47 protein-coding genes, 6 tRNA genes and 1 pseudogene (2 of these 54 running past the window's edge) are annotated in these 56,907 nt (G+C 72.8%); 31 read left to right on the forward strand and 23 right to left on the reverse strand.

From position 1 onward, the window contains the following. A protein-coding gene (locus P3T35_RS08560) for a hypothetical protein (protein ID WP_101383716.1) crosses the window boundary here: on the forward strand, positions 1-716 show its 3' portion. 127 nt of this gene lie to the left of the window's left edge; 716 of the gene's 843 nt are visible here — the last part of the coding sequence; its start codon lies beyond the left edge, outside the window; the stop codon is at positions 714-716. A 16-nt stretch (positions 717-732) separates the two neighbouring features. Here the strand turns inward: P3T35_RS08560 and P3T35_RS08565 are convergent, their stop codons facing one another. Beyond that, positions 733-1,404, reverse strand: a complete 672-nt coding sequence (locus P3T35_RS08565) for an NAD(P)H-binding protein (protein WP_180356741.1) — start codon at positions 1,402-1,404, stop codon at positions 733-735. Between the two features lie 281 nt (positions 1,405-1,685). On the opposite strand from P3T35_RS08565, the gene P3T35_RS08570 reads away from it, so the two are divergent. Beyond that, the gene (locus tag P3T35_RS08570; protein ID WP_101383717.1) at positions 1,686-4,145 is read left to right on the forward strand and encodes a hypothetical protein; all 2,460 of its coding nucleotides are present in this window, start codon (positions 1,686-1,688) and stop codon (positions 4,143-4,145) included. Positions 4,146-4,269: 124 nt separating this feature from the next. Here the strand turns inward: P3T35_RS08570 and P3T35_RS08575 are convergent, their stop codons facing one another. Together P3T35_RS08575 and P3T35_RS08580 are read right to left on the reverse strand one after the other, a co-directional pair. Further along, positions 4,270-5,016 carry an NAD(P)H-binding protein gene (locus tag P3T35_RS08575; protein ID WP_101383718.1) on the reverse strand — a complete coding sequence of 249 codons (747 nt, stop codon included), beginning with the start codon at positions 5,014-5,016 and terminating at the stop codon, positions 4,270-4,272. Positions 5,017-5,228: 212 nt separating this feature from the next. Next, a complete protein-coding gene (locus P3T35_RS08580) occupies positions 5,229-6,617 on the reverse strand; it encodes a S53 family peptidase (protein WP_101383719.1) in 1,389 nt (462 codons plus the stop codon). Positions 6,618-7,062: 445 nt separating this feature from the next. On the opposite strand from P3T35_RS08580, the gene P3T35_RS08585 reads away from it, so the two are divergent. Next, a complete protein-coding gene (locus P3T35_RS08585; protein ID WP_101383720.1) occupies positions 7,063-9,078 on the forward strand; it encodes a hypothetical protein in 2,016 nt (671 codons plus the stop codon). 54 nt (positions 9,079-9,132) lie between these two features. Here P3T35_RS08585 and fabG read toward each other — a convergent pair whose 3' ends face one another. The 3 genes from fabG to P3T35_RS08600 are packed head-to-tail and all read right to left on the reverse strand — an operon-like array spanning position 9,133 to position 12,306. Continuing rightward, positions 9,133-9,891: a 3-oxoacyl-ACP reductase FabG gene (fabG, locus tag P3T35_RS08590; protein WP_101383721.1), complete on the reverse strand. Its 759-nt coding sequence runs from the start codon at positions 9,889-9,891 to the stop codon at positions 9,133-9,135. A 47-nt stretch (positions 9,892-9,938) separates the two neighbouring features. Further along, positions 9,939-11,126 (reverse strand): thiolase family protein, encoded by a 1,188-nt coding sequence (locus P3T35_RS08595; RefSeq protein ID WP_101383722.1) that lies wholly within the window; start codon positions 11,124-11,126, stop codon positions 9,939-9,941. A gap of 16 nt (positions 11,127-11,142) precedes the next feature. Further along, on the reverse strand, positions 11,143-12,306 hold the full coding sequence (locus tag P3T35_RS08600) for an acyl-CoA dehydrogenase family protein (RefSeq protein ID WP_101383723.1): 1,164 nt from the start codon (positions 12,304-12,306) through the stop codon (positions 11,143-11,145). Between the two features lie 154 nt (positions 12,307-12,460). Here P3T35_RS08600 and P3T35_RS08605 point away from each other — a divergent pair, with 154 nt between their 5' ends. Next, positions 12,461-13,090 (forward strand): TetR/AcrR family transcriptional regulator, encoded by a 630-nt coding sequence (locus tag P3T35_RS08605; RefSeq protein WP_101383724.1) that lies wholly within the window; start codon positions 12,461-12,463, stop codon positions 13,088-13,090. A gap of 24 nt (positions 13,091-13,114) precedes the next feature. Then, positions 13,115-13,642 (forward strand): GNAT family N-acetyltransferase, encoded by a 528-nt coding sequence (locus P3T35_RS08610; protein WP_101383725.1) that lies wholly within the window; start codon positions 13,115-13,117, stop codon positions 13,640-13,642. A 4-nt stretch (positions 13,643-13,646) separates the two neighbouring features. Here the strand turns inward: P3T35_RS08610 and P3T35_RS08615 are convergent, their stop codons facing one another. Further along, a complete protein-coding gene (locus P3T35_RS08615) occupies positions 13,647-14,903 on the reverse strand; it encodes a nitric oxide synthase oxygenase (protein ID WP_280704889.1) in 1,257 nt (418 codons plus the stop codon). Between the two features lie 139 nt (positions 14,904-15,042). Next, entirely contained in the window at positions 15,043-15,840 is a 798-nt protein-coding gene (locus P3T35_RS08620) for a TIGR03084 family metal-binding protein (protein ID WP_101383726.1), read from the reverse strand. A gap of 216 nt (positions 15,841-16,056) precedes the next feature. Between P3T35_RS08620 and P3T35_RS08625 the strand changes: the two genes are divergently transcribed. Both P3T35_RS08625 and P3T35_RS08630 read left to right on the forward strand, forming a co-directional pair. Further along, positions 16,057-16,821 (forward strand): SDR family oxidoreductase, encoded by a 765-nt coding sequence (locus P3T35_RS08625; RefSeq protein ID WP_101383727.1) that lies wholly within the window; start codon positions 16,057-16,059, stop codon positions 16,819-16,821. A 1-nt stretch (position 16,822) separates the two neighbouring features. Continuing rightward, the gene (locus P3T35_RS08630) at positions 16,823-17,902 is read left to right on the forward strand and encodes an S-adenosylmethionine:tRNA ribosyltransferase-isomerase (protein ID WP_101383728.1); all 1,080 of its coding nucleotides are present in this window, start codon (positions 16,823-16,825) and stop codon (positions 17,900-17,902) included. A gap of 13 nt (positions 17,903-17,915) precedes the next feature. On the opposite strand, the gene P3T35_RS08635 is transcribed toward P3T35_RS08630, so the two are convergent. Further along, positions 17,916-19,169, reverse strand: a complete 1,254-nt coding sequence (locus tag P3T35_RS08635) for a serine hydrolase domain-containing protein (RefSeq protein WP_280704890.1) — start codon at positions 19,167-19,169, stop codon at positions 17,916-17,918. A 165-nt stretch (positions 19,170-19,334) separates the two neighbouring features. On the opposite strand from P3T35_RS08635, the gene P3T35_RS08640 reads away from it, so the two are divergent. Further along, positions 19,335-20,492, forward strand: a complete 1,158-nt coding sequence (locus P3T35_RS08640; protein ID WP_101383729.1) for a methyltransferase — start codon at positions 19,335-19,337, stop codon at positions 20,490-20,492. A 287-nt stretch (positions 20,493-20,779) separates the two neighbouring features. On the opposite strand, the gene P3T35_RS08645 is transcribed toward P3T35_RS08640, so the two are convergent. Further along, complete coding sequence (locus tag P3T35_RS08645; RefSeq protein ID WP_101383730.1) at positions 20,780-21,631, reverse strand: LysR family transcriptional regulator; 852 nt, start codon at positions 21,629-21,631, stop codon at positions 20,780-20,782. Positions 21,632-21,726: 95 nt separating this feature from the next. Here P3T35_RS08645 and P3T35_RS08650 point away from each other — a divergent pair, with 95 nt between their 5' ends. Next, entirely contained in the window at positions 21,727-22,458 is a 732-nt protein-coding gene (locus tag P3T35_RS08650; protein ID WP_101383731.1) for an SDR family NAD(P)-dependent oxidoreductase, read from the forward strand. A gap of 194 nt (positions 22,459-22,652) precedes the next feature. On the opposite strand, the gene P3T35_RS08655 is transcribed toward P3T35_RS08650, so the two are convergent. After that, the gene (locus P3T35_RS08655) at positions 22,653-23,417 is read right to left on the reverse strand and encodes a hypothetical protein (RefSeq protein WP_101383732.1); all 765 of its coding nucleotides are present in this window, start codon (positions 23,415-23,417) and stop codon (positions 22,653-22,655) included. A 249-nt stretch (positions 23,418-23,666) separates the two neighbouring features. Here P3T35_RS08655 and argC point away from each other — a divergent pair, with 249 nt between their 5' ends. The 18 genes from argC to P3T35_RS08745 all read left to right on the forward strand — a co-directional run bounded on the left by argC (position 23,667) and on the right by P3T35_RS08745 (position 45,691). Next, the gene (gene argC, locus P3T35_RS08660) at positions 23,667-24,695 is read left to right on the forward strand and encodes an N-acetyl-gamma-glutamyl-phosphate reductase (protein ID WP_101383733.1); all 1,029 of its coding nucleotides are present in this window, start codon (positions 23,667-23,669) and stop codon (positions 24,693-24,695) included. Continuing rightward, the gene (gene argJ / locus P3T35_RS08665) at positions 24,692-25,858 is read left to right on the forward strand and encodes a bifunctional glutamate N-acetyltransferase/amino-acid acetyltransferase ArgJ (RefSeq protein ID WP_101383734.1); all 1,167 of its coding nucleotides are present in this window, start codon (positions 24,692-24,694) and stop codon (positions 25,856-25,858) included. The genes argC and argJ overlap by 4 nt, the downstream gene beginning before the upstream one ends. Positions 25,859-25,932: 74 nt before the next feature. Next, positions 25,933-26,808: an acetylglutamate kinase gene (gene argB / locus P3T35_RS08670; protein WP_101385473.1), complete on the forward strand. Its 876-nt coding sequence runs from the start codon at positions 25,933-25,935 to the stop codon at positions 26,806-26,808. Further along, the gene (locus P3T35_RS08675) at positions 26,805-28,112 is read left to right on the forward strand and encodes an acetylornithine transaminase (protein WP_101383735.1); all 1,308 of its coding nucleotides are present in this window, start codon (positions 26,805-26,807) and stop codon (positions 28,110-28,112) included. Before argB ends, P3T35_RS08675 begins: the two co-directional genes overlap by 4 nt. An 18-nt stretch (positions 28,113-28,130) precedes the next feature. Next, positions 28,131-28,682 carry an arginine repressor gene (locus tag P3T35_RS08680; RefSeq protein WP_101383736.1) on the forward strand — a complete coding sequence of 184 codons (552 nt, stop codon included), beginning with the start codon at positions 28,131-28,133 and terminating at the stop codon, positions 28,680-28,682. A gap of 186 nt (positions 28,683-28,868) precedes the next feature. Beyond that, on the forward strand, positions 28,869-29,072 hold the full coding sequence (locus tag P3T35_RS08685; protein WP_101383737.1) for a ferredoxin: 204 nt from the start codon (positions 28,869-28,871) through the stop codon (positions 29,070-29,072). Then, the gene (locus tag P3T35_RS08690) at positions 29,069-30,265 is read left to right on the forward strand and encodes a cytochrome P450 (protein ID WP_280704896.1); all 1,197 of its coding nucleotides are present in this window, start codon (positions 29,069-29,071) and stop codon (positions 30,263-30,265) included. The genes P3T35_RS08685 and P3T35_RS08690 overlap by 4 nt, the downstream gene beginning before the upstream one ends. A 157-nt stretch (positions 30,266-30,422) precedes the next feature. Continuing rightward, the gene (locus tag P3T35_RS08695; RefSeq protein ID WP_101383738.1) at positions 30,423-31,616 is read left to right on the forward strand and encodes an argininosuccinate synthase; all 1,194 of its coding nucleotides are present in this window, start codon (positions 30,423-30,425) and stop codon (positions 31,614-31,616) included. An 89-nt stretch (positions 31,617-31,705) separates the two neighbouring features. Beyond that, complete coding sequence (gene argH / locus P3T35_RS08700) at positions 31,706-33,136, forward strand: argininosuccinate lyase (protein ID WP_101383739.1); 1,431 nt, start codon at positions 31,706-31,708, stop codon at positions 33,134-33,136. A gap of 282 nt (positions 33,137-33,418) precedes the next feature. Continuing rightward, the gene (locus P3T35_RS08705; protein WP_101383740.1) at positions 33,419-33,919 is read left to right on the forward strand and encodes a GNAT family N-acetyltransferase; all 501 of its coding nucleotides are present in this window, start codon (positions 33,419-33,421) and stop codon (positions 33,917-33,919) included. Positions 33,920-34,425: 506 nt separating this feature from the next. Then, positions 34,426-35,511, forward strand: a complete 1,086-nt coding sequence (locus tag P3T35_RS08710) for an ATP-binding cassette domain-containing protein (protein ID WP_101383741.1) — start codon at positions 34,426-34,428, stop codon at positions 35,509-35,511. Further along, a complete protein-coding gene (locus P3T35_RS08715) occupies positions 35,508-36,203 on the forward strand; it encodes a methionine ABC transporter permease (RefSeq protein WP_101383742.1) in 696 nt (231 codons plus the stop codon). Before P3T35_RS08710 ends, P3T35_RS08715 begins: the two co-directional genes overlap by 4 nt. A 140-nt stretch (positions 36,204-36,343) precedes the next feature. Next, complete coding sequence (locus P3T35_RS08720; RefSeq protein WP_101383743.1) at positions 36,344-37,171, forward strand: MetQ/NlpA family ABC transporter substrate-binding protein; 828 nt, start codon at positions 36,344-36,346, stop codon at positions 37,169-37,171. A gap of 136 nt (positions 37,172-37,307) precedes the next feature. Beyond that, the gene (locus P3T35_RS08725) at positions 37,308-37,931 is read left to right on the forward strand and encodes a GNAT family N-acetyltransferase (RefSeq protein WP_101383744.1); all 624 of its coding nucleotides are present in this window, start codon (positions 37,308-37,310) and stop codon (positions 37,929-37,931) included. 206 nt (positions 37,932-38,137) lie between these two features. Further along, a complete protein-coding gene (gene cbiE, locus P3T35_RS08730; RefSeq protein ID WP_101383745.1) occupies positions 38,138-39,361 on the forward strand; it encodes a precorrin-6y C5,15-methyltransferase (decarboxylating) subunit CbiE in 1,224 nt (407 codons plus the stop codon). A gap of 488 nt (positions 39,362-39,849) precedes the next feature. Beyond that, the gene (gene cobT, locus P3T35_RS08735) at positions 39,850-43,476 is read left to right on the forward strand and encodes a nicotinate-nucleotide--dimethylbenzimidazole phosphoribosyltransferase (protein ID WP_101383746.1); all 3,627 of its coding nucleotides are present in this window, start codon (positions 39,850-39,852) and stop codon (positions 43,474-43,476) included. Between the two features lie 104 nt (positions 43,477-43,580). Further along, a complete protein-coding gene (cobA, locus tag P3T35_RS08740; protein WP_101383747.1) occupies positions 43,581-44,834 on the forward strand; it encodes a uroporphyrinogen-III C-methyltransferase in 1,254 nt (417 codons plus the stop codon). Positions 44,835-44,878: 44 nt separating this feature from the next. Beyond that, positions 44,879-45,691 carry an RNA methyltransferase gene (locus P3T35_RS08745; RefSeq protein ID WP_101383748.1) on the forward strand — a complete coding sequence of 271 codons (813 nt, stop codon included), beginning with the start codon at positions 44,879-44,881 and terminating at the stop codon, positions 45,689-45,691. A gap of 50 nt (positions 45,692-45,741) precedes the next feature. Here P3T35_RS08745 and P3T35_RS08750 read toward each other — a convergent pair whose 3' ends face one another. The 10 genes and pseudogenes from P3T35_RS08750 to P3T35_RS08795 form a co-directional block, all read right to left on the reverse strand. Further along, complete coding sequence (locus P3T35_RS08750; RefSeq protein ID WP_101383749.1) at positions 45,742-47,499, reverse strand: TIGR03767 family metallophosphoesterase; 1,758 nt, start codon at positions 47,497-47,499, stop codon at positions 45,742-45,744. A gap of 132 nt (positions 47,500-47,631) precedes the next feature. Beyond that, entirely contained in the window at positions 47,632-48,627 is a 996-nt protein-coding gene (locus P3T35_RS08755; RefSeq protein WP_143676992.1) for a hypothetical protein, read from the reverse strand. Positions 48,628-48,657: 30 nt separating this feature from the next. Beyond that, a complete protein-coding gene (locus P3T35_RS08760) occupies positions 48,658-48,942 on the reverse strand; it encodes a hypothetical protein (protein WP_143676993.1) in 285 nt (94 codons plus the stop codon). Positions 48,943-49,640: 698 nt separating this feature from the next. After that, positions 49,641-50,930 (reverse strand): annotated as a pseudogene (locus P3T35_RS08765) (protein kinase); the annotation flags it as partial. A gap of 553 nt (positions 50,931-51,483) precedes the next feature. Continuing rightward, a tRNA-Val gene (locus P3T35_RS08770) sits at positions 51,484-51,558 on the reverse strand. 41 nt (positions 51,559-51,599) lie between these two features. After that, a tRNA-Val gene (locus P3T35_RS08775) sits at positions 51,600-51,671 on the reverse strand. A 40-nt stretch (positions 51,672-51,711) separates the two neighbouring features. Then, positions 51,712-51,783 (reverse strand) — tRNA-Val (locus tag P3T35_RS08780). A 38-nt stretch (positions 51,784-51,821) separates the two neighbouring features. Beyond that, positions 51,822-51,893 (reverse strand) — tRNA-Val (locus P3T35_RS08785). A 29-nt stretch (positions 51,894-51,922) separates the two neighbouring features. Continuing rightward, positions 51,923-51,996 (reverse strand) — tRNA-Cys (locus P3T35_RS08790). A gap of 69 nt (positions 51,997-52,065) precedes the next feature. Further along, positions 52,066-52,138, reverse strand: a tRNA-Gly gene (locus P3T35_RS08795). A 224-nt stretch (positions 52,139-52,362) separates the two neighbouring features. Between P3T35_RS08795 and P3T35_RS08800 the strand changes: the two genes are divergently transcribed. The 3 genes from P3T35_RS08800 to P3T35_RS08810 all read left to right on the forward strand — a co-directional run bounded on the left by P3T35_RS08800 (position 52,363) and on the right by P3T35_RS08810 (position 55,178). Further along, positions 52,363-53,391, forward strand: a complete 1,029-nt coding sequence (locus tag P3T35_RS08800; protein WP_101385475.1) for a chorismate-binding protein — start codon at positions 52,363-52,365, stop codon at positions 53,389-53,391. 46 nt (positions 53,392-53,437) lie between these two features. Continuing rightward, complete coding sequence (locus P3T35_RS08805) at positions 53,438-54,259, forward strand: aminodeoxychorismate lyase (RefSeq protein WP_101383753.1); 822 nt, start codon at positions 53,438-53,440, stop codon at positions 54,257-54,259. 82 nt (positions 54,260-54,341) lie between these two features. Further along, complete coding sequence (locus P3T35_RS08810) at positions 54,342-55,178, forward strand: GNAT family N-acetyltransferase (protein WP_101383754.1); 837 nt, start codon at positions 54,342-54,344, stop codon at positions 55,176-55,178. A gap of 115 nt (positions 55,179-55,293) precedes the next feature. On the opposite strand, the gene P3T35_RS08815 is transcribed toward P3T35_RS08810, so the two are convergent. Next, positions 55,294-55,782 carry a DsbA family protein gene (locus P3T35_RS08815; RefSeq protein WP_101383755.1) on the reverse strand — a complete coding sequence of 163 codons (489 nt, stop codon included), beginning with the start codon at positions 55,780-55,782 and terminating at the stop codon, positions 55,294-55,296. 93 nt (positions 55,783-55,875) lie between these two features. Between P3T35_RS08815 and P3T35_RS08820 the strand changes: the two genes are divergently transcribed. Further along, entirely contained in the window at positions 55,876-56,346 is a 471-nt protein-coding gene (locus P3T35_RS08820) for a hypothetical protein (RefSeq protein ID WP_101383756.1), read from the forward strand. Between the two features lie 34 nt (positions 56,347-56,380). Here the strand turns inward: P3T35_RS08820 and P3T35_RS08825 are convergent, their stop codons facing one another. Beyond that, positions 56,381-56,907 carry the 3' portion of a CGNR zinc finger domain-containing protein gene (locus tag P3T35_RS08825; RefSeq protein WP_101383757.1) on the reverse strand. It continues 61 nt past the right edge of the window, so only the last 527 of its 588 coding nucleotides appear in the window; its start codon lies off the right edge, out of view; it ends in the stop codon at positions 56,381-56,383.

The raw sequence follows: 56,907 nt of genomic DNA on the forward strand, positions 1-56,907 counted from the left end.
ACGAGATCCCGCAGCACGCCCAACCGGTGTTCCGCCGGGCGGCGGAGCTGCGCAACAGCGTCGGCGACGGCGGCGGGCGACGGCCGGCGGTACTGGACGTGTGCTGCTCGTACGGCATCAACGCCGCGCTGCTCAACCACGACCTGACCATGGCCGAGCTCTACGAGCACTACACCAGCCGCCGCGCGCAGCAGCTGTCGACGGTCGAACTCGCCGCCTGGGACAAGGAGTTCTACGAGGAGCGGCGGCGCCCGGACGCCTACCCGGTGATCGGCCTGGACATCGCGGCCCGCGCGGTGCGCTACGCCCAGGCCGTCGGCCTCCTGGACGTAGCCTGCACCGACAACCTCGAACTGCAACCGCCCGGCCCCCGATTGAGCGTCGCACTGGCCGACGTCGGCCTGATCACCATGACCGGCGGCGGCAGCTACATCACCGAGCGGACCTTCGACGCACTGCTGAGCGGGGCCGGGCGCCCGGTGTGGGTCAGCGCGTTCTGGCTGCGCACCGTCCCGTTCGCATCGATCGCCGAAACCCTCGCCGCCCACGGCCTGCGCACCACGGCCGACACCGCCCGGACGTATCCGCAGCGCCGGTTCACCGATGAGCGCGAACAGCGGTACGCCGTCGCCGCGGTCCGGGCACTGGGGGAGGACCCGTCGGGCCTGGAGGAGGCGGGACTCTTCCAGACGGTGCTGTACGAGTCCCGCCCCTGAGGCCGGTTCCCGCGTACTACCCGTGTGCCACCGCGACCAGCGCGCGGTGGTGCCGGGGCGCCTGCGCCTCGTCCACCAAGGCGACCGCCAGGTCGGCGTAGCGGAACAGCGGGGCGTCGGCGGGCAGCTCCAACAGGCCCGTCCCGCCGGTGCGGTAGCGGCCGGTGCGCTCGCCGTCCGCGTCCAGGAAGGTGGGCGGCGGGGCCAGCACCACCCAGTCCAGGGCCTCAGGGGCCTGCTGCCAGACGGTCAGTTCGGCGGCGTGGCCGATCGAGAAGCCCCGGTGCTCGGGCGGGAACCCCTCGGTGTCGTGCAACGGCACGCCCGGCGCCGCCTCCAGCGCCGTCCCGATGCCGACCGCCACCAGCCGGCGCACCCCGGAGTCGGCCAACCCGGCGGCGAGGGATCGCGCGGCGGCCGGGAAGAACTCGTCCGCCGGGACGTCATAGCTGCCGGCCGCGCTGATCACCGCGTCGTGACCGGCGGTCAGCGCCGTCACCGAGGCCCGGTCGGTCACATCGCCCGCCACCACCGTCACCCCGTCGGCCGTCAGCTCCGGGTACTTGGCAGGGCTCCGGACCACCGCCGTCACCTCATGCCCGCGGCGCGCCGCCTCCGCGACGGCCCAGCGCCCGGCCCGTCCGCCCGCTCCGAACACCGCGATCCTTCGTACCGTGACCCCGCTCATGACGCGCTCCTCGCTGCTTGTGTGAGTTCCAGCGCGTCGAACGCTAGGGCGGGACCCCTTGGTTACTTCAAGGGTACCGAGGCCGCCGACGGGCTCGCCGGGGCCGGGCAGTGCACGAGGCGCCTGGAACCCTGGTGCGCACACCCCTTAAGGTGGCGCAAAAGGGGGCGCGGCCGCGAGGGCCGTGGCCCGGTGGACCGAGGCGCCCTGGGTGGCGGGCGGGGTGGTGACCGGCGTTGGCGGACAGTGGATCGACCGTTGGAACTGCTGGGACTGCTGGGGTGCCGACCGACGTCGTGGTACCGACCGCTCCGAACGGCGCGGTGCCACCGTTGCCACCACTGCCACCACTGGTGCCGGGCATGCCGGGCATGCCGGTGATCGAGGACGCCGTGCCCGAGGAGTACCGGGCCCTGGCGGACGCGAAGGCGGCGGCCCTGGCCGCCGGACTGCCATGGGGTGAGGAACAGGAGGCCGAGGCCGTCCGCCGGGCGGCGGGAGCGGGTGCTGCCGGGCCGACCGGTGCGCCGCAGGCCACGGCGGTGCTGCGCGCGGTACCGCAGGCGCGGGCCACGGCGGTGCTGCGTGCGGTGCCGAGTGAGGCCGTGCCGGGCGCTGGTACCCCGTCTGCGGGCGGGCCCGGCTCGACAGGTGGCGACGCGTCAGCGGGCGAGGCCGCTGCACCGGCGACCGAGGCGGTGCCCACGGAGGCGCCCGCGACCGGCGCGGCCGGGCACGATGCCGCCGGCACGCCGGGCGGCTCGGGCGAGGCCGGCCCGGTCGGGGAACCCGCGGTCTCCACGGGCTGGACCACCGACGTGCTGCTGGCCGACGTCGCCGCGCTGGCCAGGGCGCAGGCCGAGGCCGTGGCCACGGCCGGTGGGGCCGGGCGGTCGGTGGTCGGTGGCGGCCTGCGCGGGCGGATCCTCGCGGTCGAGGGCGGCTACGGAAGTCGGCGCGGCTGGGGCCGAGGCGGCTCGGGCGGTCAGGCGCCGGTGCTCTCCGCGATGCTGGCGGCCGTCGCGCCGCAGATCCTGCTCGCCGCCGACGCCGTGGACGCCGTCCACCTGCCCTCGGCCAGCGACCCGCAGACGGTCTTCGCCCACCTGCGCGCCGCCGCCCGCCACCCGGGCCCGCTCCTGGTGCACCTCGGCGGCCACCTGGTCGCCGACAAGCGCGGCGGCGGGCTGTATCTGACGCTGCGTGACTCAAAGACCGGTACCGTCCGGACCGACGGGTTGGCCTGGTCGGCGATCGTCGGCGAGCTGCGCGCCCGTCCCACGGACTGGGACACCCTGGTGATCGCGGACCTCAGTGCCGAGCAGGCCGCCTGGCCGCTGGTGCAGAGCCCGCAGTTCACCGAAGGCGTGCCGCTCTGGGCCGTGGTCGCGCCCGACCCGGAGCAGATCGGCACCTTCACCCGGGCGCTGATCGAGTGCCTGCACGGCGGTCGGCCGGGAGCCGGCCCTGTCCTGGCGCCGGAGCACCTCCGTGCCCAGGTGCACTCGGTGCTCCGGCCGGATGCGCTGGTGCTGGCCGCCTATCCGCCGGAGCGGCCGGTCTTCAAGAACACGGCTCGCCAGCAGGGGGCGCCGACGACTGGGCCGGCGGTTGCCGCGCCTGTGTCTGCGGCTGGTTCGGTTGCTGCGCCTGCTGCTGCGGTGCAGGTGGTGGGAGGGGCCGACGCTGCTTCGACGACCGGCGCGGCCGGCGGTGCGGTGGTTGAGGCGAGCGGTACCGTGCCGCCGCAGCGGACTCCCGGACCCAGGGGCCCGGTCTCGCTGCTCAAGCCCGGCGTGCCTGAGACGGTGCGGACGACGCGGCCGGTGTCGCTGCTCAAGGGTGGGGACGGACTGTCGACCGTGGACCTCCCGACCGAGCAAGTGCTTGGTCAGCAGGCTGCCGCAGAGTCCGAGTCCGAGTCCGACTCCGCGGCGGGCAGCGGGGAGGGTGTGTCGCTGGCAAAGCCGGCGCTTGATCAGCAGCAGGCCCAGGACCCCGACCAGCAGCCCGAGCACGCCGCCGAGGCCGCCCACCAGCCCGAGCCCGCCTCCCACGCCGAGGCTGCCCGCGAACCCGCCACCGATGCCGCGCCCGCCCAGGCCGCGGAGCCGGCACCGCCCGCAGCACCGGCACCGCCCGCAGCAACCGACCCACTGCCTGCGGCAGCCGCCGTACCGCCTGCAACCGACGCACTGCCGGCGGCAGCCGCCGTACCGCCTGCGGCAGCCGCCGCAGCGCCCGCAGCAACCGACGCGCCGGCCGCAGACCCCGGCGCACCGCCCGCGGAAACCGAAGCCCCGCCGGCCGACTACCGCGAGGCGCTCGGTCGGATCGTCGCGATGGCCGAGGCGAGCGACCACAATCAGGCGGTGGAGCTCGCGCTGGTCCTGGAGCAGCAAGCGGTGGCCACGCACGGCCCGATCGCCCCTCCCGTCCTGATGATCCGCCAAGTCCTCGCCCACCTGGCCCGGTTGGCAGGCGATCTGGTGGGAGCGGCGGAGCTGTACCGAGAGGTCGCCATGGTGCTGCTGGTCGCCGACGGGCCTGAGGCTCAGGAGACCCAGCAGGTGACGACCAACGCCGAGGCCTGCTGGCGGGCCATCAGCGACCCTGCGGTGGCACTCGAACTGGCACCAAGGATCCTGGAGTTGCGCGCGAAGATCCCCGGCGCGGACGGTCGCAAGCTCCGCTCGACCGAGCGCTACGCGGCGAAGCTGACCCAACAGGCAGGCGCATGACGGCAGTCCCGCGCACTCCCGGGTAACGCCGGTGCACAGGGCGGTGGTTGCCGGCTACCGCCCAGCACCGCGCCACGCCCGCCCTCACAGCCGCGCTGCCAGGGGCGGGCGTGCCGTCGAAACGTCAACTCCGGCTGCGCAGCCGCTCCGTCAGGTACTGCTCGAACGTGACCTCGCCCACCGCGCGGTCCGGCGTCAGCAGTCCGCCGGAGCGGATGCGGCGATAAGCCGTCCCGGCCAGCGGCACGTTCAGCACGCCGCGCCGGCGCCCGGTCACCCGCAGGTAGCTGCGGGCCAGCTCCGACAGCGTGAGCACCTCGGGGCCGCCCATGTCCGGAACCCTCCCCGCAGGGTTGCCGGTTGCCAGCTCGGTCAGGCGGGCAGCAACTTCGGACACCTCGATCGGCTGGTCGGTCACTCCCGCCGGGAGCAGCATGACCGGCAGCTTGGCGAAGGTCTCCAGGACCTGCCGGACCAGATCGTGGAACTGCGTCGTGCGCAGGGTGGTCCAGCCGAGCCCGGACTCCTCGATGAGCTTCTCGACGGCGAGCTTGGTCCGGTAGTAGCCGAGCGGCACTTGGTCGATGCCGACGATCGAGATGTACACCAGGTGCCGCACCCCGGCAGCGCGGGCGGCGTCGATCAGATGGCGGGCCGCCTGCTCGTCACCGCCGCGAGGTGAGGTGGCGCAGTGCACGATCGTGTCCACGCCCGCGACGGCCTCGGCCAGCCCGGTCCCCTCGCGCAGGTCCACGGCGTAGGGCTGGGAGTGCCGGCTCAGCACCCGCACGTCGTGCCCGTCCGTGCGCAGCCGCTCGGTGACGAGCCGGCCGAGCGTGCCGGTGCCGCCGGTCACCAGGATCGTGGTCATCGCAGTCGTCGTCCCTTCGAGTGGGCCCGCTCCACTGCGGAGCGAAGGTTCCCCTGGACACCGGACCGACGAGCCACGGTAGGTGTGACATGCCCGGGCGCATGCGAAAGGGCACTCGCGGCGTGTCGCCGCGAGTGCCCCTGGTCGCCGTGGCGGTTGCCCGGTCGGCGGTCGCTCAGAAACCGCTGCCCGGACGGCTACCGCTCAGTGGCTCAGCGCCCCGCGAGCATGTGGACGAACTTGGCGGCGTCCACCGTGCCCAGGCCGGAGGCCAGGTCGTAGCCCTTGGTGGCCTGGTAGCCCTGGACGTTGTTCCAGCCGTTGTCACCGGTGGTCACGTCGGTGATGCCGCTCCAGTCGGAGGGCAGCATCGACATGCCGTAGAGCCGCCAGTTGATCTGGCCCAGGCGGTGGCCCGCGGCCTGGTCGGCGAGGGCGACCACACCGGAGAAGAGCGGCGACGCCTCGCTGGTGCCGCCGGTCAGGTGCCAGCCGGCCTGGGCCGGGACGTAGGACTCGTAGGTCCACGCGGCGCCGTCGACCGCGGCGCTCATGCTGATGTCCGGGGTGCCGCGGTGCTGGCCGACCACGTTGGCCACGCCCGCCTGGTACCACGGCCGGTCGAAGACGGCCGAGACGCCACCGCCGCCGGCACCGTACGCGTCGTGCCAGACCTTGTCGGCCGCGGTGCGGTTGCCGTTGTTGTCCAGGGTCATCTGGGTGCCGCCGACGCTGGTGACCAGCGGGTCGGCGGACGGCCAGGAGTTGACCTTGTACGGGTACAGGTTGTTGTTGTTGTCCGAGTCGGTCACGCCGTTGTCGCCGGAGGAGGCGAGCACCGTCACGTTGTGCGCGGCGGCGTCCTTGAACGCGTAGCGCAGGTCGGTGAGCGACTTGTAGTCGCCCTTGTCGAAGCCCGGGAAGGTGTTCTCGGTGGCGCCGAAGCTCTGCGTGATGACGTCGCCGATGCCCTTGTCGACCATGGACTTCTCGGCGTCCATCATCTCCGGCAGGCCGGTGACGCCCTCGGTCTCGGCGACCGCGGTCTCGACCAGGACGATGTGAGCGTCCGGGGCGATCGCGTGGGCGTACTCGACGTCGAGGGTGGTCTCGCCGGCCCAGCTGGTCATGTCAGCGTTGGTCGGGTCGAAGGCGGGCACGTTGCCCCACTTGACGACGTCGACGTTGGTGTCCTGGATGCCCCACTGCTTGTCGAAGGTCTCCAGGTCGTGCTGGATCGTCGGGGAGCCGTAGGAGTCCACGATGACGATCGTCCGGCCCTTGCCGGTGATGCCCTGCTTGTACAGCGGGTTCAGGTCATACGCGGCGCGGTACTGCAGCGGCGAGTAGCAGTGGATGCCGATCTGGGCCACGCAGTCGCTGGTGCTGAGCGGCGCGGGGCGCGCCGTCGCGTTGATCTTGCCTTCGGACGCGGGGTGCAGCTTGAACGCCACGTGCGGGAAGCTCGTGGCCGCGGCCGCTGCCGCGCTCTGGGCGCTGACCAGGCCCGTGGTCAGAGCGGTGGCCCCGACGGCGAGCATGGCCATGGCCTTGGTGCTCAGGGAGCGTCGGGAGCCCGCGGTGGCGGGGGAGGTGCCCATGGAACTCCTTTTGGATGGAGGGTCGGGCCGACGCTGGGTCGGCCCCGGTATCCCATCGTGTGGAGAGCTGATGAAGCTATAGTCATTTCGGACCCTTGACATGACGGGTGAACACGCCGGAAAAATCCGAAGAAATGTTCACCGTTTCCCCGGCGGTCCAGGCCACCTCCGGTCAATGCCCGGTCCTGCCCCCGTCAATCAGGCTGACGGATCGTCAAGTGACAGCAAAGTCAGGCCGGATCGCGTTGTCGTCCGCCCGCTGAGCGGACAACCGGACCTGCTGACCGGTGCACTGGTGCCGACCAGGGGTGCCATCGGCGGCAGTCCGAGGAACGACCGGTGAACTCTGCCGCGTCCCACTCCCGGGCCCTCGAACGGCCGTGCAGGATCTCCGCTGTCCCGCGCGGTCCTCCGGCGCGGGCCCGACTTCGGGAGGATCTCGCCCATGCCGCACCGCCGTACCGCGACAGCCGCCGCCATCGCGGTCACCACCCTCGCCGCCCTCACCTGCACCGCCGGCCCGGCGTTCGCCGACTCCGACGGCCGGGGCCACGGCCACCACCACGGCCCGGTCAGCTACACCGTCGGCACCCCGGTGGTGGACAAGGTCAAGGGCGGTCCGTGGACCCTCGCCCAGGGCGACCCGACCGCCGGCGCCACCGTCACGGTCAACGGCGTGACCTACCCGAACACCGCGGTGGACCCGGGTGCCGGCGGCGTCCCGGCGGCCAGCGGCGTCACCGGCACCCCAGGCCCGCTGCCCGGCTACTGCGCCAGCGGCGGCCCGACCCCGGAGACCGGCGCGGTGCTGCGCCAGCCCAAGGGCAGCGTGCTGCCGATGCAGCCCTACTACTTCCCCTTCGTCACCAGCGAGGACGGCGGCCGGACCCTCAGCGGCCTGTTCGACTACCGCCCCAAGGACGGTGACGAGGCGGTCGTCGCCGCCACCTCCACCGACCACGGCCGCACCTGGCGCTACCAGGGCGAGGCGCTGGAGCAGAACGCCGGCCTGTGCCCGGACGGCAACACCAACGACGACGGCCAGGGTCACGCCTTCGTGCTGACCGTGCCGGACTACAACGGCACCGGCCACCGCGGCCAGGTGCTCTACACCCTCTCCCGCCCCTCCGGCGACACCCCGGGCACCAACCTGATCGTGCACCACCTCACCCCGAAGGACGGCAACCCGCTGGCCGGCCTGCCCGCCGCCGAGCCGGTCGGCATGGGCGGCAGCACCACCGCCACCGCCGCGGTCACCGTGCCGGCCGGGCCGGGCGGCGACGGCGTCACCATCACCGTGGCCAACACCGCCGCCTTCGAGCAGCCGGGCCACTTCACCGTGGACGGCGTGACGGTGGACTGCAACGACAACAACGCCACCGCCACCGCCTTCACCGGCTGCACCACCCGCACCCCGGGCGGCGTGGCCGTCAAGGCCGGCGACGCGGTGACCGCCGACAGCGTGATCCCGGCGACCGCCCAGCAGACCTCGGGCCTGGTCTCGCCGGACGGCATCATCAGCACCGTCCCGAACTACCCGGGCGCGCCCAAGGGCAGCGTCGCGGTGCTCTACACCGAGAAGATCGTCAACTACTTCACCCCGACCAGCACCACGGCCGCCGTGACGCTGCCCGCCGCCACCCTCCCGGTCGGCGGCACCACGGCGCTCAAGCCCGCCGCCGGCGGTTCGGTCACCGTGAGCCTGGGCACCGCGAACGGCATCGTGCAGGTCAGCTGCACCGGCGCCGACGCCACCGACCTGACCGGCTGCACCGGCGGCACCGGCACCGTGGCCAAGGGCAGCGACGTGGGCGCGCCCGGCGCGGCGGTCGCCCCGTACACCCAACTCGCCAAGATCGGCGAGGGCAAGAACAAGCCCAAGACGCTCTTCGGCAACAACGAGGACTACACCGTGGTCCGTGCCGCCTACACCACCGACGGCCTGCACTTCACCGACCTGGGCCAGGTCAGCGGCCTGGGCGACCCCACCAGCAACAGCGACTCGGTGCTGCGCTGGATCGGCTCGCGCGGCACCGTGATCACCAACCCGGACGGCTCCTACGGCCTCTTCCTGTCCGGCGCGTACGCCTCGGACGGCGACAGCGACGCGTTCAACCAGATCTTCTACGCGTCCTCCAAGGACGGGCAGCACTGGTCCGCGCCGCAGAAGCTGATCGGCACCGACTACACCTTCTCGGCGCTGGCCCAGCAGGCCACCTCGGGCGGCCAGTTGGGCATCTCCGGCTACTACAGCGGCCGGGTCTACGACCCGACCGTGGTGCGGAACGACAACGGCACCCTGACCATGCTGTTCGCCGGCTACTCGACCCCGAAGCCGCTGCCGACCACCGGTTCGACCTACGGCACCGACCCGGCGAACCAGTACACGGTGCCGGCCGCCCAGCCGGCCGAGTACCGCACCATCCTGAGCGTCACCCTGAAGCCGCAGTTCAACGGCTGACGGTCGGCCAGCGGGTGGGGCGGCGGGGCACCCGCCGCCCCACCCGCTGGTCCGTCAGCGGGCGCCGCCGTTCACGTACAGCGTCTGGCCGCTGACGTACGAGGCCTCGTCACTCGCCAGGAACGCCACCACCGAGGCGATCTCCTCCGGCTGCCCCGCACGGCGCAGCGGAGTGCGGGCGGCGACCTCGGCCTGGTGCTCCTCGGGAGTGGCCCCCACTCGCTCGGCGGTCGCCTCGGTCATCGAGGTGACGATGTAACCGGGCGCCACCGCGTTGACGTTGACGTTGAACGGGCCCAACTCGATCGCCAGCGTGGCGGTCAGCCCCTGGATGCCGGCCTTGGCGGCGGCGTAGTTGGCCTGGCCCCGGTTGCCGAGCGCGGACCGCGAGCTCAGCGAGACGATCTTGCCGTACTTCTGCGCGACCAGGTACTTCTGCGCAACGTGGCTGCAGTTGTAGGCGCTGGTGAGGTTGACCGACAGCACCAGGTCCCAGTCGGCCTTGGGCATCTTGAAGAACAGGTTGTCCCGGGTGATGCCGGCGTTGTTGACCAGGATGTGCAGGCCGCCCAACTCCTCGTGCAGCCGGGCGAAGACGGCCTCGACCGCGTCGTAGTCGGAGACGTCGCAGCCGTAGGCGCGTGCGGTGCCGCCCTTGGCGGTGATCTCGTCGACGGTGCCCTGGGCGCGCTCGGCGGTCAGGTCGACCACGGCGATCGTGGCCCCCTCCTCGGCCAGCCGCCGCGCGGTGGCCGCCCCGATGCCCTGGGCGGCGCCGGTGACGACCGCGACCTTGCCGGTGAAACGTGCCATTGGTGATGCTCCCTGTCAGGTAGTCGGATCGGCGGGTAGTCGGATCGTCAGTCGTTGGCGACCAGCACGGCCGTGCCCTGGCCGACGCCGACGCACATGGTGGCCACGCCGCGGCGGGCGCCGGTGCGGCGCATCCGGTGCAGCAGGGTGGTGAGGATCCGGGCGCCCGAGCCGCCCAGCGGGTGGCCGAGCGCGATCGCGCCGCCGGTCGGGTTGACCAGCTCCGGGTCGATCTCCAACTGATCCATGCAGGCCAGCGCTTGGGCCGCGAACGCCTCGTTGAACTCCGCCTCGCCGAGGTCGGCCAGAGACCAGCCGGCCCGCTCCAGCACCTTGCGGGTGGCCGGCACCGGCCCGATCCCCATCACATCCGGGTGCACGCCGGCCGAGGCGCCCGCGACATAGCGGCCCAGCGGCTCCAGCCCCAGCTCGTGCAGGGCGGCCTCGCTGACCAGCAGCAGCCCGGCCGCGCCGTCGTTCATCGGGGAGGCGTTGCCGGCGGTCACCGTGCCGCCCTTGCGGAACACCGGCTTGAGCGCGGCGAGCCGCTCCAGGCTGGTGTCCTCGCGGATCGACTCGTCCTGGTCGACCGTCACCCCGTCGGGGCGGACCACCGGGAACAGTTCGGCGTCGAAGTGCCCGTCCTTGCGGGCGGCCGCGGCCCGCTGGTGGCTGCGCAGCGCGAAGGCGTCCTGCCGCTCGCGGGTGATCCCGTAGCGCGCGGCCACCTCCTCGGCGGTCTCACCCATGCTGAGCACGCCGTGCAGGTCGGCCATCCGGGGGTTGGTGAGCCGCCAGCCGAGCCGGGTGTCGAAGGTCTGCATGGCGTGCGGCAGCGCCTCGTCCGGGCGCGGCAGCACGAACGGCGCCCGGGTCATCGACTCGCAGCCGCCGGCCAGCACGATGTCCGCCTCACCGGCGGCAATGGTCCGGGCGGCGGTGGTGACCGCCTCCAGGCCGGAGGCGCAGAGCCGGTTCACGGTGGCACCGGGCACGCTCTCCGGCAGGCCGGCCAGCAGCACCGCCATCCGGGCGGCATTGCGGTTGTCCTCACCGGCCTGGTTGGCGGCACCCCAGTAGACGTCGTCGATGCGGGCCGGGTCGAGGTTCGGCACGTCGGTCAGCAGCTGCCGGATCACGGCGGCTGACAGGTCGTCGGGCCGGACGGTGGCCAGCGCGCCGCGCAGCCTGCCGATGGGTGTGCGGCGGGCGGCCGCGAAGTAGACGGGACGCACGTGGATTGGCTCCGTTCTAGAACGCGTTGATGTTGGTGAGCGAGCGGCCGATCAGCAGCTTGTGCACCTGACTGGTGCCCTCGTAGAGGGTCATGACGCGGGCGTCGCGCAGCAGCTTGCCGACCGGGTACTCGTCGATGAAGCCGTAGCCGCCGAAGACCTGCAGCGCGTTGTTGGCGCAGCGCACGGCCGCCTCGCTGGCATAGAGCTTCGCCACCGAGGACTCGGTGGCGAACGGCAGGCCGCGCTCGATGTGGTCGGCGACCCGCCAGGTGAGCAGCCGGGCCGCGTCGAGGTCGACGGCGATGTCGGAGAGCAGCTCCTGCACCAGCTGGTGGGAGGCGATCGGCTTGCCGAACTGCTCGCGCTCGGTGGCGTAGCGCACGGCGGCGTCCAACGACGCCTGGATGATCCCGACGCAGCCGGCCGCCACCGACATCCGGCCCTTGGCGAGGGCCGCCATCGCCACCGTGAAGCCCTTGCCCTCCGCGCCGAGCCGCGCGCTGTCCGGCACCCGGACACCGTCCAGGCTGAGCTCCGCCGTGGCCTGGCCGCGCAGCCCGAGCTTGCCGTGGATCTCACGGCGTTCGAAGCCGGGCGTGTCGGTCGGGACCAGGAACGCGGTGACGCCCTTGTGGCCCTGCTGGTCCGGGTCGCTGCCGCCGGTGCGGGCGAACACCAGCGCGACATCGGCCCAGGTGCCGTTGGTGATGAACATCTTGGCGCCGCTGATCAGCCAGTCCTCGCCGGCCCGGACCGCCTTGGTGGTCAGGTTCCCGGCGTCCGAGCCGGTGCCGGGCTCGGTGAGCGCGAAGCAGGCCAGCGCCTCGCCGGAGCAGAGCTTGGGCAGCCAGTGCCGCTTCTGCTCCTCGGTGCCGTAGCCGTTGACGGACTTGGCGACCAGGCCGAGCGAGACGCTGACGATGCCGCGCACGGCCGAGTCGCCGCGGCCCAGCTCCTCCAGGACCAGGCAGTACGCCAGGTGGTCGCCGCCGCTGCCGCCGTACTCCTCGGGGATGGTCAGGCCGAGGAAGCCCAGCTTGCCGAGCTTGCCGATGATCGCCCGGTCCACCGACTCGGCGCGGTCCCACTCGGCGGCGAACGGCGCGATCTCGCGGTCGGTGAACTCGGCGGCGAGGGTGCGGACGGCCGCCTGCTCCTCGGAGAGCTCCAGGTTCATCGGCACTCCCTCTCTCGGTCTTTCTCGGTCCGAAGGCCGGCCTTTAAACTAGCGGTGCAAGTTTTTTCTCGACTCTAGTCCGCCCGGGCCATGCCTGGGAAGGGGCAACCTGCGAGAATGCCTGATCCGCCACCCGACCGGAGGAGAACCGTTCATGGCCCGCCCGCGCACCCCGCTGCTCAGCCGCGAGCGGATCGTCACCGCCGCGCTGGCGGTGGTGGACGCCGAGGGCCTGGAGGCGCTCTCCACCCGGCGGCTGGCCACCGAACTCTCCGTCAGCGGCCCCTCGCTCTACAACCACTTCGCCACCAAGGACGACCTGCTCGACGCGGTCGCCGACAGCGTGATGGGTGAAGTCGACTTGTCGATGTTCGAGTCCGACGCCGACTGGCAGACGGCCCTGCGCGACTGGGCCAGGTCCTACCGCGCCGCGCTCGCCGCCCACCCCCACGTGGTACCGGTCCTCGCTCAGGGCCCCGGCCGGCGGCCCAACGCGCTGCGCCTGGCCGACGCCGTCTTCGGCTGCCTGGTCGCCGCCGGCTGGCCACGCGGGCAGGCCACCCGGATCGGCGCGCTGATGCGGTACTTCGTGACCGGCTCGGCGCTGGGGTCGTTCGCCTCCGGCTTCCCCGAGGACGCCACCCTCTACGCCGCCGAGTACCCGCACCTCGCCGAGGCGCACCGCCTGGCCGAACACCGGGCGGCGGTGGACGAGGGCGCCTTCGAGCTGGGGCTGGAGTCCCTGCTCGCGGGGCTTGCGGGACGGTACCCGGGGGCGGGCTGACCGGCTCTCGGGCATGCTGGGGCGATGACTCAACTGATATATCCGACACCGTGGTTGCGGACATCGTTCGTGGCAGCCGTGGCGGAGTTCCGCGCCGACCGGGCGAATCCGCCGTCCTGGTTCGTCGAGAACATCGAGCCGGCGGCGCTCACCGACCCGGTCGCGTTCAATCGCTATGTCGCACGGGTGTTGGCGGAACGGGACGAGCAGATCGCTCGACCTGAGGGGATCGTGCCGATGACCACGCTCTGGTGGGCTGACGGTGACGACTTCGTCGGCCGCCTGGCGATCAGGCACTGGCTCACTCCGACGCTGGAGAAGGTGGGTGGCCACATCGGATACGACGTACGGCCGAGTGTGCGCCGCCGCGGGCATGCGACGGCGATGCTGGCGGCCGCCCTGCCGCTGGCCGCGGCGCTCGGCATCGACCGGGCGCTGCTGATGTGCGACGCGACCAACACCGGCTCGCGCCGGGCGATCGAGCGCAACGGCGGGGAGTTGATCGACCAGGTCGATGCCAAGCTGCGGTTCTGGGTGCCGACGGCGGGCTGAGGGCTCACCACGGTGTGCGGGAGACGAAGGCCGGGCGGAGGGTGGGGTCGGCCGGGTCGTAGTAGCGGTGGAAGACCGGGGTGAGGCCGCCCGACAGTGGGGGTACGATCCAGGTCCAGTCGGCCGGGGTGGGCCTGCCGAGACGTTTCTCCTGGGCGACGTGCCGCAGGAACCGCTGCGACTCGGTGTGGTGGTCGGCCATCGTGACCCCGGCCTCCTCGAAGGAGTGCAGCACCGCGAGGTTCAGCTCCACCAGCGCCCGGTCGCGCCACAGCGTGCGGTCGCTGGAGGTGTCCAGGCCGAGCCGTTCGGCGATGGTGCCGAGCAGGTCGTAGCGGTCGGCGTCGGCCAGGTTGCGGGCGCCGATCTCGGTGCCCATGTACCAGCCGTTGAACGGGGCGGCCGGGTAGCGGATGCCACCGATCTCCAGGGTGAGGTCGCTGATCGCGGGCACCGCGTACCAGCGCAGGCCGAGGTCCGCGAACCAGGCGTGGTCGGGGTGGCTGAGCGGCACCTCCAGGGTGGTGTCGTCCGGCAGTTCGTACCAGCGCGGCGCATCGCCCGCCCGCTCCTGGACCAGCAGCGGCAGCACGTCGAAGCTGCCGTCGCCGCGCTTCCAGCCCAGATCGGCGGCGCGGGCGGCGAGTTGGCCCCCGGCGGGGTCGCCGATCCAGCCGCCGCCGGGCCGGGGATGGCCGGCGTAGCGCACCAGCTGGGCGTTGAGGATCCGCGGCGCCGGGCGGCCGGGGCGGTCGGGGGCGAAGACGCTGATCACCGGGCGGATCCGGCCGCCGTTGCCCGCCAGGCGCAGGTGCTCGAAGCAGTGCGCGGCGAGGTCGTCGGCGCTGCCGCACTCCCGCAGGTCGCGGACCACCAGGCTGCGCCAGTACAGCCGGCCGATGCAGCGCGCCGAGTTGCGCCAGGCCAGCCGGGCACCGAAGGACAGCTCCTGCGGGGTGTGCCGGTAGGTTCCGGTGCGCTCGATCTCGTCCAGCACCTGGCGCACCCTGGGCGCGGGGTCGGTGGCGCCGGGGTGTTCGGCGTGGAACTGCCGCAGGAAGGCGGCGGCCTGGGCGGGATCGGTGAACGGCTCGGTGAACGGCTCGGTGAACGGCTCGGTGCGTGGGGTGGTCGCCCGAGCGGGTTCGGATGCGGCGGTGCCGTGGCCGAACGGGCAGCCGGCGGGGTGCGGGGTGGTCGGCGCGGGGGCCGGGGAGACGCGAGTGGTGGTGCTGCGGGCGCGAAACCGGCTGAGTATCAAGGCGAAGTCCTTTCCGCCCGCTATGCAAGCGCCTGCTCAGCGGGGGAGTGGAGACTCAGCGAATCCCGCCCGGGGGTGCGGCGCCACGGGGTACGCTGACGGGCTCCCCGCGCTCGCGTCCCGCGCTCGCGTCCCGCGCTCACGCCCCGCGCGGTGCGCGCCCTTCGCCGGGCGGTCCGGCGAAGACCTGGGCGATCGGCAGCCAGGCCGTGGCCATCGCCCCGGTCGCCTCCAGCGCCACATCGTCGCGGTGCCGCCGCTGGGTCACCAGCAGGCAGAAGTCCAGCGCCGGGCCCGTTATCCGGTCGGCCGCGTCCTCCGGCCCCCACGTCCACACCTCTCCCGCAGGGCCGGTCAGTTCGACCCGCGTCGGCCGGCCGGGCACGGCCAACCCGTGCGCCGAGAACGCGAACCCCATGGTCCGCACCCCGAGATGCGCGATGTTCCGCAGCCGAGCCGTCGGGGTCCGCTTGACGCCCAGGGCGTCGGCCACGTCCTCGGCGTGCGCCCAGGTCTCCATGATCCGTGCCGTGGCCATCGAGGTGGCCTTCATCGGCGGGCCGAACCAGGGCAGCCTGGCGCCGGCCGGCACCTCGCCGAGCCCCGCCAGCACCTGGGCTCGCCCGTCCCGCCAGCCGGCCAGCAGACGATCGGGCGGCAGCGCGGCGCCGGCTGCCGCACCCTCGTCGACCAGGCTCTCGAACTCATCTGCCCCCGAAAGGAGTTCGGCCGCCGCAGCATGGAAGACGTCCGGGTCGTGCACGGCCCGCAGCGTCCACTCATCGGTCCAGGCCAGGTGGGCGACCTGATGCGCGATCGTCCAACCCGGCGACGGGGTCGCCGTCCGCCACCCTGCGGCATCGAGTCCGGCGACCAGTGAATCCAGCTCGGCGCCCTCGTCGCGCAAGTCGGCCAGGATCGCCGCTGCCTCGCCCATCGTGCCTCCGCCTCCGCCGCTCGGTTGACGCACTGCCGGGTTCCACTGTGCCGGGCCCATCCGCTGCGGCGCCAGAACCGTGCGGTGACTCCCTTGCGACCCGGGTCCGGTGGCCTAGGTCGAACGTCCCCGACCGGCCGCCCTAGGCCCAATGGCCGCCCCGACCGGAACTCCCGCCCGATCCGCTGATGCCGGGCGCGGAGGGACAGTTCAGGTATGAACCCGAGCCTGAACAGCACCACCGCCCCCGCCCGCCAGGTCGCGGTCATCACCGGAGCCTCCCGCGGGCTCGGTCTGGCCCTCGCGCAGGCACTCGCCGCGGACGGCTGGAAGCTGGTGGTCACCGCCCGCAACCCGGTCGAACTCGCCGCCGCCGCCGACACCCTGCGCGAGCTGACCACCGTCGTCGCGCTGCCCGGCACCGTGGTCGACGACGACCACCGCGCCCACCTCGCACACGCGGCCGCCGAACTCGGCGGCGCCACGCTGCTGGTCAACAACGCCTCCACGCTTGCCGGTTACGACCTCGACGGCGGCCCGATGCCCATCCTTGCCGAGTTTCCGCTGCCCGGTCTGCTGGAGACCTTCGAGGTCAATGTGCTCAGCCCGATCGCGCTCACCCAGCTGCTGCTACCCCAACTGCGCGAGCGGGAGGGCGTGGTGATCAACCTCAGCTCCGACGCCGCCGTCGAGCACTACCTGCGGTGGGGTGGCTACGGCGCGGCCAAGGCGGCCCTGGACCACGCCTCCGGCACGCTGGCCCGGGAGGAGCCGCAGGTGCGCGTGTGGTCGGTCGACCCCGGCGAGATGCGCACCCGGCTCTACCAGGAGGCCGCCCCCGGCGAGGACCTCTCCGGGATGCCCCTACCCGAATCCGTGGTGCCCGCGTTCCGCGCCCTGCTGCGTGACCGGCCCGAGTCGGGCCGCTACCGGGCAGCCGAGCTGCTCACCACCGTTGCCGCCGGCGTGGTGGGGGCCTGAGATGGCGTCACCGTCGCTGGAGACCGGGTTCGACTTCACCGTTCCGCCCGAACTCTCCGCCCACGCCCCGGCCGAGGCCCGCGGGTTGGCGCGGGACGGCGTGCGGCTCCTGGTCGGGCGCGGCGGCTCGACCGAAGGCCAACCGACCGCCGAGCACCGGGTCTTCACCGAGCTGCCCCAAGTGCTGTGCCCGGGCGACCTCCTGGTGGTCAACAACTCGGCCACCGTGCCCGCCGCCCTGCCGGTCCGGCTGCCCGACGGTCGGCCCGTCGCCCTGCACCTCTCCTCCGCCGACCCCGATCCGCGCGGCGCCCACCTGGTGGAGCTGCGCCGGCCGACCGCATCAGGTGCCCCCGCCTACCTGCCACCCGAGCAGAATCCCGCCCGCCCCGGCCTGCGACTGACCCTGCCGGCGGGCGGCGAGGCCGAGTTGACCGCACCGTTCACCGCGCGGCTGTGGTACGCGCGGCTCACCCTGCCCGGCCCGGTGGCCGGCTACCTCACCCGCCATGGCAAGCCGATCCGCTACAGCTACGTGGACCGGGACTGGCCGCTCACCGCCTACCAGACCGCCTTCGCCGCCGAGCCCGGCAGCAGCGAAATGCCCAGCGCGGCCCGGCCGTTCACACCCGAGCTGGTCAGCGCCCTGGTGGCGCGCGGCATCCTGCTGGCACCGATCACCCTGCACACCGGCGTCGCCTCCCCGGAGGTGCACGAGGCGCCGTACCCGGAGCGCTTCCGGGTGCCGGCGGCCACGGCCCGGCTGGTCGAGCACGTCCGGGGTGAGGGCGGGCGGGTGATCGCGGTCGGCACCACGGCGGTGCGCGCGCTGGAGTCGGCCGTCGGCGCGGACGGCCGGGTGCGGGCGGCCGACGGCTGGACCGACCTGGTGATCACCCCCGCACGAGGCGTACGGGCCGTCGACGGACTGCTGACCGGCTGGCACGAGCCGCGCGCCTCACACCTGTTGATGCTCCAGGCGATCGCCGGCCGGCCCCTGCTCGAACTCTGCTACCGCGAGGCCCTCGATCGCCGCTACCTCTGGCACGAGTTCGGCGACGTCAACCTGCTGCTGCCGTGAGCCGGGGCCGACCCTAGTCCTCCAACCCCTGTTCCTCCAGGGCCTGGTAGGCGCTCACCCAGAAGTCCCGGCAGACCGGCGGCGCCACGGGCGAGGTCCAGAGCCGCTGGGTGAGCAGCACGCCGGCCACACCCCGCACCGGATCCACCGCCCAGGAGGTGCCCAGGCCGCCGTCCCAGCCGAACTGGCCGACCGGGCGACCGAGTTCGGTTGCCCTGGTCACCACGGCCCCACCCAGACCCCATCCGTGCGTCGCGAAGAACCCGGGAATCAGTTCGGGACCATCGGTCTGACGACTCATCAGATCACTGCTCGTCTGGTCGCTCATCATCAGCTCGACCGCTGTCCTGGAGAGGATCCGGCGGCCGCCGTACCGGCCGCCGGCCAGCAGCATGCGGCTGAACGCGAGGAAGTCGTCCGCCGTGGAGACCAGGCCGGCGGCACCGCTCTGGAACTTCGGGGGAGTCGACCACTCGCCGCCGTCCGCCTCGTCGAACACGCTCAGCCCGCTGCCGTTCTCCGGATCCTGCCAGTAGGCGGTGGTGAACCGGTCGAGCTGGTCGGCGGGAACGGCGAACCCGGTGTCCGTCATGCCCAGCGGGTCGAACAGCCGCTCCTGGAGGAACCGTTCGAACGGCTGGCCGCTAGCCCGGGCGATCAGCACCCCGAGCACATCGCTGCCGGTGTTGTAGAGCCAGCGCTCGCCCGGCTGGTGGATCAGCGGCAGCGTGCCGAGCCGGGCCAGCCAGTCGTCCGGCTCGGGGAACGAGGCGGGCCGGGGCACGCCCTGCCCGAGTTCGAGAACCTCCATCGTCTGCTGGATCGGGGAGCTGTCGGGCGGGGCCGGCAGGATCCCGATGCCCATCCGGAAGGTCAGCAGGTCGCGCACCGTGATCGGGCGCTCGGCCGGGACCGTGTCGTCCAGCGGGCCGTCCGGGCGGCGCAGCACCCGGCGGTGGGCCAGCTCGGGCAGCAGCTCGTCCACCGGGTCGTCCAGCCGCAACCGGCACTCCTCAAGCAGGATCAGGGTGGCGGCGGCGGTGATCGGCTTGGTCATCGAGGCGACCCGGAAGATCGTGTCGCGCCCGACCGGCCCGCCGCGCAGCGAACGCTTGCCGAGCGCCTCCACGTGGACCTGGTCACCGTGTGCGACCAGGGCGACCAGACCGGGCACCCCGCCCCGCTCCACATGGCCGGCCAGGGTGTCGTGCAGCCCGGTCAACCGCTCCTTGTCGAATCCCATGCCGTGTCCCATGCCGTGTCCCATGCCGTGCTCCGCTCGCTCAGCTCGACCTGCTCCCGGTGACGGCCGTCCGGCCTCGGCACGATCCTCGCAGGAAACCCCGACAAAACCGGGCAACCACGGCCTGCCCGGCCGGCGTCGACGGCACCGGCGCGGCGCCGGGCCGGGAGCGGATAGCCTGGGCGCACGATGAACTGCTTCACCACGTCATGGGGCGACCACCAGCTCACCCGCTTCCCCGAGAACCCGCGCGAGCAACTGCGCGCCTGGGACGCCGCCGACGAGTACCTGCTGCGCCACCTGCACGGCGACGCCGACGCCCCGCCGGTGCCACTGGACGGCAGCGTGGTGGTGCTCGGCGACCGCTGGGGCGCCCTGGCGACGGCGCTGGCCGGAGTCGCCGAGGTGACGCAGATCAGCGACTCCTACCTCGGACGTGAGGCGACCCGCGCCAATCTGGCCCGCAACGGCGTTGCCGCCGACGCGGTGCGCCTGCTGACCAGCGTCGAAGCGCCGCCGGAGCGGATCGACGTGCTGCTGGTCCGGGTGCCCAAGAGCCTGGCCTTCCTGGAGGACCAGCTGCACCGGCTGGCACCCGCGCTGCACGCCGGGAGCGTGGTGATCGGTACGGGCATGGTCACCGAGATCCACACGTCGACGCTCCAGCTGTTCGAGCAGATCATCGGGCCGACCCGCACCTCGCTGGCGGCGAAGAAGGCGCGGCTGATCTTCAGCACCCCCCAGCGGCTGTCGGCCCCCGACAACCCCTGGCCGCTGCGCTACCAGCTCCCCGACGGCATCGGCGTGCTCTCCGGCCGGACCGTCACCAACCACGCCGGCGTCTTCTGCGCCGACCGGCTCGACATCGGCACCCGGTTCTTCCTGCAGCACCTGCCGGAACGCCAGGGGCCGGTGCACGTGGTCGACCTGGGCTGCGGCAACGGGGTGGTCGGTACGGCCGCCGCCCTGGCCAACCCGGCCGCCGAGGTCACCTTCATCGACGAGTCCTACCAGGCCGTCGCCTCCGCCGAGGCCACCTTCCGCGAGAACGCCGGCCCGGACGCCCGCGCCGAGTTCCTCGCCGGCGACGCCCTGGCGGCCGTCCCGCCCGGCTCGGTCGACCTGGTGCTGAACAACCCGCCGTTCCACTCCCACCAGGCCACCACCGACGCCACCGCCTGGCGCATGTTCACCGGCGCCCGCCGGGCGCTGCGCCCGGGCGGCGAGCTCTGGGTGGTCGGCAACCGCCACCTCGGCTACCACGTCAAGCTCCGCCGCCTCTTCGGCAACTGCCACACCGTGGCGGGCAACCCCAAGTTCGCGGTCCTGCGCGCCGTCAAGCGCTGACGAGCGGCGTCAAGCGCTGACCTGCGCCGCCATGCGCTGACCTGCGCCGCCATGCGCCGACCTGCACCGCCATGCGCTGACCTGCACCGTCAAGCGCTGACGCACCCTGGCGACCGGCCCGAGTCCAGGCCACCGGCTAACTGACCGAAACCGTCTGTCACTAGACGTGTGAGACTGAGCGGCCGAGTTGGCCCGTGAGCGTCAGGGTTGGCCCGCCTGAGCGTCGCAGTTGGCCCGTGCTGCTGAGCCGGGCCACGACAGGTGGAACCTGGCCAGGCAGGCTGGAGCTACCGGAGACGGGTCGCAGTCCGGACGAGGTCGGCGACGGCTCTGGACCGGCTGTGCGGGGGCCAGGCGATGACGGTGGTGACTGCCGGCGCGTCCAGCACGGGCACGGCGGCGAGGTCACCGTGCAGTTGGGCTCGGCACGACTCCGGTGAGACCGCGCAGGCCCGGCCGAGCGCGACGAGCTGCAGCAACTGCGCGTGGTCGCGGACCTGCGGGCCGGGGCCGGGCGGGTAGGTGCCGTCGGGGTCGGGCCAGCGTGGCAGAGGCAGGCCAGGCAGGCCGGTGATGTCGGCCATGTGCACATGGGTCCGGACGGTGAGCGGATGCCCGGCCGGCAGGACCACCACCTGGCCCTCCGTGGCGAGCTCCTCGCTGTGGAACCCGGCCGTCGAGTCGAACGGCCGGTGCAGCAGCGCCACGTCGGCCCGGCCCTCGCGCAGGAGTCGTTCCTGCTCGGCCGGGCCGCACAGGATGACGTCGACGGGGACCGCGCCGGGCTCGGCGGCGTACGCGTCGAGCAGTTTCGCCAGCAGTTCGCTGGACGCGCTGGCCTTGGTGACCAGGACCAGGCCGGCACGGCCGGGCGCGGGCAGGGCGGCGCGACGGGTCCGGCGCTCGGCGGCGTCGACCGCGTCGAGGGCCGCCCGGCCCTCGACCAACAGCACCGAGCCGGCCTCAGTCAGCGTGACGGTGCGGCTGGTCCGGTCCAGCAGCGCGGCCCCGAGCCGGCGTTCGAGCTGCTGGATGGCCCGCGACAAGGGCGGCTGCGCGATCCCGAGTCGCTGCGCTGCGCGCCCGAAGTGCAGCTCTTCAGCGACGGCGACGAAATACCGCAGTTCCCGGGTCTCCATGCGGCCACGCTACCCCGGATCAATACCCTGACGGTATCGTTGACCATCCGATCGGTCTTGGACCCCGGGCGGCGTCCGAGGGCAGCATGGTCCCCATGAGCGAACGAACGATTGCGCTGGTCACCGGCGCGAACAAGGGAATCGGCTACGAGATCGCCGCGGGCCTGGGCGCCCTTGGCTGGCGCGTCGGCGTCGGGGCCCGCGACGAGCAGCGCCGCAAGGTCGCGGTGGAGCAACTGCGCGCGGCCGGCGTGGACGCCTTCGGTGTACCGCTGGACGTGACCGACGACGCGAGCGCGACAGCCGCCGCACGGCTCATCGAGGAGCAGGCCGGGCGCCTCGACGTGCTCGTCAACAACGCAGCCATCACCGGCGGCATGCCGCAGGAGCCCACCCGGGTCGATCCCGCCACCATCCGCACGGTCGTGGAGACCAACGTGATCGGCGTCATCCGCGTCACCAACGCGATGCTGCCGATGCTGCGCCGCTCCGCCTCGCCGCGGATCGTGAACATGTCCAGCAGTGTCGGCTCCCTCACCCGGCAGTCAGGAACAGCCGCAGAGCTGACGACGGGTCCGGTGGCTGCGGCGTACGCGCCGTCGAAGACCTTCCTGAACGCCGTCACCCTCCAGTACGCCCGGGAGTTGAGCGGCACGAACATCCTGATCAACGCCGGCTGCCCCGGCTACGTCGCGACCGACCTCAACGGCTTCCGCGGCGTGCGCACCCCCGAACAAGGCGCGGCGATCGCCATCAAACTCGCGACCCTGCCCGACGACGGCCCGACCGGCAAGTTCTTCGAGGACGCCGGCGAAGTGCCCTGGTGAAGTGCACAGAGGTCATCACCCGCCGGGGTGGGGCAGCTTCGCTCGCGCATCTCGAAAGCTCGCGTATCGGTAACTGTCGCAGGAGAGAGCGGGAGGCCAGCTTCCGAACTCGGTGTCAACTCAGGCTCGGGTGACGGACGGCCCTCCGTCGATCTCGCGCACCAGTCGGTCCGCGTACTCGCTGAGGAGCCGCTTCAGCGCGGTGTAGTGCAGTCCGGTGCCCGGGTGCTCGAACCGATGCCAGAGTGTGGAGCCCGGCAGGCTGCCCATTCGCTCCGGGTGTGCTCGGGCTGAGCTTGTTCGATCGGCCGGGGAGCGAAGATGTGCTCTCCGCCGGTAACGCGGGTCCAGACGGAGATGGAAGCGACCTGGCGCTTCCGGTCATCGAGGATCGGCTGCTTCCCTGGGGCTTCGGGCAGCAGGGTGGCCAGCGCTCGCCATGTCTGCTGGGGCAGAGCCCAGTCCTTCAGCGCGTCTCGTCGTCGCGGGTAGTCGGCGAGGTGGCCGGCGGTTTCCCGAAGGTGCCCGGCCGCCTCGACCACGGCTGCGCGGAACTCCATGGGTGCGTCCTTGGAGCCGGTCCAGAAGCGGTCGTCGACAATGCCGGTGGGCAGCTTGTCCGGTGGGATCCCGAGGAGTTCGGCGGCTTCCCGGTCGGTGCAAGCGCGGTCAGCGGCGGCAGCGCGAGCCCGTGCGAGTTCGCGGGCCCGCTCGGTCTTCTGCTTGGCGGTCATCCGGGTCGGCCAGGCCGCGACCGACGTCCGCGCTGCGACCAACTTCAGTAGCACGGGCAGCAGTTCACCATCATCACGCGGCTTGAGCCCGGTGCGAGCCGCCTCGCCCGGCACCTCGCGAACGCGTGCGTCGGAGAAGGCCGGGATGTCGTCCCCGTCCGGCAGGCCGTTCCAGCGCAGAGGATGCCAGTGCCCGTTGCGCTCGGGGCAAGCCGATACCTCCATGCCCCCAGCACGGCCCGCCTGTGCAGCCCCCTGCGCGACTTCACGCAAAGACCCTGCAGGTAGAGGGTGTGATCACTACCCTGCGGGCCAACTGCCGCGCTCAGCGGGGCCAACCCTGACGCTCGCGGGCCAACTCGGCCGCTCGGTCACACCCGACGTGACCGTGATCGGCTATGCATACGCTTGCATGAATGTTCCGCAGTGCGTATATTCATGCCACGTCGTCGTGGTCCAGGGAGGATGGCAGTCATGGCCTTGCGAGTCGCCGTAGCCGGGGCGAGCGGGTATGCGGGCGGTGAGGTGCTGCGTCTGCTGCTGGGGCACCCGGAGGTCGAGATCGGGGCGCTGACCGGCGACTCCAACGCGGGCAAGCGGCTGGGGGAGGTGCAGCCGCATCTGCTGCCGTTGGCGGACCGGGTGCTGGAGCCGACCACGCCCGAGGTGCTGGCCGGGCACGATGTCGTCTTCCTGGGGCTGCCGCACGGGAAGTCGGCGGCCGTGGCCGAGGCGCTCGGCGAGGATGTGCTGATCGTCGACTGCGGCGCGGACTTCCGCCTCAAGGACGCGGCCGACTGGGAGCGGTTCTACGGCTCCGCGCACGCCGGGACGTGGCCGTACGGCCTGCCGGAGCTGCCGGGCCACCGGGCCGCGCTCAACGGCACCAAGCGGATCGCCGTGCCGGGCTGCTACCCGACCGCCGTCACGCTCGCGCTCTTCCCGGCCTACGCGGCTCGGCTCGCCGAGCCGGAGGCGGTGATCGTGGCGGCCAGTGGCACCTCGGGCGCCGGCAAGGCGATCAAGACCCACCTGCTCGGCAGCGAGGTGATGGGCTCGGTCAGCCCGTACGGCGTCGGCGGCGTGCACCGGCACACCCCGGAGATGTCGCAGAACCTCAGCCCGGTCGCCGGGGAACCGGTGACCATCTCCTTCACCCCGACCCTGGCGCCGATGTCCCGCGGCATCCTGGCCACTTGCAGCGCCAAGGCCAGGCCGGGCGTGACGGCGGGCGACCTGCGGGCCGCCTACGAATCCGCCTACGCCGACGAGCGGTTCGTCCACCTGCTGCCCGAACTCCAGTGGCCGCAGACCAAGTCGGTCTTCGGATCCAACAGCGCACTGGTCCAGGTGATCCTGGACGAGCACGCCGGCCGGATCATCGCGATCAGCGCGATCGACAACCTGGTCAAGGGCACCGCCGGCGGCGCGGTGCAGAGCATGAACATCGCCCTGGGCCTGCCCGAGGAGCTGGGCCTTCCTGTGAACGGAGTCGCACCATGAGCAGCAGCAACCTCGGCGTCACGGCGGCCAAGGGCTTCCGCGCGGCCGGTGTGACGGCCGGCATCAAGGCCTCCGGCACCCCGGACCTGGCCCTGGTGGTCAACGACGGGCCGTCGCTGGCGGCGGCCGGCGTCTTCACCTCCAACCGGGTCAAGGCAGCGCCGGTGCTCTGGTCCCAGCAAGTGCTCAAGGGCGGCCAGTTGGCGGCGGTGATCCTCAACTCCGGTGGTGCCAACGCCTGCACCGGGCCGGGCGGCTTCCAGGACACCCACGCCACCGCCGAGCGGGTCGGTGCCGAACTCGGCGTCAGCGCGGGCGAGGTGGCCGTCTGCTCGACCGGCCTGATCGGCGAGCGCCTCCCGATGGACATCCTGCTGCCCGGCGTCGATCTTGCCGTCAAGCAGCTCGGCGAGACCGGCGGCGAGGCGGCCGCGATCGCCATCAAGACCACCGACACGGTGCACAAGACCGCCCAGGTCGCCGTCGGCGGCTGGACGGTGGGCGGCATGGCCAAGGGCGCCGGGATGCTGGCTCCGGGGCTGGCCACCATGCTGGTCGTGCTGACCACCGACGCGGCCGTGGACGGCGCCGAGTTGGACCGGGCGCTGCGCGCCGCCACCCGCACCACCTTCGACCGGGTCGACTCCGACGGCTGCATGTCCACCAACGACACGGTGCTGCTGCTGGCCTCCGGCGCCTCCGGCATCACCCCGGAACCGGCCGAGTTCGCCGACGCGGTGCAGCAGGTGTGCGCCGATCTGGCCCGCCAGCTGATCGGCGACGCCGAGGGCGCAAGCAAGGACATCCGGATCGACGTCACCGACGCCGCCACCGAGGACGAGGCGGTCGAGGTGGGCCGCACCATCGCCCGCAACAACCTGCTCAAGTGCGCCATCCACGGCGAAGACCCCAACTGGGGGCGGGTGTTGGCCGCGATCGGCACCACCGGTGCCGCCTTCGACCCCGACCGGCTGGACGTCGCGATCAACGGCGTCTGGGTCTGCCGTGGCGGCGCGGTCGGTGAGGACCGGTCGCTGGTCGACATGACGGACCGTCAGGTCGTCATCACCGCCCGGCTGAACGCCGGCCAGGCGGCGGCCACCGTGTGGACCAACGACCTGACCGCCGACTACGTGCACGAGAACAGCGCCTACTCCACCTGACCCCGGGGGAACCCACCGTGCATATCGCACCCAAGGGCGAACAGGCCCGCAACAACACCGCGTTGCCCAAGGCGATGACGCTGATCGAGGCGCTGCCCTGGCTGGAAAGGTTCCACGGCAAGACCGTGGTGATCAAGTTCGGCGGCAACGCCATGGTCGACGAGGCCCTCAAGGCGGCCTTCGCCCAGGACGTGGTGTTCCTCCGCTACGCCGGCCTGCACCCGGTCGTGGTGCACGGCGGCGGTCCGCAGATCAGCGCCCAGTTGGAGAAGCTCGGCCTGGAGTCCTCGTTCACCAACGGGCTGCGCGTCACCACCCCGGAGACCATGGACGTGGTCCGGATGGTGCTGGCCGGCCAGGTGCAGCGCGAGCTGGTCGGACTGCTCAACGAGCACGGGCCGTTCGCGGTCGGCATGACCGGCGAGGACGCGCACACCATGACCGCGGTCAAGCGGTACGCGGTGGTCGACGGCGAGCAGGTGGACATCGGGCTGGTCGGCGAGATCGTCAACATCGAGGCCGGCGCGGTGAAGGCGCTGATCGCCGACGGCCGGATCCCGGTGATCTCCAGCATCGCGCGCGGCGCCGACGGCCACGTCTACAACATCAACGCCGACACCGCCGCGTCCGCGCTGGCGAGCGCCCTGGGCGCCGAGATGCTGGTGGTGCTGACCGATGTCGAGGGCCTCTACGCCGACTGGCCCAACTCCGACGACGTGATCAGCCAGCTGGGTGCCAGTGAACTGGAGGCCATACTGCCGGACTTGGCCAGCGGGATGCTGCCCAAGATGGAGGGCTGCCTGCGCGCGGTCCGCTCCGGCGTGGGCACCGCGCGCGTGCTGGACGGCCGGGTGCCGCACAGCCTGCTGCTGGAGATCTTCACCGACGAGGGAATCGGCACCATGGTGGTGCCGGACGACGACGCCGCTGTCCTGGGGGGCCTGGCATGAGCAACAACAGCGATCTGACGGCCCGTTACCAGCGGGCCTTCACCAACAACTACGGAACCCCCCGGCTGCCGCTGGTCAAGGGCGCGGGCGCGCTGCTCTGGGACGCCGACGGCAACGAGTACCTGGACCTGGTCGGCGGCATCGCGGTGAACGCCCTGGGCACCGCGCACCCGGCGATCATCGAGGCGGTCACCGCGCAGCTCGGGCAGCTCGGCCACGTCTCCAACCTGTTCATGGCGGAGCCCACCATCGAGCTGGCCGAGCGCCTGCTCACCCTGGACCCCCGGCCCGGGCGGGTGTTCTTCTGCAACTCCGGCGCGGAGGCCAACGAGGCCGCGTTCAAGATCAGCCGGCTGACCGGCCGGACCCGGCTGGTGGCGCTGGAGGGCGGCTTCCACGGCCGGACCATGGGCGCACTGGCCCTCACCGGCCAGCCCGGCAAGCAGGAGCCGTTCCGGCCGCTGCCGGGCGACGTCACGCATGTGCCGTTCGGTGACGTCGAGGCGCTGCGGGCCGCGGTGTCCAGCGCGACCGCCGCCGTGGTGCTGGAGCCGATCCAGGGTGAGAACGGGGCGATCCCGCTGCCGCCCGGCTACCTGAAGGCCGCCCGCGAGATCACCCGGGCGGCGGGCGCGCTGCTGATCCTGGACGAGGTGCAGACCGGCATCGGGCGGACCGGCCACTGGTTCGCGCACCAGGCCGAGCCCGGCATCGAGCCCGATGTGGTGACGCTGGCCAAGGGGCTCGGCGGCGGCCTGCCGATCGGCGCCGTGATCGCGTACGGCGCCGCGGCCGACCTGCTCCAGCCGGGCCAGCACGGGACCACCTTCGGCGGCAACCCGGTGGTCGCGGCAGCGGCGCTGGCGGTGCTGCGGACCATCGAGTCCGACGGCCTGCTCACCCAGGTGCAGAAGGTCGGCGACCGGCTGCGCGCCGGGATCGAGGCGATCGGCGACCCCCTGGTCTCGCAGGTGCGGGGCGCGGGGCTGCTGCTGGGCATCGTGCTGACCCGGCCGGTGGCGGGCCAGGTGCAGGCGGCGGCGCAGCGGGCCGGGTTCCTGGTGAACGCGGCGGTGCCGGACGCGGTGCGGCTGGTCCCACCGCTGGTGCTGACCGAGCAGCAGGCGGATCGCTTCCTGGCGGCGCTGCCCGGCATCCTCGCCGAGGTCCGCGCCGAGTCGGCTACCGAACACCAGGCGGGCGAACGCCAGGCGGGCGAGCAGCAGGTGGGTGAGCAGCAGGTGGGGCAGGGTGCGGGGCTGGACGCCCGGCAGGACGACCCGGCCGCGCAGGCTGCGGAGTAGTCCGGAAGAATCATCATCATGAGCGTTCCCCCATCCGACCAGACCCCCGTCGGCCCGACGCCGCAGGTACCGCAGACCCGGACCGCGCGCCACCGGCGGATCGTGGATCTGCTGACCCGTCAACCCGTCCGTTCACAGAGCCAGTTGGCCAAGCTGCTGGCCGACGACGGGCTGGTGGTCACCCAGGCCACGCTCTCCCGGGACTTGGACGAGCTGGGCGCGGTGAAGATCCGCAACCGGGACGGCACGCTGATCTACGCAGTGCCGGCGGAGGGCGGCGATCCCACACCGCGGGCGCCGATGGGGGAGTCGGCCAGCGAGGGCCGGATGGCACGGCTGGCCGGCGAGCTGATGGTCTCGGCGACGGCGTCCGGAAACCTGGTGGTGCTGCGCACGCCCCCTGGTGCCGCGCAGTTCCTGGCCTCGGCGATCGACACGGCCGGGGTGCACGAGATCATCGGCACCATCGCCGGTGACGACACGGTGCTGCTGATCAGCCGCGACCCGGCGGGCGGCCAGGCCCTCGCCGACCACCTGCTGCAGTTGGCCCAATCCCGCTCGGAGCGCTGAGGACGGCCGTTCCGGGTGGTGACTGAGCGCCTGCTCAGCGTCGTGAATCGGCCATTCTCATACGATCGTCCGCTGGTCCTTCGTACGGACAGCAGCGCGGCGTTAGGTTGGCCTTACGGAACGTTGGTTGCCCGAGGCAACAGGCCTCGGGCGGCCGATCCCCTTCACGTCCAACGAGGTCCCGCCATGCACGTGACTGTTGATCAGGATCGCTGCTGCAGCTCCGGGCAGTGTGTGCTGACCGCCCCCACGGTCTTCGACCAGAGCGACGAGGACGGGGTCGTCCTGCTGCTCCAGGCCGACCCCGACCCCTCGCTCCACGCCCGGCTCCGCACCGCCGCCGCCCTCTGCCCGGCCGGCGCCATCACGCTCACGGAGGTGGACCGGTGACCAGCGTCCACGAGCCCTCCGAGCTGGCGACGCTCGGGTTCCCGGAGCCCCGCGCCGAGGGCTGCCCCTTCGACCCGCCGCCCGCCTACCGGCAGCCGGCCGGCCGCGTCGCCCTCTGGGACGGCATGCCCTGCTGGGTGCTCACCGACTACCACCACGTCCGCACCGTGCTGTCCGACCGGCGGTTCAGCGCCGACGTGCGCCGGCCCGGCTTCCCGTTCCTCTCGCCGGGCCGGCGCGAACTGGTCGGCGATCAGCCCAGCTTCCTGCGCCAGGACGACCCGGAGCACCAGCGGCTGCGCCGGATGATGACCGGCGACTTCCTGGTGAAGCGGATCGAGCAGTTGCGCCCGCGGATCCAGCGGATCGTCGACGAGGCGCTGGACGCGATGATCGCCAAGGGCCAACCCGCCGACCTGGTGGCCGACTTCGCCTTCCCGGTGCCGTCGCTGGTCATCTGCGAACTGCTCGGCGTCCCGTACGACGACCACGAGTACTTCCAGGAGCTGAGCCGCCGCCTGCTGGACTCCACGGCCGGGCCCGGGGCGGTCGCCGAGGCCCTCGACGCGCTGACCGACTACATGGCCCAGTTGGCCGCCTCCAAGAAGGGCGAGCCGGACGGCATCGTGGCGCGGCTGGCGACCCGGGACGACCTCACGCCCGAGGAGGTCGCGTCCAACTCGGTGTTGCTCCTGCTGGCCGGCCACGAGACCACGGCCAACATGACCTCGCTCTCGGTCCTCGCCCTGCTGCAGAACCCTGAGCAGCTGGCCCGGTTGCGTGCCGAGCCGGAGCTGACCCGGGGCGCGGTCGAGGAGTTGCTGCGCTATCTGACGATCGTGCACAACGGTGTGCCCCGAACCGCCTTGGAGGACGTGGAGTTTGACGACGGCCTCCAAGTCCGGGCCGGTGAGGGTGTGTTGGCGATGCTCGGGGCGGCCAACCGCGACGAGGAGCTGTTCGGGGACGGCGACCGGCTGGACATCGGCCGGGATGCCCGCCGGCACCTGGCCTTCGGCTTCGGCGTCCACCAGTGCCTCGGCCAGCCGCTGGCCCGGGTGGAGCTGCAGATCGCCCTGGCGACCCTGCTGAGGCGGCTGCCCGAGCTGCGCCTGGCGATCCCGTTCGAGGACGTCCGGTTCCGCACCAGCGCGCTGATTTACGGGCTGCACGAGCTACCGGTGGCCTGGTAGCCGCGAGTCCGGCCCGAGCCCGTCCCGGATCATCCCGGGGCGGGCTTGGAGTTTCATGCGCTGGTGTGCATAATTATGCCTACTAGCGCATGAGACCCTCTCTCGCTCGCCCCGCTCGTACGCGTGAACAACTCGTACCGTGAAGAAGGAGAAAGCCGTGACCGAGCGCGTCGTACTCGCCTACTCGGGCGGTCTGGACACGTCCGTCTGCATCGGCTGGATCGCCGAGGAGACCGGCGCCGAGGTCATCGCCGTCGCCGTCGACGTCGGCCAGGGCGGCGAGGACATGAACGTGATCCGCCAGCGCGCGCTGGACTGCGGCGCGGTCGAGGCCGAGGTCGCGGACGCCCGCGAGGAGTTCGCCGACGAGTACTGCCTGCCGGCCGTCAAGGCCAACGCGCTCTACCAGGGCGAGTACCCGCTGGTCTCGGCACTCTCCCGCCCGGTGATCGTCAAGCACCTGGTCGCCGCCGCCAAGAAGCACGGCGCCAGCACCGTCGCGCACGGCTGCACCGGCAAGGGCAACGACCAGGTCCGGTTCGAGGTCGGCATCCAGTCGCTCGCCCCCGAGCTGAAGTGCATCGCGCCGGTCCGCGACTACGCGATGACGCGCGACAAGGCGATCGCCTTCGCCGAGGCCAAGGGCCTGCCGATCGCCACCACCAAGAAGTCGCCGTACTCGATCGACCAGAACGTCTTCGGGCGCGCCGTCGAGACCGGCTTCCTGGAGGACATCTGGAACGCCCCGATCGAGGACGTCTACGAGTACACCCAGAACCCGGCCGCCCCGCGCGAGGCCGACGAGGTCGTCATCACCTTCCAGGCCGGTGTCCCGGTGGCCATCGACGGCCGGAAGGTGACGGTCCTCCAGGCCATCGAGGAGCTCAACAAGCGGGCCGGCGCCCAGGGGATCGGCCGCCTCGACATGGTCGAGGACCGGCTGGTCGGCATCAAGTCCCGTGAGATCTACGAGGCTCCGGGCGCGATCGCCCTGATCACCGCCCACCAGGCACTGGAGAACGTCACCGTCGAGCGCGAACTCGCCCGCTACAAGCGGCAGGTCGAGCAGCGCTGGGCCGAACTGGTCTACGACGGCCTGTGGTTCTCGCCGCTCAAGCGCGCGCTGGACGGCTTCGTCAACGAGGCCAACCAGCACGTCTCCGGCGACATCCGGATGGTGCTGCACGGCGGCCGCGCGGTGGTGAACGGCCGCAAGTCCGACCAGTCGCTGTACGACTTCAACCTGGCCACCTACGACACCGGCGACACCTTCGACCAGTCGATGTCCAAGGGCTTCATCGAGATCTTCGGGATGTCCTCGAAGATCGCCGCCCGCCGCGACCTCGGCTGAGCCACGCCGTCCCTGCCCGTCCCCTCCCTGAGCCCCGGCCGTTCCCCCACGGCCGGGGCTCACCCTCAACCAGGCTAGGAGCCACCGCGATGTCGCAACACGAGTCCGCCGACGTGCGCCTGTGGGGCGCCCGCTTCGCCGACGGCCCCTCCGAGGCGCTGGCCAGGCTGTCCGCCTCCGTCCACTTCGACTGGCGGCTGGCGCCGTACGACATCGCCGGCTCCAAGGCGCACGCCCGGGTGCTGAACCGGGCCGGGCTGCTGACGGACGATGAACTCGCCGCCATGCACGCGGGGTTGGACCAGCTGCTGGCCGACGTCGAGTCCGGTGCGTTCACCGGCACCATCGCCGACGAGGACGTGCACACCGCGCTGGAGCGCGGGCTGCTGGAGCGGCTCGGCCCCGAGCTGGGCGGCAAGCTGCGGGCCGGCCGGTCCCGCAACGACCAGATCGCCACGCTGTTCCGGATGTACCTGCGCGACCACGCCCGGATCATCGGCGCCCTGATCCTGGACCTCCAGGAGGCCCTGGTCGGCCTGGCCGAGGCCCACCCGGACACCGCGATGCCCGGCCGCACCCACCTGCAGCACGCCCAGCCGGTGCTCTTCGCGCACCACGTCCTCGCGCACGTCCAGGCCCTCGGCCGGGACGCCGAACGGCTGCGCCAGTGGGACAGCCGCACGGCCGTCTCGCCGTACGGCTCCGGGGCGCTGGCCGGCTCCTCGCTCGGCCTCGACCCGCAGGCCGTCGCCGCCGACCTGGGCTTCGAGCACGGCTCGGTGGGCAACTCCATCGACGGCACGGCCGCCCGCGACTTCGTCGCCGAGTTCGCCTTCGTCACCGCGATGATCGGCGTCAACCTCTCCCGGATCGCGGAGGAGGTGATCATCTGGAACACCAAGGAGTTCGGCTTCATCACGCTGCACGACGCCTTCTCCACCGGTTCCTCGATCATGCCGCAGAAGAAGAACCCGGACATCGCCGAGCTCGCCCGCGGCAAGTCCGGCCGCCTGATCGGCAATCTGACCGGTCTGCTGGCCACCCTCAAGGCCCTGCCGCTGGCCTACAACCGGGACCTGCAGGAGGACAAGGAGCCGGTCTTCGACTCCTGCGACACCCTGGAGGTGCTGCTGCCCGCCTTCACCGGCATGATGGCCACCCTGACGGTGCATCGGGAGCGGCTGGAGGAGCTGGCCCCGGCCGGCTTCTCGCTGGCCACCGACATCGCCGAGTGGCTGGTCAAGCGCGGGGTGCCGTTCCGGGTGGCGCACGAGGTGGCCGGCGCCTGCGTCAAGCTCTGCGAGAGCCAGGGCATCGAGCTGTGGGACCTCACCGACGAGCAGTTCGCCGGGATCTCGCCGCATCTGACGCCCGAGGTCCGCGAGGTGCTGAGCGTGCACGGGGCGATCGCGGCGCGCGACGGCCGCGGCGGCACGGCGCCCAGCGCGGTGGCCGTGCAACTGGCCGAGGTGAAGGCCGACCTGGCGGTGCAGCGCGACTGGGCCGCGCCCGCCGGGTGAGGCCGGACGGCGCGGCGTGAGTGGCCGCGCCCGCCGCGTGCTGTGCCGACCTGTGATGGCGGCAGCCTTCCGCGTGATTTCCGCCACCTGCGGGGTGCGCGCCGGTTGAGGGGAGCTGAAGGCTGGGTAGAGCGCTGGCGAACGTGGCAGCCCTCGGCGGCTGCTACGGTCTTGCGCTACTCCCGGTCTGGGCCGATCCCCGGCCGGGCAGACCTCCGGCACACCGCCCGGCGTGAACCCTCACTGCGCGCGCCGGGCATTGACGATGGGAGGCCCCCGCACATGGGCATGAGCGTGAACATCTCGGTCGCGACCGAGCAGGACACCGAACAGATCCTCAAACTCCAGTACCTCGGCTACCAGAGCGAGGCCGAGCTCTACGGCGACTGGTCGATCGAGCCGCTCACCCAGACCCTGGAGAGCCTGCGCGCGGAGCTGGCCGACCGCCATGTGGTGGTCGCCCGCCTCGGCGACGAGGTGGTCGGCACGGTGCGCGGCTGGGTGGACGAGGACGGCGTCGGCCGGATAAGCCGCCTGGTGGTGCACCCGCGGATGCAGCGCCACGGCCTCGGTGGCCGCCTGCTGCGCGCGGTGGAGGAGCGGATGCTCGCCGACGGCCCGGTCCGGGCGTTCCAGCTCTTCACCGGCCACCGCAGCCTCGGCAACCTGCGGCTGTACGCCGGCCAGGGCTACGAGCAGACCGGCGTGCGCCAGGTGAGCCGCGAGCTCAGCTACGTGACCCTGGAGAAGCCGGTGCACGAGCCGCTGGCCACCGCGGTCTGAACCAGTCATAGCGAACGGCCCCACCCTCGGGTGGGGCCGTCGTTGTTTCCGTCACACCCGCGAAAGCCTTGTGGCGCCTGGCTCGTGTCCGCAATATGGACGCCACATCCTGTTTGCTGGGATTAACGCAGCTCATCTGTTTTACTAGCTTCCATGACTGCGACGACGAAAACCACCGCCACCGGCACTACGCCGGCAGGTGTGCGTGGCATGTGTTGTCGAATGTGTCAGTACTGATCGGGCGTTAGCGCGCCGCGGGCCACCGCCCGCCGCTCCAGCCCCGCGCGGTTCCCGCCGCGGTCCCGTTGACCTGCACGGTCGCACCACCGGACCCGCCTGCGCGCCCCGCCGAGGCCCGGCCACCGGCCCGTCTCCCCCCTCCGCAAGGACGAATCCCCGGCACATTCGCATCCGTGCCCGGGAATTCCGACCAGCACCCTTCGTATTCAAACCCTTGAAGTCGGACAACCGGTTTCGAACACCGTCCCCGAGCAACGGAAGCAGCTGTGATCACCACCAAGGACCTCACCAAGGTCTACACCTCACGCGGCCTGTCTGGGGGCGCCTCCCGGCCGAAGGCTGGGGGCGTCAGCGCCCTGCGCGGCGTCGACCTGCATGTGCGCGAAGGCGAGGTGTACGGCGTCGTCGGCACCAGCGGGGCCGGCAAGAGCACGCTGATCCGCTGCGTCAACATGCTGGAGCGCCCCACCTCCGGCACCGTCACCGTGGACGGCGTCGAGCTCACCGCGCTGCGCGGCAGTGAGCACCGCGCCGGCAGGGAGCTGCGCGAGGCGCGCCGCCGGATCGGCATGGTCTTCCAGCACTTCAACCTGCTCTCGTCGCGCACCGTCCAGGAGAACGTCGAACTGCCGCTGGAGATCACCGGCCTGGACCGCACCGCCCGCCGCCGCAAGGCCGCCGAACTGCTCGAACTGGTCGGCCTCGGTGACAAGGCCCGCGCCTACCCCGGCCAGCTCTCCGGCGGCCAGAAGCAGCGGGTGGGCATCGCCCGCGCCCTGGCCGGCGACCCCAAGGTGCTGCTCTCCGACGAGGCCACCTCGGCGCTCGACCCGGAGACCACCCGCTCGATCCTGGAGCTGCTGCGCACGCTCAATCAGGAGCTCGGCCTGACCGTGCTGCTGATCACCCATGAGATGGAGGTCATCAAGTCGGTCTGCGACTCGGCCGCGCTGATGCGCGACGGGCGGATCGTCGAGGCCGGCACGCTCACCGACCTGCTCGCCGACGACAGCTCCCAGCTGGCCCGGGAGCTGTTCCCGCTCGGCGACCTCGGAGACCCCGGCGCCGGCCGGCCGGACGGCACCGTCCTGGAGATCACCTTCCAGGGCGACACCTCCACCCAGCCGTTCATCTCCCAGCTGGCCCGCACCTATCAGGTCGACATCAACATCCTGGGCGCCGCCGTGGAGACCATCGGCGGCCGCCAGGTCGGCCGGATGCGGGTCCAGCTGCCCGGCGACCACCAGGACAACGTCGTCCCGATCGGCTACCTGCGCGAGCAGGGCCTCCAGGTGGACGTCGTCACCGAGACCGGCGCGAACACCGACAGCACCACGGGAGTTGTGGCATGACGTGGGACGACATGCAGCCGCTGCTGCACGACGCGACCATCGAGACCCTGCAGATGGTCGGCATCGCCACCCTGGTGACCCTGCTGCTCGGCCTGCCGCTCGGCATCCTGCTGGTGCTCACCGACAAGGGCGGGCTGCTGCAGAACCGGCTGGTCAACAAGGTGGTCGGCGCGGTCGTGAACGTCGGCCGCTCGCTGCCGTTCGTGATCCTGCTGGTCGCGCTGATCCCGTTCACCCGCTGGGTCGTCGGCACCTCGATCGGCTGGCAGGCGGCCACCGTGCCGCTGGCCGTCGGCGCCATCCCGTTCTACGCCCGCCTGGTGGAGACCGCGGTGCGCGGTGTCGACGGCGGACTGGTCGAGGCGGTGCAGGCGATGGGCGGCTCCACCTGGGCGGTGGTCCGCAAGGCCCTGCTGCCCGAGGCGCTGCCCGCCCTGGTCTCCGCACTGACCACCACCGTGATCGCGCTGATCGGCTACTCCGCCATGGCCGGCACGGTCGGCGGCGGCGGGCTCGGCAACCTGGCCATCACCTACGGCTACATGCGCTTCGAGACCGGCTTCATGGTCGTGATCGTCATCGAGCTGGTGCTGCTGGTCACCCTGATCCAGCTGATCGGCGACCTGCTCGTGCGCCGGCTGAGCCACCGCGGCGCCGCCGCCGGGCTGCTCGCCCGCCTGCGCCGCGCCTGACGGCCAACCCCGCAACAGCCGCAACAGCCGCAACAGCCGCAACAACCGCGCCTGACGCCCAACACCCGGGCACCCACAGAGACTTCCGCCCCCGGAACCCCGGGTGCGCGGTTCATCGAAAACGGAGAAAGGCACTTTTCGTGCGTACCGTCCTGAAGTTCACCACCGCAGCCCTCGCAACCGCCGGCCTCGCGCTGTCCGCGACGGCCTGCTCCAGCTCGTCGTCCTCCTCGAACAGCGCGGACAAGCCGCTGGTCGTGGTCGCCAGCCCCACCCCGCACGCCCAGATCCTCGACTACATCAAGGACAACCTGGCGGCCAAGGCGGGCCTCAAGCTGACGGTCCGCGAGGTGAGCGACTACACGCTGCAGAACCCCGCCGTGCAGGACGGCTCCGCCGACGCCAACTTCTTCCAGCACGTCCCCTACCTGACCGACTTCAACAAGACCCACGGCACCGACATCGTCCCGGTGGAGGCCGTCCACCTGGAGCCGCTGGGCGTCTACTCCAAGAAGGTCAAGAAGGTCGCCGACCTGGCCGACGGCGCCCCGGTCGCGGTGCCCAACGACGCCACCAACGAGGGCCGCGCGCTCAAGCTGCTCGCCGACAACCAGGTGATCACCCTCAAGGACGGCGTCGGCACCGGCGCCACCATCCACGACGTCACCGGCAACCCGAAGCACCTCAAGTTCAAGGAGCTGGACGCCGCCCAGCTGCCGCGCGCGCTGAGCGACGTGGACGCCGCCGTGATCAACGGCAACTACGCGGTCGGCGCGGGCCTCAAGCCCGCCACCGACGCGATCCTGCTGGAGAAGGCGGACAACAACCCGTACGCCAACGTGCTCGCCGTGAAGAAGGGCCACGAGAACGACCCGCGGGTGCAGAAGCTGGCCCAGCTGCTGCACTCCGACGAGGTCAAGAAGTACATCGAGAGCACCTTCCAGGGCTCGGTGATCCCGGCCTTCTGATCGCCCCACCCCCGTCGAGCCCCCATCAGCCGCTTCGCTGACGGGGGCTCGGCCGGCTGACGCTCCGTCGCCCCGTGGCAACGACTGGGCCGGACGGGGCGTACCGTGGGTCCACGACCCGGCGAGGAGAGACGGTATGCCAGCGAGCTTCCCCGAGACCGCGATCAGCACCGAACGGCTGCTGCTGCGCCCCTTGGCGGAGGGCGACGCGCCCGAGCTGGTCGCCATGATGGCCGACGACCTGGTGCTGAGCTGGACCGATGTGCCCCAGCCCTACACCCGCCAGCACGCGCTGGACTGGATCCGCCGGCAGGCACCCGCCCTCCGGGCCGAGGGCCGGGGCATCGCCTTCGCAGTCATCGACCACCTGACCCGCCGACTGGTCGGCGTGGTCGAGCTGCGGCACACCGACTGGCGGCTGCTCAGCACCGAGGCCGTCTACGTCACCGCGCCCTGGGCCCGCGGCGAGGGCTACGCGGTGGAGTCGCTGCTCGGCGTGGCCCAGTGGCTCTTCGAGGACCGCGGCTTCCTGCGCCTGGAGCTGCGCACCGCCGCCGGCAACACCGCCGCCCAGCAGGTGGCCCAGAAGATCGGCTGCATCAGCGAGGGCGTGCTGCGCAGCGCCTGGATAGTGCGCACCGGCGAGGTGGGCTCGCCGGGGGAGGAGAGCCGCAGCGACCTGATCCTGTGGAGCCTGCTGCCCGAGGACCTCGAACCGGTCGACGACCACCTGCAGGACCGTTACGCCTTGCAGGACTGAGCCACTGCGGGCCCGCCCGCGGTGACTGCCGAGGGCCGCCGGCCGCGCGCGCCGCGAGACCGCCCACCGCGACGCCGACGATCAAGAACGCCTGGTTGCTGCGGCACTGACGCAACCACCAGGTAACCTCTGCTGCTGGGCGGACGGCCCAGGCAGCGGGGGGCGCAGCGCCTCCCGCCCAGGATCTTCGAGGGAGAGCAGCCGCGATGGCTGACCGGATCACGGTCATCGGGTGGGACGGAACGCCGCTGACCGAGGCGGCCGCCGCCGCGCTCGCCGCCGCCACCTTGGTGGCGGGAGCGCCGTACCAGCTGAACGAACTGCCGGTACCGGCCGCGGCCGAGCGGATCGCGCTGGGCAGCGTGGAGGTGGCGGCCCGTCGGATCGCCGAGCACCGCGGCGCCGCGGTGGTGGTCGCGGAGGGAGATCCGGGGTTCTTCGGCGTGGTGCGCGCGCTGCGCCGGCCCGAGCACGGCCTCGAACTGGAGGTGCTGCCTGCGGTCTCCTCGGTCGCGATGGCCTTCGCCCGGGCGGGGATGCCCTGGGAGGACGCCCAGGTGGTCTCCACGCACGGCGGGCGGCTGCGCCGGGCCGCGAACATCTGCCGGGCCCATCCCAAGGTCGCGGTGCTGACCAGCGCCGACGCCGGGCCGAGCGAGCTGGCCCTGATGCTGCGCGGAGTGCACCGCACCTTCGTGGTCTGCGAGGCGCTGGGCACCGAGGACGAGGACGTCACCGTGCTCACCTCGGACCGGGTGCCGGACCACGACTGGCGCGATCCCAATGTGGTGCTGGTGATCGGCGGCTCCACCCCGCAGGGCCAGGGCGGGGACGCCACCTCCGGCTGGCTGGCCGGCCGCCCGGTCGGCTACCCGGGCACCGAGCGCGGCTGGGCGCTGCCCGGTGACGCCTATGACGGCGACTCACCGCTCACCCTCTCGCCGCAGACCCGGGCGGTGGTGCTGGCCAGGCTCGGCCCGGGCGCCGGCGACCTGGTCTGGTGCGTGGGCGCGGGCAGCGGCGCACTGGCGGTGGAGACCGCCCGGTTCGGCGCCGCGGTGGTCGCGATCGAGGACGACGCGGCGACCTGCGCCCGGATCGCCGTCAACGCGCGCCGCTACGGCGTCGAACTGGAGACCGCCGCCGGGCGGGCGCCGGAGGTGCTGGGCGGGCTGCCCGAGCCGGACGCCGTGGTGGTGGAGCGGGGCGGGGCCGAGGTGGTGGCCGCAGTGCTGACCCGCCGTCCGGCCCGGCTGGTGGCGCTGGCCACCACGGTCGCCGAGGCGCATGCGATCCGCGCGGTGGTGACCGCCGCCGGCTACCGGGTCGAGGGCACGGTGCTGCAGTCCGCCCCGCTGGACCCGGAGCCCGAGGTCGCCATCGGACCGTTCGAAAGCACCATGTTGCTCTGGGCGGAACCCGCCTCCTGACCTGGGCATGCTGGGGAGGTGCCGTGAAGTCGCTGGTGACGGGTCGGCAAATGAGGATGATTCGGACAGTGGGGGTCCAAACCGATCGTGCCGGCCGGTAGTCTGACGATCTGACTGCTGCCCTTCCCAGTGGGGGCGCGGGCCGCGCCGACGTGGTGCAACGCACACGGAGATCGGTGCGTGGGCATTCGACTGACGCACGCCTGACCGGAAGAATGGCCCGGGGCCCGGGCCGGTCGTGCCGGATGCCCCGGGCTGTCGTTAGTTCAGGTGACGGTGCTCGTCGCGCGAGCGTCCCCAGTGGGCGCACGGGCAGCGGGTGCCGTCCACCGTGACCGATCGGACGGCCCACGGCTGCCGGCACCCGGCGGTCGGCAGGTTGAACGGTGGGGTGGGCCGGTACCCGGCTTGGACCCGGAGCGGGCGGTGTGCCTCGGTCGGCGACCGGGTCGCCAAGGTCGCGGAAGCGGCCCGGAAGGAGTGTTGAGATGACCGACGGTGGTCACGTCCCCAGTGAGGGACGGCCGGAGCACCTGCTCCCCGAGACCGGAAACGATCCGGCGCAGGGAGGTGGCGGGTGGGGCGGCGACCTCGTCGGCCAGACGGCACCGGTGGGCGGACCCACCTACCACTTCATCGACCAGCCGGACGACGAAGAGGACGTGCTGCTGATGCCGGGGCCGCAGAGCGCCTGGGCCGACCCGGCGACCACGCCCGTCATGCCGCTCGGTGAGGCACTCACGCAGGCCGCGCCCGGCGGGTTCGCCGCGCCGGCCGGCTACCCGGGCGCCGAGCAGGTCGCGCCGGTGCCGGGCGAGCCGGTGCAGCAGGCGGCCGCCGGGATGCCGGTGGAGCCCTCCTGGCCGGCGGTGACCCCGCCCGGGTACGCCGAGGCGCCGGGCGGCGCGCCGGTGGCACCGGTCGTTCCGGTCGCCCCCGTTGCCGACGCGGCCGTGGCGCCCGCTCCGGTGCCGCCGCAGCCGGTGCCGGCCGCCATGCAGCAGCGGCGTCCGCTGCACGCTGGGCCGCCCATTCCGGACCCCTCGGTGATGACCGGTCAGGTGCCGGTCCGCTCGCTCGCCGACCGCGGGCCCTCCACGCCCGGCGGCGCGCCGGTGCACGAGGTGCCGGCCGCGCCACAGGCGGTGCCGCCCGTGGCAGGCGGCGTGGACACCACGCTGGTGCTGCCGGTGCAGCACGTGCCGGCCGAGCAGCCGGCTGCCGCGGTCGTGGACGAGTCGGCGGCCGGCGTGGCCGGTGCGCCCGCTGACGGTGCGTCAGTTGCTGCCGTTCCGGCTCCCGAGGCGGTTGCCGCGCCCGAGGCGGTCGCCGTGGTTGCCGCGCCCGAGGCCGTCGCCGAACCGGTCGCCGCCGAGACCGCCGTGCCGGTCGACGCCGCGCAGCCGGTTGCCGCTCCCATCGCGGAGGCCGCGGAGGTCGCGGCCGTCGAGCCGGCCGCTCAGGCCCAGGCCGCTGCCGAGGCCCAGCCGGTGGTTGAGGCGCAGCCCGCCGCCCAGGCCCAGGCCCAGGCCCAGCCGGCAGCCGAGGCCCAGCCGGTGACCGAGGCTCAGCCGGTGGCTGCCGCCGCCCCGACGGCCGAGGCGCAGGAAGCCCCCGTCGCGGCGGCCGCTGCCGCCACCCCGGCCCCCGTCGCGGCGGCCGCTGCCGCCACCCCGGCCCCCGTCGCGGCGGCCGCTGCCGCCACCCCGGCCCCCGCCCAGGAGGCCGCCGTCGAGCAGTCGACCACCGCCCCGGAAGCCGCCGTCCAGCCGGCTGCCGTGCCGCAGCCCGCCCCGGGCACCCCGCGCCGGATCGCCGCGTTCCTCGCAGACCCGGCCCCGCTCGGCCTCGCCGCCGTCGACCAGCCCGTTGCGGAGCAGCCGGTCGCGGACCAGCCCGCCGAACCGCAGGCCCAGACCGTGCAGCCCGCTGCCGTGGCGGACCAGCCGGCCGAGGCCCAGGCCGCCGAGCCGCAGCCCGCCGAGGCCGAGGCCCAGCCCGTCGAGCCGCAGCCCGCCGAGACCCCGGACACCCCCGAGGCGACCGCCGAGCCGCAGCCGGCTGCCGAGCAGCCCGCCGCCGACCCGGCCGCCCCCGCCGCCCCGCAGGACCCGCAGGCGGACGTCGCGCCCCCGCAGGACCGGCAGGCCGCCACCGGAGCCGAGCCCGCCACGGACCCCGCAGGGGAGCCCGCGCCGGAGCCCGCCGCAGCCGCAGCGGAGCCCGCCACCGAGCCCGCCCCCGCCGCCTCGATAGCGCCCGCCGCCCCCGAAGCCCCGGCACCCGACGCCGCCCCGGCGGCGGAGGCGGCCCAGGAGCCGACCGAGCCCGAGCAGCCCGCCGAGCCCGAGACCCCGCGCGCCCCTGCGGCCCCCGCCTACGACGACGCCATGCGCGAGGCCGTCCACCAGGTGATGCGCGAGCGCCGCGACATCCGCAACGGCTTCCGCCCCGACCCGGTCCCCCACGAGGTGCTGCTCCGCGTCCTGGAGGCCGCCCACACCGCCCCCAGCGTCGGCTACTCCCAGCCCTGGGACTTCGTGGTGATCCGCTCCTCGGAGACCCGCCGCAAGATGCACGCGCTGGCCGAGAGGCAGCGCGAGGCGTTCGCCGACTCGCTGCCCAAGGCCCGCGCCAAGCAGTTCAAGGAAATCAAGATCGAGGCCATCCTCGACACGCCGGTGAACATCGTGGTCACCGCCGACCGCACCCGCGGCGGCCGGCACACCCTGGGCCGGCACACCCAGCCCCAGATGGCCCCCTACTCGGCCGCCCTCGCCGTCGAGAACCTGTGGCTGGCGGCTCGCGCCGAGGGCCTCGGCGTGGGCTGGGTGAGCTTCTTCGACGAGGAGGAGATGGTCCGCGAGCTCGGTCTGCCCGAGCACCTGGACGTCGTCGCCTACCTCTGCATCGGCTACGTCGACGCGTTCCCCGACGAGCCCGAGCTGCAGCAGCAGGGCTGGGCCAAGAAGCGCCCGCTCTCCTGGGTGGTGCACGAGGAGCAGTACGGCAACCGCGCGCTGCCCGGCGAGGAGCCGCACAGTGTGCTCTCCGAGGCGCTGCGCACCATCCGCCCGCTGGACGCCAAGGCGCTCGGCGAGGCCTGGGACCGGCAGAAGCGGATGACCAAGCCGGCCGGTTCGCTCGGCATGCTGGAGATCATCTCCGCGCAGCTGTCCGGCCTGTCCCGCAAGTGCCCGCCGCCGATCCCCGAGCCCGGCTGCGTGGCGATCTTCGCGGGCGACCACGGTGTGCACGCCCAGGGCGTCACCCCCTGGCCGCAGGAAGTCACCGGTCAGATGGTGGCCAACTTCCTGGCCGGGGGAGCGGTGGTCAACTCCTTCGCGGCCCAGGTCGGCGCCGAGGTCTGCGTGGTCGACGTGGGCGTCAAGGCCGAGCTGCCGGAGGCGATCCAGCAGGGCCGCACCACCGGCCTGCTGCCGCGCAAGGTCAAGCCGGGCACCGACGACATGACCCAGGGCCCGGCGATGAGCCGGGACGAGGCGCTCAAGGCGCTGGAGGTCGGCATCGAGACCGCCCGCGACCTGGTCGCGGCCGGCAACAAGATCCTGATCACCGGTGACATGGGCATCGCCAACACCACCGCCTCGGCCGCGCTGATCTCCGTCTTCACCGGCACCGACCCGGTCGAGGTCACCGGCCGCGGCACCGGCATCGACGACGAGACCCACGCCCGCAAGGTCGACGTGATCCGCCGCGCCCTGGAGCTGCACCAGCCCGACCCGGCCGACCCGATCGGCGTCCTGGCCGCCGTCGGCGGTCTGGAGCACGCGGCGATCGCCGGCTTCCTGCTCGGCGCCGCCTCGCTGCGCACCCCGGTGATCCTGGACGGCGTCATCGCCGGCTCGGCGGCCCTGGTCGCCAAGGCGATCGCCCCCGAGGTGCTGGCCGCCTGCATCGCCGGGCACCGCTCCGCCGAGCCCGGCCACCAGGCGGCCCTCGCCAAGCTCGGCCTGCGCCCGCTGATCGACCTCGATCTGCGGCTCGGCGAGGGGACCGGCGCCCTGCTGGCCCTTCCGCTGGTGCAAAGTGCCGCCAGGGCGATGCACGATGTAGCCACCTTCGACTCCGCCGGGGTCACCGAGAAGGGCTGACGCTCGTCCGTCAACCCGCTGTTGGTCCCGTACCGGCCCGAGGGCGCGCCGGTACGGGACCCTGCTCTACCCGAAACGCCCCCAGCCCCCCAGGAGCACCCCTCATGAACGCGCCCAGCCCGCACCCGAGCACCGCCGGCCTCACGCCGTACCCGGTCGGCCTGCTGCTCACCGGCCGCCGGGTCGTCGTGGTCGGCGGCGGCCAGGTCGCCCAGCGCCGCCTGCCCGCCCTGATAGCCGCCGGCGCCGACGTCCACCTGGTCTCGCCGAGCACCAGCCCCGCCGTGCAGGCGATGGCCGACGCCGGGGAGATCACCTGGCACCGCCGCGGCTACCAGTCCGGCGACCTCGCCGACGCCTGGTACGTGCTGGTCGCCAGCTCCGACCCGGAGGTCAACGAGGCGGTCAGCGCCGAGGCCGAGGCGGCCCGGATCTTCTGCTCCCGCAGCGACGACGCCGCCGCGGCCACCGCCTGGACCCCGGCCAGCGGCCAGGACGACGCCGGCACCACCGTCGCGGTGCTCACCGGCGACCCCCGGCACTCCGCCGCGCTGCGCAACGCCATCGTCGAGGGGCTGCGGGACGGCAGCCTGTCGGCCCGCCAGTACCGCCACCGGGCCCCCGGGGTGGCACTGGTCGGCGGCGGCCCCGGCGACCCCGACCTGATCACCGTGCGCGGCCGCCGCCTGCTAGCCGACGCCGATGTGGTGGTCGCCGACCGCCTCGCCCCGCGCGAACTGCTCGCCGAGCTGCCCCCGCACGTCGAGGTGATCGACGCCGCCAAGATCCCCTACGGCCGGCAGATGGCCCAGGAGGCGATCAACCGGGCCCTGGTCGAGCACGCCAAGGCCGGCAAGTTCGTGGTCCGCCTCAAGGGCGGCGACCCGTACGTCTTCGGGCGCGGCGGCGAGGAGCTGCTCGCCTGCGTCGAGGCCGGGATCCCGGTCACCGTGGTGCCGGGCATCTCCAGCTCGATCAGCGTCCCGGCGGCGGTCGGCATCCCGGTCACCCACCGCGGGCTGACCCAGGAGTTCACCGTGATCTCCGGGCACGTGGCGCCCGAGGACCCGCGCTCGCTGGTCAACTGGGACGCCGCCGCTGGGCTCGGCGGCACCCTGGTCCTGCTGATGGCGGTCGAGCGGATCGGTGCCATCGCCGCCAAGCTGGTGGCCGCCGGCCGGTCCGCCGACACCCCCGTCGCCGTGGTCCAGGAGGGCACCACCGCGGCCCAGCGCCGGGTCGACGCCACCCTGGGCACGGTCGCCGAGACCGTCGTCGCCGAGGGCATCCGCCCGCCGGCGGTGATCGTGATCGGCGAGGTCGTACGGATCCTCGACCCCGCCTCCCAGACCCGCTGAAAGCCCGGACCGACCGAAAGCCCGCGACCGACCGAAAGCCCGTCATGTCCCAGCCCGACACCGTCACCGATCCCGCCGACCCCCGGCTCGCCGACTACACCGGCCTGACCGACGTCGAGCTGCGCCGCCGCCGCGAGCCCGCCGAGGGCCTGTTCATCGCCGAGGGCGAGAAGGTCATCCGGCGGGCCCTGGCGGCCGGCTACCAGATGCGGTCGATGCTGCTCACCCCCAAGTGGCTGACCGTGATGGCGGACGTCATCGCCGAGGCCGACGCGCCGGTGCAGGTGGTGGAGCCGGCCCTGGCCGAACAGGTCACCGGCTACCACGTGCACCGCGGCGCGCTCGCCTCGATGGCCCGCGAGCCGCTGCCGGCCGCGGCCGAGCTGCTGGCCGGCGCTCGGCGGGTCGCCGTGTTCGAGGACATCGTCGACCACGCCAACATCGGGGCCGCCTTCAGGAACGCGGCCGCCCTCGGCGTCGACGCGGTGCTGCTCACCCCGCGCTGTGCCGACCCGTTCTACCGGCGGTCCGTGAAGGTCTCGATGGGTGCGGTCTTCCAGGTGCCGTGGACCAGGCTGGAGTCCTGGCCCGGGAGCATCGAGACCTTCCGCTCGGCGGGCTTCACGGTGGCCGCGCTCTGCCTCAGCGAGCGGGCGATCACCCTCGACGAACTGGCCGCGCGCGATGACGAGCGGCTCGCCCTGGTCTTCGGCACCGAGGGCGACGGCATCGCAGACGGGACCCTCGCGGCGGTCGACGCGCACGTCCGCATCCCGATGGACGCCGGCGTCGACTCCCTCAACGTTGCGGCCGCGTCAGCCGTGGCCTTCTACGCGACCCGGCCGCGCGTCAGCTGACGGCCGCCGGCGGCGGTGCATCCCCGCCGCCGGCGGAACCCGGCGGTTCGTCAGCGACTCGGCTTGGCCAGCAGCAGCTCGGTGTTGTGGTCGAGCGGAGTGCCGATCTTGGCAGCCGGCTTGGCGAACGGGTCGTTGTAGGACAGCTCGCGGTAGAGCGCGGCCAGGTTGGCGTCCGAGGTGTCGTCGAAGCTCGTCGCATAGGGGGCGGCGGACTCGATCAGCGTGGTGAAGAGCGAGATGGTGCCGTCGCCGTTGTCGGCGAGCTCGATGACCCGGGCGTGCTGCGGGAAGTCGATGTGCGAAGCCGTGTTGACCTCCCAGAACGACCGCTCGGGCACGGCGTGGCCGTGCGCGGTGATCTGGTTCATGTGGGTGTGGCCGTTCACCCAGGCGACCACGTTCGGATAGCGCTGGAGCAGCGCGACCAGCTCGCTGCCGTTGTGGCGCCCGTCGAAGATGTTGCGCGGGTCGGGCAGCAGGTTGCCCATGGTGGTGCTGGTGTGGTGGCTGAAGACCATGATGTAGTCGCCGCCCGCCCCGCCGCGCACCACGTTGCCGTCGGTGTCGTACCAGTGGCCGCTGTGCGCCTGCAACTGCTGCTCCAGCCAGTGCAGTTGGGCGGTGCCGATCGAACCGTCCGCCCACCCGGCCATGTTGGTGGTGTCCACGCTGATGCCGACCACCCCGTCCGCGATCGGGAAGGTGTAGTAGAGGTCGCCGCTGGCGGCGGCATCGGCGGTGAAGCCGTGACCGAACGGGCCCGGGCCGGTGACGGCGGGGTCGAGGTGGGCCTGCGCGAAGCTCTTGGGCGTGAACGGCTTGCGCCGGTCGTCCGGGGTGACCTGGCGCACCAGGCTGGCGTCGCCCAGCAGTTGGCCGATCTTCAGCAGCGCGCCCGCCGGGTCGGTCTTGAACAGGGCGAAGATCTGGGCCGCGTCCGCCGCGTTGACGCCTTCGAGCTTGCGGTTGCCGGTGTAGACGTCGTTGAGCAGCCCGAGGTCGGGCAGGGTGCCCACGATGCTGTCGTCGTGGTTGCCGACCGTCGTGTACCACGGCGTCGTCAGACCGGGGGCGCGGAAGGTGCGGCCGGCGGCCGTCAGGAACCCCGGGAGCTGCGGGAATCCGGCCTGCTTGTAGGTGTCCTGGAAGGCCAGCTCGGGGTTCCAGTAGGCGGGGTCGCCGGAGTTCTGCACGCCCTCGTAGCGGTTGGGGTCACCGCTGTTCGGGGTGATCGGGCCGCCGCTCATCACCGACAGGTACCAGTCCAGCTCGATCTGCTCGTGGTTGTCGGTGTTGTCGCCGGTGGTCACCACCAGGTTGAACGGCATGCCGGTGTACGGGCCGGAGCCGAGCGCGTTGACCCGCTCGACCAGCGCCGAGGCGCCGCGCACGGTCAGCGTCTCCTGCGGGCGGCACGCGGCGTCGTCCAGGTGGCCCAGGTACTCGAAGCGCATCGGCGACTCGGTATCAGTCAGGTGCATGTCAGTGAACTGGACGAAGCTGGCCAGCGCGGTGCGGCGGTCGTCCCGGCCGGACTGCGCGGCGGCGAGCTCGCCGCGCACCACCAGCGGCCAGCCGGGGCCGGCCGCCAGCCGCTGGTAGCCGGCCGCGCCGCCGCTGGGGGTGGCCACCTGCTCCAGGGTCGTGCCACCGACCCGCACGGCCCGGCGGGCGCTCAGCGCGAGCGCCCGGTCGAGGCCGGCGGCCGAAGCGAAGGGGCTGCCCGCCAGGGACAGCGCCGCCCCGGCGGAGAGGCCGGCCAGGCCCGTCCTACGCAGGAACTGGCGGCGGTTGATCGAGGACATGGAGTTCCCTTTCGGTTGGCCGGTGTTCCGCTGATCGGGCTGCCCGGATGTTACGCGCCAGTACAATCGCCGGAACAGTGCTCCGGGCGAACATCGCGCCAACAGAAAGTGACGGACACTCATATTCAGCCGTCAGTCGGCCCGTTCGCGCTCCTGGGACCAATCCGTCCAGGCTTCGACCCAGAGCCCGTACAGCCAGTCGAAGTCCGCGTCGGCGGCCCGCTGCTGGGCCGACCAGTACTGCTCCCAGAGCAGTTGAGCCGGCTCGCTGGCCACTGGCTGACCCAGCACCAGATGACGCAGCAACTCCTCCACGGCCGCCGCCCGCGGCCCGTCCGGCGCACTGAACCAGGGCACCGACTGCCGCAGTTCGGTGATCTGGTTGACCATCGAGTAGACCAGGTACTTGGCCCGGACCGGGCCGCAGCGCAGCACCCCCTCCAACTCGGCCACCGCCCGCCGACCCAGCGCGCCGTAGGACCCGGCGGCATCCGGGCCGCCCGGCACGAAGGACTCCAGGAAGACCCGCACTGCCGCGATCCCGTGGGCCGGCGCCAACTCCGGCTCCGGCAGCGCCGACCGCGCCGAGCAGAGCTGCGCCAGCAACCGGTCGCGCTCGACCACGTACGGGAGCAGGTCGCCCACCGGCCCCAGCTCCACGTCCGCCGGGTCGACGCCCCGACCGAGCACCGTGACCGCCTGCCCGTCGACCGCCAGCCGCAGCGCCCAGACGTCGCCCAGCACGCACAACTCGCCCTGCGCTATTCGCCCGTGGACCGGCTCGGCTTCGGCCGGCCCACCCGACCACTCCAGCAGCACGCCCAGCAGATCGGCTGGCTCGCCGGCGCTGCCCGGCGGGCCGGTGTCGACCCGGACATATGGGGGCACCTCCCAGCCGAAGGCCGGGGGAGGCTCCGCGGCATCGCTGCACCAGCCGTACGACAGGGACACCATGGTCGTCCGGCCGTTGAAGGCCTCCCAGGCGCCCAGGATCGCGGGCACCACGACCGGGCGCCGCAGTCCGTGCACCGGATAGGGCGGGCTCTCGGCGAACTCGCGCAACTGCCGCTGGCTTTCGGCGCGGTGCCGGTCGGGGTTGGCTGCTGGGTCGGGCGGGATCCGTTCCATGCCGCAGAGTGTGCCACCCATGACTGACAGTCAGAAGATGTCGGGCCGGCAGTCGCGCAGCACCACCGGCGGCAGCCGCGCCAACCGGCTGGGATCGGTGACCACGTCATAGGCCGCCACCCTCCCCTCGGCGACCCCGGCGCGCAGCGCGGGCAGCAGCGGCCCGTACGCCACCACCACCACGCCCACCAGCGCGAGCGCCCCGAACCCGGACCGCCGCCCCCGCGCCGCCGGCTCCCCACCGCGCAGCTCGACGGGGACCCCGGCGGGCCTGGTGGGTGCGTCCGCCCGGCGCACAACCCCGAGCGCCGACACCTCAAGAGGTGCGGCCGGTCTGACTAGCCGGCGGCGGTGTCGGTCTAGGGCGCGGAGCTGGGCGAGCCCAGCCCGGTGCCGCCTGAGATCCCGGCGCCGGGCCAGGACTCCTCCAGCGAGCCGTCGCCGCGCACCGCATACCGCGTGGTGGCCGTGGCGCCGGTCTGGGGCACCCGCTCCTCCCGCACCAGCGCGCCCTCCTCCAGCCGCCAGGTGGCCGTCGAGGACGGGTCGGCGGTCGAGGTGCGGGCCGTGGCCAGCGTCGGCGTGTCGCCGTTGAAGGTGAACAGCTCCACTAGGTCGACCGGCACCGAGCCCTCGGTCCGCCGCAGCACCACTGCCTCGGCGGGCGCCCCCCGGTAGCGGGCCGGCATCACGGCCGTCAGGCCGACCGCCGGCTGGCCCGTCGACTGCCCGCTCTGCAATTGGATCGCGGGGCCGCCTGCCGGGTCCGGGTAGCTGCGGTTCGGCCAGTCCGCCACCGGCACCGGTCCGCCGGCCGGTCCGAAACCGCCCGGCAGCGGGCTGCTCGGGCTCCCGGTGCCGCCGCCGGTCCGCGCGAGCGGCGCCGCACCCGGCGCCGACGGCTGCGCGCCGTCCGCCGACAGCCCGATGGCCGGGGCCGCGCCACCCGCCGGAGCTGAACCGGCCGACGCGCCGGACGACGCGGTCCGGGCCGTGCTCACCACCGGCGGCGGCAGCCCTCGCGCATGCCGGTTCTGGCAGCCCTGTGCGGCGGCGATCGCCAGCGCCACCCCGATGGTCACCGTGATGAAGACGACCAGGCGCTGCCGCAGCAGCCGCCGCCGCGCCGCCGGTCCGCGACCGGGCGGCGGGGTGTGCTGGCGATCCCGCGCCGGGGCCGGCCGGGCGGCGCCCTCGGGACGCGGCCGGGCCAGCCGCGCGGTCACCTCGGCACCGGCCGGGCGCTGCGGCCGCGGACCCGGCGCCGGGCGGCCCTGCGCGGCCGACGGGCCCGGGCCGGGCCCCGGCTGCGAGCGCGCGAACCGCGGCCGGCCCAGCGCACGGGCTTCCTCCGACTCCCGGGCCACCCGCTCCGCCCGCGCGGCCTCCCGCGCCGCCGCCTCGGCGGGCGTCAGGCCCTGCTCGCGGGGGCGCGGTGCGGGCGTCGGCACCGGCGAGGCGCCGCGGGCCCGGCCGCCGCCCCCCGCACGGGCCGCCAGCTCGCTCAGCCGCTCGTGCAGATGCGCCGCGCCGGGGCGGTCCAGCGGCTCCTTGGCCAGGCAGGCGCGCAGCAGGGGGGCCAGCACGGGCGGGACCTCGGACAGGTCCGGCTCCTCGTGCACCACCCGGTAGAGCATCACTTCCGACGAGGCGCCCGAGCCGAACGGCGTGTCACCGGTGAGCGCGTAGGCCAGCGTCGCCCCGAAGGCGAACACGTCGGTGGCCGGGGTGACCGCGGCGCCGCGCACCTGCTCGGGCGCCAGGAACCCGGGGGAGCCGACCGCGGTGCCGACGTGGGTGAGCGTGCTGGCGCCGCGCGACCAGGCGATGCCGAAGTCGATGATCCGCGGACCCTTGGGGGAGAGCAGGATGTTGGACGGCTTCAGATCCCGGTGCACCACCCCGGCCTCGTGCACCTTGACCAGGCCGTCGGCCAGTGCGGCACCGATCCGGGCCACCTCCGGCCAGGCCAGCGGGCCCTCGTCGCCCACCCGCTTGTAGAGCGACGGGCCGGGCACATAGGCGGTGGCCAGCCACGGGCGGTCCGCCTCGATGTCCGAGCCGACCACCCGCGCGGTGGCGCCGGCCCGGATCCGGGAGGCGGCCGCGACCTCGCGGGCGAACCGGGTGCGGAACTCGGCGTCCTCGGCGAGCTCGGCCCGGATCAGCTTCAGTGCCACCCGCTGGCCCTTGCGGTCCGATCCCAGGTACACGACACCCATCCCGCCGGCGCCGAGTCGCCGGTGCAGGCGGTACGGGCCGACGATGCGGGGGTCCTCACGCCTCAGCCGCATCATGCCCATGTCTGTCCCGTCGGCCCGTCAGGTGGGCAACCCGTGAGAAGGGCCCCGGGTGTTGGGGCATCGTCAGTTCCTGCAGGGCACAGCTTACGGAACGTCGGCTGCGGTGTGCTGATACGCAACACCGAGCCGCCTATGGGATTGTCCGACTCCCCGCATCAGGGTTGTCCCTCAGGGGCACCGCGGCGGGCCGTCCGTCCTGAGACGTAGTCCCCAGGTGTGATCGTCATCCTCGCGGATGCCTTCAGGACGAGACCGAGGCATGACGCCACCGAGCGTGCCCGGCCCTACCGTTGACCCCAGGGACAGCGACCGGCCGGACGGCGGCCGCTGTGAGGAGGGCACCGGCTCCCAGGGGACAGGGAGCGGGTGCCGGCCGGAGGCAGGCGCCGCATGGGGACACTCCCCGGCCGGGCGGCAGGGTGCCGGGCTCCGGCGGCCACGAGTGCCGTGGTCGGACGTCGGTGAGGGCGCCCGACCACGGCACCGTCGGCAGACCCGGAGTCCCCCGTGCAACGCCGAAGGCCGGACCCGCAGTGCGGATCCGGCCTCTGGTTGGTGCGCGATACTGGGATTGAACCAGTGACCCCTACCGTGTCAAGGTAGTGCTCTCCCGCTGAGCTAATCGCGCCAGTTGGGACGTTGTGCACGTCACCCTGAGTCGAGTGACCGTGCGCGATACTGGGATTGAACCAGTGACCCCTACCGTGTCAAGGTAGTGCTCTCCCGCTGAGCTAATCGCGCCTGTCCAACTGTGCTGCACGTCATCGCAGGTGGATGACCGTGCGCGATACTGGGATTGAACCAGTGACCCCTACCGTGTCAAGGTAGTGCTCTCCCGCTGAGCTAATCGCGCCTGTTCAACTGTCCAGCCCAACCCCGGGCCGGCGTCGGTGCGCGATACTGGGATTGAACCAGTGACCCCTACCGTGTCAAGGTAGTGCTCTCCCGCTGAGCTAATCGCGCGGGCAGTCACTCGGCGAACCGAGGACTGTTGGAGGTGGAGACGGGATTTGAACCCGTGTACACGGCTTTGCAGGCCGTTGCCTCGCCTCTCGGCCACTCCACCAGGCAACGCGGTTCAGCCGAACCGCAGCTGAACCATATCAGGAAGAACGATCTTGCTGTTCCTCCGTCGAGCGGACGACGAGATTCGAACTCGCGACCCTCACCTTGGCAAGGTGATGCTCTACCAACTGAGCCACGTCCGCCTGTCTTCCAGGACCTTCGCCGCTTTTCTGCGGCTCCGTTTCCCGGCGACGTGTTGAACTTTAGCGGAAACCTCGGCCAGCTCAAATTCCGTTCCCGCAGCGTGCCGCCCACCTCACCGTTCCAGGCCTGGTCACCGCCCTAGACTTCGAATCACCCCCACCCCCCACCCGCCCGCAGGAGCACCGTGTCCCACGCCAGTCTCCCGATCGGTCCCGACCAGCCGATGGCCCGCTTCGGCGGTCGGCTCGCCACCGGACTCCTCGAGGTCAGCCACGACCCCGCGGCCCTGGACACCGAGGGCTGGTGGGCCGTCTCCCATGACTTCGAGGGCCGCCTGACCTGCGCCCGCTTCGCCGAGGTGCGCCCCGACCCGGTGCCCGCGCCCGCCGGCCCGCGCTGGCAGGGCCCGCACCCGGACAGCTGGCACAGCTCGCTGGACCGCGCCGCCTACACCGCCGGAGTCCGCCGGATCCGCGAACACATCGCGGCCGGCGAGGTCTACCAGGCCAACCTGTGCCGGGTGCTCAGCGCGCCGCTGCCCGACCCCGACCCGGCGCACAGCGACATCGACGCCCTCACCGCCCTGCTCGCCCTCGGCAACCCGGCCCCCTATGCCGGAACGATTCGCCTCCCCGAGCACGGCATCGAGATCGCCACCGCCTCCCCGGAGCTCTACTTGCAGCGCACCGGCCGGACCGTCTCCTCAGGCCCGATCAAGGGCACCGGCCGCACCGAGCACGACCTGCTCGAAAAGGACCACGCCGAGAACGTGATGATCGTGGACCTGGTCCGCAACGACCTCGGCCGGGCCTGCGCCACTGGCAGCATCACGGTGCCCGACCTCTGCGTGGTCGAGAAGCACCCCGGGCTGGTGCACCTGGTCTCCACCGTGGAGGGCACCCTGCGCGACGGCGCCGGCTGGCCCGAACTGCTCGCCGCCAGCTTCCCGCCCGGCTCGGTCACCGGTGCCCCCAAGTCCAGTGCGCTGCGCATCATCGACGCCCTGGAGACTGCCCCGCGCGGCCCCTACTGCGGTGCCGTCGGCTGGGTCGACGCCGACCGGCAGCGGGCCGAACTCGCGGTCGGCATCCGCACGTTCTGGATGGACCGGGCCGATCCGGCGGGCCCGTCGCTGCGCTTCGGCACCGGTGCCGGCATCACCTGGGGCTCCGACCCCGAACGCGAATGGGACGAGACGGAGCTCAAGGCCGCCCGGTTGGTCGCGATAGCGTCTGGGCAGCACGTGGAGTAGGCCCCGGCGGGGCCGCTCCACCCCACTCTTGCGTGAGGAGTGATCCATGATCTGGCTCAATGGCGAGCTGGTCGACGAGAGCCGCGCCGAGATCTCCGTCCTCGACCACGGGCTGACCGTCGGCGACGGCGTATTCGAGACCGTGAAGACCGTGCGCGGCCAGACCTTCGCCCTCACCCGCCACCTCGAACGGCTGGTCCGGTCGGCGACGGGCCTCGGCCTGCCCGCGCCCGACCTCGCTGCGGTGCGCAAGGGCTGCGAGGCGCTCACCGCCGCCCACCCGCTGCCGCTCGGCCGCCTGCGGATCACCTACACCGGCGGCCTGGGCCCGCTCGGCTCCGACCGCGGCGACGCCCCGCCCACCCTGGTCATCGCACAGAGCGCGGTCGCCGCGCGGCCCGACACCACCGCGGTCGCCACCGTCCCCTGGACCCGCAACGAGCACAGCGCGGTGGCCGGCCTCAAGACCACCTCGTACGCCGAGAACGTCATCGCGCTCGCCGCCGCCCACCGTGCCGGCGCCTCCGAGGCGCTCTTCGCCAACACCGCGGGCCGACTCTGCGAGGGCACCGGCTCCAACGTCTTCGTGGTCCTGGACGGCAAGCTGCTCACACCGCCGCTCGCCTCCGGCTGCCTGGCCGGCATCACCCGCGCCCTGGTCGTCGACTGGTGCGGCGCGGCGGAGACCGAGCTGCCCTTCGACGTGCTCGACCGCGCGGAGGAGGTCTTCCTGACCTCCTCGCTGCGCGACGTGCAGGCCGTCACCCGGGTCGACGGACGCCAACTCGGCGACGCCCCAGGCCCGATCACCGCGCGCGCCATGGCGACCTTCACCGCCCGCGCCGCCGAGGACCCGGACCCGCGCTAGCCGCACCGCGCCGGTTCGCTGCCGCACGGCACCGGTCGGCCGCCATCGTTAGCCGCCGCAAGCGGCGGGGAAGGGGGAGGACGTGACCACCACGCTGCGTCCCGATGGACCGGAAGCCGGCCTGCCCGACGGCGGGCGCACCCGGCGCTGGCAAGTCTGCGTCAACGGACGGCCGGTCGGCTCGGTGGTGACCGCCGACAGCCGCTACGACAGCTTCCGGGTCGGCCGGATCGAGGCGCTGGAGATCACCGAGGGACTGCGGCGCGGGCGGGGGACCGTCGCCGCGCTCGCCGCCGAGGAGGTGCTGCGCGGCTGGGGCTGCACCCGGGTCGAGATCTCGGTGCCCGTCGAGTCGGCAGGCGGCCAGGCCCTGGCCGTGGCGCTCGGCTACACCGAGACCAGTCACAAGCTTGGCAAAGCCTTGGGTGAACTCCCGCCCAGCAGACCGGGTTTGACGCTCCGTCCGATTGGTGAGGGGGAGTTCCGCGACTGGCTGGACGGGATCAACGAGGACTACCGCACCCAGTTGGTGCGGGTCGGCATGACGGATCGTCAGGCCGCCGAACGGGTCGCCGTCGACGACGCCAGGCTGCTCCCCGGGGGCCACCGCACCCCGGGCATGGTCCTGAGCCGGCTGCTCGCCCACGGGGAGCCGGTCGGCAGCATCTGGGTCGCCCTGGGCGACCGGCGGCAGCCGGACGGCCGCCCGCGCGGCTGGGTGATGAACCTCGAAGTCGCCCCGAACCGCCGGGGTCACGGTTACGGGCGCGAGCTGATGCTCGCCGCGGAACGGCAGTGCCTGGCCGCCGGGGTTCGGGAGCTCGGCCTCAATGTGTACGTCGCCAATGAGGTGGCGAGGCGGCTGTACGCGTCGCTGGGATTCCGGCTGACCAAGCGGGACTTCGCCAAGTCACTGTGAGTCAGGGCTGGGATTGAGCAAGCGCTTAGTCGGTCGCCAGAGGCAGCTACTGACTAAGCGCTTGCTCAACGCTCAACGCCGCTCAACGCTTATTGAAGGCGCGCAGCCCCGCTGCTCACCCCTCCAGCAGCGCGACGATCTCCTCCAGCAGCCCGTCCTGGCTCTTGCCGCCGTCCAGACGCTTGCCGGCCACCACATACGTCGGCGTACCCGTCACGCCGATCGCCTTGCCCTCGGCCTGGTCCGCGTCCACCACGAGCATGTGGCGGCCGTCGATCAACGCGAGGTCGACCTCCTCGGCGTCCAGACCGAGCTCGGCGGCCACCTCCACCAGCAGCTCAGGTCCGCGCCGGTCCAGCTCCGCCACCCGCGCCAGCACCGCCTCGACGTACTCCCAGCCCTTGCCCTGGGCGAACGCCTCCTCGGCCGCCTCGGCCGCCGGGTAGGCATGCTTGTGCTTCTCCAGGGGAAAGTGCCGCAGCGTGATGGTCAGCGCGTCACCGAAGCGGTCCCGCAGGGCACGGACATCGTCGAGCGCGGTGCGGCAGTCCGGGCACTGGAGCTCGCACCAGAACTCCACCGGGGGGAGGGAACCTTCGATCATGCGCCCAGTGTTCCACTAAGGGATAGCCCGCACCGACACCAGCTTCGGAGGAGCCATGTCCAGCACCATTCACGGCACCGGCCAGGACCGGCCATGCTGAGCGGCACCCTCTGCTTCCTGCTCACCGCGGTCGGCCTGGTGATCGCCGGCCTGCACGGCTGGCACCGCCGGTGGCGCACCGCGGTCCGCTGGGCGGCCGCCGCCCTGGTGCCCGCAGGCCTCTACCTGACCGATCTCATCCCGGTCGGTAGCGCGATCGGCCGAGCCCTCGGCAACTGGGCCACCAAGCTGGTGCTCGACCTGGGCGTCTGGATGGGCATCGGCCTGCTGGGCCTGGCCGCGCTGCTGCTGGCGGCCACCGGCGTCGGCCGCAAGCCCGACCGCGACAAGGGCGACGACAGCGGCAGCGGTCGCCGCAAGGGCGCCGCCAAGCCCGCGTCGCCGGCCGCGGGCGCCGGCGCCCCGCGCCCGTCCGTCGGCTCGGCCCGCCCCGGCAAGAGCGCGACCGAGGAACTGGGCGACTTCTCCGACATCGAGGAGATCCTGCGCAAGCGCGGAATCTAGTCCCGCACCCCGAGCCCGCCGAGCGCCCGCCCGGTCACGCCCCCACCGGCACGCCCTGGTCCTCCGCATCGGCCGCCGACCGCTGCCGTGCCCGGTAGGCGGCCACGTGCATCCGGTTGCCGCAGGTCCGGCTGTCGCAGTACCGGCGCGAGCGGTTGCGCGACAGGTCCACGAAGACCCGCGCGCAGTCCGGCGCCTCGCAGCGCCGCAGCCGCTCCCGCTCGCCGGCCATCAGGATCAGCCCCAGCGCCATGCCCAGCTCGGCCGCCAGGTGGTCGGCCAGCGCCGCGTGCGGGGCGAAGTAGTGCATGTGCCAGCCGTGGCCGTCGTGATTGGTCAGGCGCGGCGTCGCGTTCACGGCCGCGACCAGGCTGTTCACCAGCTCGGCGGCGGCCTCGGTGGACGGCGCGGTGAAGACCTCCCGCAGCTGCCCGCGCAGCCGCTGCACGGCCGTCACGTCGTCCGGCCCCACCGCGTCCAGCTCACCGATGTCGCAGCGCACCACGAACGCGTCGACGGCGGCCACATCCGGCAACTGCTCCTCGCCGGCCACCTCCGGTG

Origin of the sequence: Kitasatospora sp. GP30 (assembly GCF_029892145.1) — a bacterium.
Classification (GTDB): Bacteria; Actinomycetota; Actinomycetes; order Streptomycetales; family Streptomycetaceae; genus Kitasatospora; species Kitasatospora acidiphila.

Bases quoted from the DNA above. Each gene is read 5' to 3' on its own strand.
- P3T35_RS08755 (WP_143676992.1), bottom strand. From the start codon at position 48,627: ATGGAACGGATCCCGCCCGACCCAGCAGCCAACCCCGACCGGCACCGC.
- P3T35_RS08685 (WP_101383737.1), top strand. From the start codon at position 28,869: ATGCACGTGACTGTTGATCAGGATCGCTGCTGCAGCTCCGGGCAGTGT.
- P3T35_RS08745 (WP_101383748.1), top strand. From the start codon at position 44,879: ATGTCCCAGCCCGACACCGTCACCGATCCCGCCGACCCCCGGCTCGCC.
- P3T35_RS08630 (WP_101383728.1), top strand. From the start codon at position 16,823: ATGGCGTCACCGTCGCTGGAGACCGGGTTCGACTTCACCGTTCCGCCC.
- cbiE (WP_101383745.1), top strand. From the start codon at position 38,138: ATGGCTGACCGGATCACGGTCATCGGGTGGGACGGAACGCCGCTGACC.
- P3T35_RS08750 (WP_101383749.1), bottom strand. From the start codon at position 47,499: ATGTCCTCGATCAACCGCCGCCAGTTCCTGCGTAGGACGGGCCTGGCC.
- P3T35_RS08585 (WP_101383720.1), top strand. From the start codon at position 7,063: ATGCCGCACCGCCGTACCGCGACAGCCGCCGCCATCGCGGTCACCACC.
- P3T35_RS08640 (WP_101383729.1), top strand. From the start codon at position 19,335: ATGAACTGCTTCACCACGTCATGGGGCGACCACCAGCTCACCCGCTTC.
- cobA (WP_101383747.1), top strand. From the start codon at position 43,581: ATGAACGCGCCCAGCCCGCACCCGAGCACCGCCGGCCTCACGCCGTAC.
- P3T35_RS08680 (WP_101383736.1), top strand. From the start codon at position 28,131: ATGAGCGTTCCCCCATCCGACCAGACCCCCGTCGGCCCGACGCCGCAG.
- cobT (WP_101383746.1), top strand. From the start codon at position 39,850: ATGACCGACGGTGGTCACGTCCCCAGTGAGGGACGGCCGGAGCACCTG.
- P3T35_RS08610 (WP_101383725.1), top strand. From the start codon at position 13,115: ATGACTCAACTGATATATCCGACACCGTGGTTGCGGACATCGTTCGTG.
- P3T35_RS08565 (WP_180356741.1), bottom strand. From the start codon at position 1,404: ATGAGCGGGGTCACGGTACGAAGGATCGCGGTGTTCGGAGCGGGCGGA.
- P3T35_RS08800 (WP_101385475.1), top strand. From the start codon at position 52,363: ATGGCCCGCTTCGGCGGTCGGCTCGCCACCGGACTCCTCGAGGTCAGC.
- P3T35_RS08815 (WP_101383755.1), bottom strand. From the start codon at position 55,782: ATGATCGAAGGTTCCCTCCCCCCGGTGGAGTTCTGGTGCGAGCTCCAG.
- P3T35_RS08580 (WP_101383719.1), bottom strand. From the start codon at position 6,617: ATGGGCACCTCCCCCGCCACCGCGGGCTCCCGACGCTCCCTGAGCACC.
- P3T35_RS08605 (WP_101383724.1), top strand. From the start codon at position 12,461: ATGGCCCGCCCGCGCACCCCGCTGCTCAGCCGCGAGCGGATCGTCACC.
- argH (WP_101383739.1), top strand. From the start codon at position 31,706: ATGTCGCAACACGAGTCCGCCGACGTGCGCCTGTGGGGCGCCCGCTTC.
- fabG (WP_101383721.1), bottom strand. From the start codon at position 9,891: ATGGCACGTTTCACCGGCAAGGTCGCGGTCGTCACCGGCGCCGCCCAG.
- P3T35_RS08820 (WP_101383756.1), top strand. From the start codon at position 55,876: ATGCTGAGCGGCACCCTCTGCTTCCTGCTCACCGCGGTCGGCCTGGTG.
- argB (WP_101385473.1), top strand. From the start codon at position 25,933: ATGACGCTGATCGAGGCGCTGCCCTGGCTGGAAAGGTTCCACGGCAAG.
- P3T35_RS08650 (WP_101383731.1), top strand. From the start codon at position 21,727: ATGAGCGAACGAACGATTGCGCTGGTCACCGGCGCGAACAAGGGAATC.
- P3T35_RS08725 (WP_101383744.1), top strand. From the start codon at position 37,308: ATGCCAGCGAGCTTCCCCGAGACCGCGATCAGCACCGAACGGCTGCTG.
- P3T35_RS08715 (WP_101383742.1), top strand. From the start codon at position 35,508: ATGACGTGGGACGACATGCAGCCGCTGCTGCACGACGCGACCATCGAG.
- P3T35_RS08675 (WP_101383735.1), top strand. From the start codon at position 26,805: ATGAGCAACAACAGCGATCTGACGGCCCGTTACCAGCGGGCCTTCACC.
- P3T35_RS08645 (WP_101383730.1), bottom strand. From the start codon at position 21,631: ATGGAGACCCGGGAACTGCGGTATTTCGTCGCCGTCGCTGAAGAGCTG.
- P3T35_RS08805 (WP_101383753.1), top strand. From the start codon at position 53,438: ATGATCTGGCTCAATGGCGAGCTGGTCGACGAGAGCCGCGCCGAGATC.
- argC (WP_101383733.1), top strand. From the start codon at position 23,667: ATGGCCTTGCGAGTCGCCGTAGCCGGGGCGAGCGGGTATGCGGGCGGT.
- P3T35_RS08625 (WP_101383727.1), top strand. From the start codon at position 16,057: ATGAACCCGAGCCTGAACAGCACCACCGCCCCCGCCCGCCAGGTCGCG.
- P3T35_RS08575 (WP_101383718.1), bottom strand. From the start codon at position 5,016: ATGACCACGATCCTGGTGACCGGCGGCACCGGCACGCTCGGCCGGCTC.
- P3T35_RS08620 (WP_101383726.1), bottom strand. From the start codon at position 15,840: ATGGGCGAGGCAGCGGCGATCCTGGCCGACTTGCGCGACGAGGGCGCC.
- P3T35_RS08600 (WP_101383723.1), bottom strand. From the start codon at position 12,306: ATGAACCTGGAGCTCTCCGAGGAGCAGGCGGCCGTCCGCACCCTCGCC.
- P3T35_RS08635 (WP_280704890.1), bottom strand. From the start codon at position 19,169: ATGGGACACGGCATGGGACACGGCATGGGATTCGACAAGGAGCGGTTG.
- P3T35_RS08705 (WP_101383740.1), top strand. From the start codon at position 33,419: ATGGGCATGAGCGTGAACATCTCGGTCGCGACCGAGCAGGACACCGAA.
- P3T35_RS08655 (WP_101383732.1), bottom strand. From the start codon at position 23,417: ATGGAGGTATCGGCTTGCCCCGAGCGCAACGGGCACTGGCATCCTCTG.
- argJ (WP_101383734.1), top strand. From the start codon at position 24,692: ATGAGCAGCAGCAACCTCGGCGTCACGGCGGCCAAGGGCTTCCGCGCG.